The organism is Paenibacillus hemerocallicola (assembly GCF_006265175.1).
In the GTDB taxonomy this organism is placed as follows: Bacteria; Bacillota; Bacilli; order Paenibacillales; family NBRC-103111; genus Paenibacillus_AB; species Paenibacillus_AB hemerocallicola.
Genome location: NZ_VDCQ01000002.1, coordinates 205,261 through 262,931, shown reverse-complemented (window position 1 = coordinate 262,931; position 57,671 = coordinate 205,261). Strand labels below are relative to the sequence as shown.

The following is a 57,671-nucleotide window of genomic DNA, read 5'->3' as shown; positions in this document are numbered from 1 at the left end:
CAGCTTTTGCATGTTGGGCGGGAATAGGGAGAGCCAGTAGAAGCAGGGAAGAAGAATGACGGCAATCCAGCGATGGCTGCGCAGCTTGAACGTTTCGCGCAAGATCGATGCCGTCGCGTAATACATATTGCCGACGCTCGTAAATACCGCCGCAACCCAAACGCCGAGAAACGCCGACTCCAGCCGCTCCAAGATCAACCCCGGCACTTCCGTCGTCTTCACCAGCTCGAGCGTGGGCCAAGCAAGAAGCCGCATTTCGTCAACCCCGAATACGGAAATGCCCGATATGACGATCAGAACGTATATAAAGCCTGGAATGGCTATGCCTACCATTGCGCCTGTCATCCGTTTCTTGCCCGTCTCCGCATGAGCATAAAAAACCGTCATCAGCTCGAAGCCCAAATAGGACGTGGACGTGAAAAAAATACTTTTGAACAAGCCTTTCCAGTTGCCGTCGAACAACGGCAATATATTGTCCAGCCGCGCGCTTTGCAACGAGGAAAGGGCAATGACAAGCACAGGTATGACGATGATCGGCAGCAAAATCTCATTGACCCGGGCCAGCACTTCCTCGCTGTACATAACGAATACGAAGGAGGTGAGCAGCATGGTGGATATGATCACTTCAAGCGGCGTTTTCGTCAAGACGGTCGTAATGACAACCTCGCCGAACGTACGCGCGACGAGGGCGGTCGAGACGGCCCAGAACAGGAATAAAGCCATAAACAGCGGAAAACCGAGTATTCGGCCGACAAGAGGGTGCTTCGCCGTGCCAAGTATGCGAGTAGTGTATCCCACAATGGATTGGCCGGCGAAACGATTGGACAGCTTGACGATAACGGCCATGGCGAGCATGGCCAACAGGGTCCCGCTGATCGCCGCTATCCATGCGCCTTCCCCGACCGATTCAGCAGTCTCCCGTGGCAGCGTCAACACTCCGACACCGATTAAGGTGCTGGCGATAATCGCGCTCGATTGACGCATGCTGATCAGATAGGACTTACTGTTTCCCTCCGGCGAAGGCGCCTTCGGAGCTTCCTTCCGATTCGTTTCGGTCGTTTGATCGATGTTGTCCGCCCTCCGTTCGTCCGGCTCCGGATCCGGAATTGCCGCGCTTTTTGTCCAGCGTTTTGAAAAAGGCCGGCCGTTTCTTCATCCATTGAAACGGCGCCCGGATGAAGGCGTCCTTGAAATCACCGAATCGGCTCGGAGTAAGCGGAGACAAATACGGTACTCCGAAAGATTTCAAGGAGCACAGATGCATGATGATCAGAATGAGCAGCAGCATTATGCCGTAAAGTCCGAACAAGGCCGCCGCCACCATCATCGGAAATCGGAGCATCCGCAAGGCGATTGCGGCACTATAGCTGGGGGCCGCAAACGAGCCGATCGTGGTCAACGCGACGATGATCACCATGATCGGGCTGACGATGCCGGCCTGGACCGCCGCTTGCCCGACGACGAGAGCGCCGACGATGCCGATGGTCGGCCCGATCGGACCAGGCAGCCGGACGCTCGCTTCCCGCAATATTTCCATCGTCACCTCCATCAGGAACGCCTCTATGATGGATGGAAACGGTACCGTCGACCTTCCCGCCGCCATGGCGATAACGAGCCGGGAAGGAATCATTTCCGGATGAAACGAACTGAAGGCGATGTACAGCGAAGGGAGCAGCAGCGCCATCACCATGCTGATGACGCGGATGAGCCGGATCAGCGTGCCGATCAGGAACCGTTCGTAATAGTCCTCCGGACTGTGGTAAAACTGCGAAAATACGGAGGGCGCGATCAGCACGAACGGCGTTCCGTCGCAGATGATAATCACTTTGCCTTCGAGCAAATTCGCAGTCGCTTTGTCCGGCCGCTCCGTATTTTGAATAAGCGGAAAGGGCGTCCAATGGCTGTCCTCGATAAACTGCTCCAAGTATCCGCTTTCCAGGGCGGCATCGATATCGATTGCTTTGATGCGCTTGATGACTTCCTCGACGATAGCGGGGTTTGTCACTCCATCCAAGTAAACGACGGCGATATCGGTGTTGGACCGGCGTCCGACCGTCATATGGCGGATACGCAGGTTCGGATCTTTCAGCCTGCGCCGAATTTGCGCCGTGTTGATGCATATGGTTTCGGTAAAACCGTCGCGCGGGCCGCGAACGACCGATTCGGTGCGCGGCTCGTCGATGCCGCGTCTTTCCCATCCTTTCGTATTCAGCAGGAGGGCGGTATTCACGCCGTTCAGCAGCAGGGCGGAGTCTCCGGACAGCACCGTGCGGATTACCCGGTTCAGCTTGTCCGTCCGCGATTGCTCTCCGATCGGAATTCCGGTTTTCTCCAGCCAATCCACCAAGGGGACGGATCCGTCGCCTTCCTCCGGCAAGCATTCCGCCGACATGAGCGGCGTAATGATATTCTCGTTGATCGTCTCGTTATCGCCAAGTCCGTCGATATATACGATAGCGGCTTGAAGCTTGTCTTTCCCGACGATAAAACGGCGGATGACAAGATCTCCGCTATCCCCGAACGTTGACCGTACGGCTTCGATATTCGCTTCCAAATCGTCGGTCAGCGGAAAATGATTCAATGCGGACACCGTATTCTCGAATCGGCTGTCCAAGCTGGCCTGGAGCTGTTTCGACCGGCGCTGCATCAAGCTGGAAAGCGCAATCGGTTTGCGATAATTGGTGCCCATTCCGCAACTCACCTCGTCCCCTTAGGTTTCCCACCAGAGGAAAATTATACGACCGGACGGCAAAAATAAATGGCGCAAAAGGAAAGGGCCGGGGATGAATTCCCCGGCCCGGCCTTATCGCATACGATCAAGCTATTTAATCGTTCAAAGCGGAAAGCAGTCTTACTAGCACAGCGTTGCCGTTCTTCGCTATTTTGACTTCCGCATATTTGGCCGTGCGCTCCGTCTCCAGTCCCGTACCTTCCTCGACGAAGAAGCTTTCGATTCCGTATTCGATCCGGTTCCATTTCCATTTTCCGTTGATGATCGTTTCGCCCGGACGGGCCTCGTCACCTTCGGAAAATAACCGATCGAACACGTAGACGCCGGAAGGTGAACGGGCTAGTACGGCGGAAATTTTCGTTCCGTCCTTCAATTCTTCCGGCATCCGCGATGCGGGCGGCTCGGAAATCGTATAGCTCAGCTCAACGTAGTCGCCTTGCAGGATGGAGCGCGGATCGCGCGGAAGCAGCTCCAGATAGACGGTTGTGCCGCCTGCGAGAATCGCTTCGCTGCGCCCGATTTGGACGGACATGACCAGCAATTGGGCCAAGACGATTGCCGTGATCCAAATCAGTTGAAAGCGTGAGCGGGAACGCGGGCGAGCGGACGACGTTCCGGCTGCCCCAGACGATCTGCGTTCCAGCCAATAAGTCAGCGCAAGGATCAGCAGTCCGATGAGAGCGAGACTCCATGACTTGTGCAGCAGCTTCCAGGCGGTATCGTAATATTTCCAGAGAAGGAACAGCGACCAGAAGCCGAAGCCGACCTGGAAAGCCCATATTTCGCGCTGGCGGTACGCCCATATGATGCAGGCGAGCAGCGTGGCGAAATACAATCCGTCGTAGGCGTAATGTCCGGCGGCAAACGTCAGCAGCAGGAATACGGTCAGAAAGGAATAATAGCCGCAATGCCGCAATGCCCGCCGCAGCTGCAAGTCCGGCGATAGAAGGTGCGCCGCATAAACAAGCGGCATAGCGGCCGTCAAGATGGCAAGCGCTGTCGTATGGTTATCCAGAACGGCTCCCAGCCACAGCTCCGCGATGACGACAGCGGCCGCGAACCAAATCATACGTTCGGCCAGAACCGAGCCGAGGAAGAAGGCGAGCGCCGCAACGGCCAAATACACAAGCAGCAGAGGCATATAGTCTTGGAAGAGCGCAGCGCCTACTCCGATGCTCAGGCCGGTGGCCAGCAGCGTATAGCGGATAACCGGGTTCAACTTCCGGGCGACGACCATGGAGATCGAGGCGAGCAGACCGAATCCGTTCAGCACGTACTCCGGATTTTCAAAATCGAGCACGACAAGGATAAAGCCGATCAGCGTAATCGTACCGATGATCGTCCCGATCGCGATAACGGATACTGTAAGCGCCCTGATGACCATTTTACGAGCGGGGGCTGGGCGTGTGCGCTTATTCGCGATTTCGTTCCGTTCATCCGCTTCGGGCTGCCCGTCCGCCGGTTCGTCCTGCTCCGGCGGCGAGAGAGATTTGACGTATTGAATCCAACTGGCCCCGCCCCATATGAACAAGGCGACGAATACGAGGCCGGTGACGAAAAACGATTCGCCGATTTCGAAGCGCACCATCAGCTCGATATATTTCAGGACGAGAAAGGCCGAGACCAGCAGCCCGTTCCAGAGCAAGTAAGTCTGATTGGCGGCGCGGATATACAAAAAAGTAGTGCCTGCCAGAAGAGCGACCACGACGATATTGAACAGCCAGTACGTCTGCTCGAAAAAAAACGAAACCGACAAAACGATTCCGATCACCTGCATGATCGAATAGGAAAGGAATTGCAGCAGCGGCGAAACGAGCTTTCTCGCAAGCGTCAATGCATATACGATTCCGTTCAATAGCGCCAGTGCGGCCAGAATTCCGGTAATGCCCCCTTCTTCATAGTCCGAGAAGCCGACGCTCGGGAAAAAATAAAACCAATACGTCAAATGGGCCAGTGCGTAAGCGAGCGCATAGAACGGCTGCCAGCGGATCAGCAGCGCGAAGGCCGTTGCCGCCACGAGCCAGATCGCGAATAACGCATAGTTGTCGGCGTGGGAGTTATAGGTTTGACCGATGACCGCCAGTCCGATCCCGAACGCGATGTTGCAGCACAGCAAGGAGAGACGGCTCAAAAACCGCCGGTTCGTCCTCGTTTTCAAATAGGCGTACAAACCGAACAATGCGGCTGATAGCAGGAGCATCGGCCATACTTTTTGCCACCGCTCCAGAACGCCCCAGTTGGATGCGAAAAAATAGACGAGGGAAGCAAGAATCGTCCCGCTGGCGATCGTATACCCCGCATTGAAGCCTAACCGTTTCGTTTTCATGGGCTCCTCCCCGCGAAACCTGAAAAGTGTCGGAGTTCAGGTTCTTATACTCTTTATTGTACGCGTTCCGCGGTTTGAACCAAAGTACTAACTTTTTGTAGTACCCGGACGGGGGATGGAATATTGGCGGAAATTCATGTGGAATCAAATTTGGGCTCTGCCGATAGGGGGGTGCTCAGTCGGATTTTCTCGGCCTTCATACAATATCGTGATTGAAGTTCATAGGTTAGGGAGTGTCCGTATGGGTGCAGGCAAACCGATAAAAGCGAAAAGAAGTGCAAGACAAACGCATGTTCATGAATTTACGGCCAGCACCAAGCTGGCCGAGCAAGGAAACGATCGGCATAACCATCGTTTCGCGGGCGTTACCGGACAGGTGATACCCGTAGGGAACAGCCATGTCCACGAAATCAAACTCGTGAATACGGATTTTCTGAACCATCATCACAGAGTCAGAAAAATAAGGACCGGTCCTGCCATTCCGGTAGGCAACGGCAAACATGTGCATTTCGTTCAAGGGATGACCACATTAAACGACGGTCATGTTCATCAATTCAATTTCGCAACATTGATTCAAAAGCCTTTGGTGTAGACCGGGAACGGAATCATAGCAATACAAACGGGCAGTCGCCATTTCCAGGCGGACTGCCCGTTTGCGTTGCTATACATTCATACTCAGCGGCTTACCCTTCCAGCCAGCTTCTTACGGTGCCTATCAACGCATCCTTCGAGCGGAAGCCGACCGCCTTGTTCACGGGCTCTCCGCCGCGAAACAAAACGAAGGTCGGCACGCCCATAATGCCAAGCTTGCCAGCGAGGCCGGGGTGATCGTCCACGTTCATCTTCGCTACGGTCACGCGGTCCCCCAAATCGCGCTCCAGTTGTTCAAGAGCCGGCTCCGCGGCTCTGCAAGGACCGCAGTAAGGGCTGGTGAAATCGATCAGCACCGTCTCCTGTTCCTTGACGATTTGCGTCCAATTGTCATCCGTCATCGCGATCGCTGTCATTCCTTTTGTCTCCTTTCATTCGTACCGGCGACGACTGTCCCCGCTCCTCCATAATCGCCCGGACCCGGTCCTCCAAATTCGATTTGATCCGGGCCAGCAGCCGGATCTGGTCGTCGAGCTCGGCGATCTTCGTTTCGTAGACCGGCAGTACGTCCCGGCAGAACGCTTCTTTGTTTTGCAGCACGCATTGCAAAAAACCGGCGATCTGCTCTGTCGTGAAGCCCAGGTTCAAGTAAAACCGGATCGTCTCCACCTGCTCGACCGCAAACGGGCTGTACTCCCGATACCCGTTGTCGGTCCGCATGGGCGCAAGCAGCTTCTGTTGTTCGTAATATCGCAGCGAGCGCAAGCTTGCGCCGGTTTGGCGGGACAGCTCTCCGATTTTCATCCGCGACGCCTCCGATTGTTCGTTTTCCGTGCCGCACATCCACTATAAACCTTGACATTGGTGTCAAGGTCAAGAAACTTTTTTACTTAATTGTAGCGGAAGCCGGCCCGTGTGTGTAGTCCTTTATCTGCTTACGGCGGCCTGCGGCCTTGACGGAGAGATCCAGCGGATATATAATCAGGGTAACTTTGTACTGGGAGAGATTTTGATGTCGGTGTACGTTCTTAACTAAACCCAATTCCATAGCGAGGCTGCAGTTGCCTTCGGGAGCATTCCGCGTTAATCGGGGTGCTGGCTTTGTCGTTCCCGGCAGCGCACCTCCGGAAATTAGTTAAGAACAGCGGATATCATCCAATGCCAGGATAAGCTTATCCAAGCGCCGAATCCGTGCTGTTGTTCAGCACGTTTTTTTGTTTGTTTCGGTATGCCCGCATAAGCGATAAGGAAGGCAAAGAATGACGTTATGCTCATTCTTTGCCTTCCTTTTTTTGTTTTTTACTCAGGTTGACAAAAGGAGAGATCGAACGATGAACGAACGCAACATGCAACTGCTGGAGTATGGAAAAATCAAGCAAGCGGTGGAAGAGTACGCCGTGTCGTACTTGGGCAAGAGACACGCCATCGACATGAAACCGCTGACCGGGCTGAGGACGGCGCGGCATGCGCTGGATGAAACGGCCGAGGCGCTGGCGGTATTGAACAACGGGGCGAGCGTGCCGATCCCGTCGCTTGGCGGGATCGAGACCGTTCTCCAGCTGTCGGGGACCGGCTATGTGTTCGACGAGCGGGATTTTGCCAACATCCGCCTGTTCCTGCAAGGCTGCGGCCAGCTGGCTTCCTATATGGCCTCGAAGCTGGCGATCGCGCCGCGGGTAGCCGTATATGCCGATTCGCTGCATGAGCTGGCTTCGTTGAAGCGGGAAATCGACAGGTGCATAAGGAACGGGCAGGTGGACGACGGAGCAAGCCGCGAATTGACCAAGGCGCGGAGAAAAATTGCAGCCGTCGCCGAGAAGATCAAAAATAGGATGGACGCGCTTATGAGCAGGCATCGCCCGATCATGCAGGAAAATTTATACAGCCTGCGATCCGGCCGTTACGTGCTGCCGATCAAAAAAGAGCATCGGAAGCTCGTAAGCGGGAGCGTGCTGGATGAATCGTCCAGCGGCCAGACGGTGTATATCGAGCCGCAGGAAATCGCGCACTTGCAGCACGAGCTAGCCGAGCTGCGGGCAGAGGAGGCGAGGGAAGAGACGAAGGTGCTCGCCTACTTGACGGGGATCGTGGAGGAATCGGACCGGGAGCTGCGGGTTAACGTCGAGACGATCGGGGCTTATGATTTCCTGTTCGCGAAGGCGAAATATGCGCTGACCGTCGGAGGCCGGAACGTGGAGCTGAACGACAGGGGTTTTATCCGGTTGCGCGGCGGGAGGCATCCGCTGTTGGGTCCGTCTACCGTCCCGCTCGATTTTACGATCGGCAAATCGTATTCGACGCTTATTATTACCGGGCCGAATACGGGAGGCAAGACGATCGCCCTGAAGACGGTAGGACTGCTGACGTTAATGGCGCAATCGGGCATGCCCGTGCCGGTCGGCGAAGGCAGCGAGCTCGCCGTCTTCACGAATGTGACCGCCGATATCGGCGACGGTCAAAGCATCGAGCAATCGCTCAGCACGTTCTCCGCCCATATCCGCAACATGGTCGACATTTTGAAGATCGCCGACCGGTCCACGCTCGTCCTCTTGGACGAAATGGCGTCCGGCACCGATCCGGGCGAAGGAGTCGGGCTGTCCATCGCCATATTGGAGGCGCTGCACGAACGGGGGGCTACCGTCGTGGCGACGACCCATTTTAACGAAATCAAACATTTCGCCGCCGACACCCGCGGATTTCAGAACGCCCGCATGGAGTTCGATGCGGAGACGCTGCATCCGCTCTACCGGCTGCGCATCGGGGAAGCCGGACAAAGCTACGCTTTCCATATCGCCAGTAAATTGGGCATTCCTCCGGACATTATCAGCAGGTCGCAGGAATGGACGGCCAATAGGGGAATCGAGCGAAGCGAGGCTATCGCGGCAAAGACTCTGCCGCCGGAGGAAGAAGAGGGACCGGAAGCCCCTGAGCCTACGCAGCCTGCTGCCGGGGAGAAGGAGGAGGGCGCGAATCCGGTGCCGAAGCGATTCGAGGTAGGCGACAGCGTACTCATCTCGTATTTGGGCAAGACCGGCATCGTGTACGAGGAAGAGGACGGTCGCGGCAATGTAGGGGTCATGATCCAGAAGCAAAAATGCAAAATCAACAAGAAAAGACTGGTCCTGCATATCGCCAAAAAGGAGCTGTACCCGGACGATTACGATTTCGATATCGTATTCGAAACGAAGGAAAACCGGAAAAAGAAAAAGCTGATGAGCCGCAAGCACGTGGAAGGCGTCATGATCACGAAGAAATCGGACGAGTGATGCATTTTTCCTCGTAAAGACGCTTCTTCCAGTTCCGTGTGCATACGTCAAAAGGCCGGGAATTCTGCATCGTCGATGCGGGTTCCCGGCCTTTAATGTAACGGAGGGCGTAATGGCGGAGGCATGTATACCGTATAAATCGTGCGGCTGTCGGCAATTTGAACGATCAGGAATAGCGCCAAAGCTTGAGGGTGAATCCGCGCTGACGCGGTCTCAACGAAGCAGCTCGGCCGTTTTCTGGGCCCATTCCTCGACATAATGGTCGGTTGCCCACTGCGCCATGACGACGGTTTCCTTCGTCTTGAGCTTGATCGACAAGGCCGGCTCGCCGGACAGCTGACTCGGACTTCCGAAGACGAGCAGCAAGCCGTCGGTCGCGACGACCGTCATATCTTTGGACGGCGAGGAAAACGTGTCTTTCGCATCCGGAAAACGGGTGCCGAGATCGGTCCAGGTGCAGCAAGGCTCGTCATGGTTGATGACCGATTTGGGCAGCTGGACGCCGACCTGCCGGAAATCGTAAACAATGTCGCCTTTGGCGGTTTTCATCGAAGCCGATTCGGCCGCCATGGCGACCCAGCGGCCTTGACTGCGGGCGACGAACCATTGGTCGGTCGTATACTCGACCGGCGCAAGCTTTGTCTGAAGCACTTCGTTCAGCGTCACCGGATTGCGCTTCGACGCCAAGCCCGGAATCGTCGTCGTCCAAGCCCGGCTGATCGAGCTGGAATCGTTTCCGGCGATTACTTCGTTCATTTGACCGATCGAGACGTATTCATTGGCGGCGAACAATATTTTCTCCGTATGAATCACTTTCTCGTCCGGATTATCCTTGAACAAGCCCGGTCCGACCTTTCTCCCCTCGGCGGTCCGTTCGGCTGCAGGGTGCGATACGAAAAACTCGTAACGGTCCGTTACAGTCTCATAATGAAGCGGTTCGATTTTCCAGAAATCCCGCTTGTAGGGGACGAGAATGCCGCTCCCTTGGGCAACGATGGCGGGACGCTCCTTCCTCGGAGCGATATACAGCGTCCGGTAAGACGTTTCCTTATCGTCGGTTCGCAGACCGATCAGCAGCCCGGAGGTGAACGATTGCTGCTCGGCGTAATCGCCGTAGGCCAAAGGCTCCAGAACCTGCTTCATCGTGACCGCATTCTCCTCCGGCATCGCCGTCTTCTCGGCGTTGTCTTCGAACAGGAAGAAGGCGGCGAAAGCCGCGGCAACGACAAATACGGACAATAGAGAGCCGGCAAGTGGAAAACGGGACCGGGAGCACTTCGTTTTCTCGTCTACGCGTTCTTCGATGCGCTTTCGCAGTTCGTTCGTAAACCCTTTGCGCCGCAATGGGGCGGATAACAGTTCGCGTTCCAGTTCGGTTTCGAAATCGGCGTCAATCCGTTTCATCGTTCCCGCGCTCCTTCGCCTTCAAGATGTTGAGCCGCGCATGGTGCAGTCTCGATTTGACCGTACCGACGCTGATACCCAGCACGTCCGCAATCTCCTTCATCGACAGCTGATGATGAGCAAACAAGATGAGGACTTCTCTATATTTTGGCGGAAGCTGCAGCACTTGCGTCCAAATGCTGCTTACCGTCAAGTTTTCCAGCGCTTCGTTCTCCGCCGAACGGTGCGAGCCGTGCGGCGAGATCATATCCATCAAAGTCACTCTGCGCCAGAACGCCGACCGTTTGTAATCGAGTGCCGTATTGCGGGTTATCGTCAGCAGCCACGTCTTGACGGAGGACTCTCCGCGAAAAGACGTAAGTCTGCGGTACACTTTCAAAAATACGTCCTGCGTAATGTCGTCGGCCAAATCGGTTTTGCGGCATATGCTGAACGCGTAGTTCCAAACGTCGTCTCCGTAGGCGGTCATCAGTTCGCGCAATATCGCTTTCTGATCGGTCGTCTCGGATATGTATCTCAAATAGTCGAATTTTTCGCTGGCGCCGGTTTCCACTTGTTTCACCTCTTTCATTAGACGGTGCCTCCCCTTCGCCGGTTCAAATCCGACCTCTTCCATTTTTAAACACTTTTATTATTATAACAGGGGAGCGTCCGGGGCGCATCGGAAATTGTTGGTTCGGCTCGATTTTTGGGAGATCGCGACCGTCGGTTTGCCGCGTTAAAGCTTCCCAGCAGCCTATTGCGCAACTCGCGCGAATATTCTATAATCTCATTCATACACGCAAGACGATGACGGAGAAAAGTAAGCGAAAGCCGGCCGCAACAGGGACGGAGCGCCGATAGACTGAGAGCGCCCGACGGTACGTTTCGCTGAAGTTCGCTCCCGAGTCGGGCCTTGAAAGGGACGGACGCAGCATCGGTCCGCCAGCCGAGTAGAGAAGCCCCGGGCGCACGCCGTTAATGTGCTTCGAGCGAGAACGACGAGCGGCTAGCCGGCAGCTGACGTTTTTCTAATAAGGGTGGTACCGCGGTTCCCCGTCCCTTGAGGATGAGGGGCTTTTTGTGTTTTTACAAAACATTTCCGCCAAGGAGCGATTACTTATGGACAACAACCGGATACATGAACTGAGAGAGCGATTGGACGGCATAAACGGGGAATTGCTGAAGCTGCTGTCCGAACGGGCAAGCATCGGCATCGAAATAGGCGAAATCAAGAAAAGCGAAGGGCTGCCGTTTCACGACCCGGTCCGGGAGAACGAGATGTTGGACCGGCTCGCCGCACGCAACGAAGGACCTTTCGAGGACGCCGTCATCCGGCATCTGTTCAAGGAAATATTCAAGGCGACGCTCCAGCTGCAGCAGCCGGCGGGCAAGCCTCAACTGCTGGTAAGCCGGAAAAGCAAGACGGAGGATACCATAATCCGCATCAAAGGTACGGCGATAGGAGGATCCGATTCGGTGCTTGTTGCCGGACCGTGCTCTGTCGAAAGCGCGGAGCAGGTCATGGAGGTCGCGGCTTCGTTGAAGCGGGCAGGCGTCCCGGTTATCCGCGGCGGCGCGTTCAAGCCGCGCACGTCGCCGTACGATTTTCAAGGACTCGGCTTCGAGGGGCTCGTCATGCTCAAGGAAGCGGCGGATGAATTCGGCCTGTTGACGATCAGCGAAATCGTCGATCCCCGTCATCTCGAGCGCGCGGCCGATTACGTGGATATTATCCAGATCGGTGCCCGCAACATGCATAATTTCGAGCTGCTGAAGGCGGCGGGCGACATGCGCAAGCCGGTGCTGCTGAAGCGCGGTTTGGCGGCGACGCTGGACGAATTTTTGCACGCGGCCGAATATATCGTATCGCGCGGCAACAGCGAGGTTATGCTGATCGAGCGCGGAATACGCACGTACGAGAAGTGGACGCGCAACACGCTGGACATATCGGCGGTGCCGATATTGAAGCAGCAAAGCCATTTGCCGGTGCTGGTCGACGTGAGCCATTCGACGGGGCGCAAAGAAATTATGGCGCCCTGCGCCAAAGCGGCGCTCGCGGCCGGAGCCGACGGGATTATGGTGGAGGTTCACCCGAATCCGCCTGCGGCGCTGTCCGATGCGGATCAGCAGCTCGATATCGGCGAGTTCGAGCAATTCGTCCGGGAGGTGAAAGCTTCGGGGCTGTACCGGCAAAGCGTACCGGTATCGTGACGCGGCCTTCGAGGCCGGACGATCCGGCGGATTACAGAACAAGCATTTCCTCTATTCATTTGGAAGGGAACAAATAGTTCCTTTAACGCAGGCAACGCAACGGGCACATAAGTGGACTCGAGAGGGACGGAAATTTCCTCTATTCGCGGAAAAGAAGGCTGAAACGGCCTCCCGGCGGGCGCTAAAGGAACTCATCATTCCTCTTTACCCCATTTTCACAGCTTCGGCGGGTTAAGAAGGCGGTTGACTCACTCCAAGCAAAGCGACCGAATGACATCAACGGAAGCTGGTCCCCCACGCATAAATGTAAATTATGCAGTTATATTTAGGAAATTAGCAATATTTGCCGAAATAATTGGAAAATATACATTTAAATCGCCACCAGGCCGTAAAATGGGCGTAATCAAACGAAAACAACTGTATATTTTCCAGTTCACTACGGCAGCGAGGCAAGTATTTATCGAAATAGCTGTATGTTTTACAGCTCGTCTGAGTTTTTCACGGGTCTTGTAAAGGAACTATCCGTTCCTCTCGCCATGCCCGAACGCGGGATTCGTGAGCCGCAGCGAAAAGGCATTCCCTTCTCACAAGGTGACGCGGTCCTTGGAGAAAAAGGCGGAGATGGCGTGATGAGCGGCACCAAGGACGGCCGAGTGGGTGTCCAGCGAGGCAAATCGGATTTGCGCCTGCTGCCGGCTGTACGGCAGTGAGCGGTGGGCGACGGCTCTCTCGATCGGATTGCGGATCCACTGCTCCGCGCGGGTCATTTGATTGCCGATCAGGATCAGCTCGGGGTTGAACGTATTGACGATGTTGGCGATCCCGATGCCCAGACTTTCGCCGACCTCGTGGAACAGACGAACGGCTTCGGGAGACTCGCGCCGCGCAAGCGCAATCAGCTCGTCGAATTTCCCGATGCCGAGCGTCCTGGCCTTCTCCATAACGGAGCTCTCCGATGCATACTGCTCCCAGCAGCCTTTGTTGCCGCAGCGGCATTTTTTGCCGTTCGTCTCGATCGTCGTATGGCCGATTTCTCCGGAGAATCCGCCGGAGCCCTTCATGAGCTGTCTGCCGATAACGATACCCGCCCCGATGCCGGTGCCGACGCTCAAATAGACGATATCGGATGCTTCACGTGCCGCTCCGTACTGCAATTCGCCCAAAGCCCCGGCATTCGCTTCGTTGTCGATCGCAACGGGAAAGCCCAGCTTCTCCTGTAGCAGACGCTGCAGCTCGACGTTCTCCCATCCCAGATTCGGCGCCAGCAGGACTATTCCATTGTCATCCACGATGCCCGCTACGCCAATACCCGCACCGACGATGCCGTATGGACTCGGCGGCGCGCCCGCCTTCAGGGAATGTACGGCCTCCTCCACAAGCTTGAGTACGCCTTCCGGCTCGCCGCCCTCCAGATCGAGCTGCAGCTCCCCGACGATCCGCCCTTCCAGATCGGTCAGCACCGCGAGGATATAACGGACGCCGAGATCGACGCCGACGGCGTACCCGGCCGTTTTGTGGAATACGAGCATGACCGGCTTTCGTCCGCCGCTCGAACGGCCGAGGCCGATCTCGTATACGAGCTTCTCGTCGATCAGCTCGTTCACGAGCGTAGAGACGGTTCCTTTATGGAGCCCGGTCATGTCGGACAATTGCGCGCGCGATAGCGGACTATGCTTGATGATCGTGTCCAGCACGATCGTTTTGTTTATTTTTTTGACAAGATGCTGGTCTCCGGTCGTCTGCAAATGGAATCCCTCGTTTGTATAGTCATTGTACGAATAGTATCAGTTTATTTTACTGAATTAAAAAGTTCAATCCGTATTTTTCGGATTCGAACAAGTCCCATTCCGATTCCTCACAAAAACTTTGTATAATGGATATACAAAGTGTCCGGCATTTGCTATTATGAACCTATCATTAGGATAACCATCAAACTGCGGAGGGAACCTCATGTCCTATTTTTCCAACGTTCCGGAAATCGGATACGAAGGCGCAAGCTCGACAAATGAGTTTGCGTTCAAGCATTACAACCCCGACGAAGTCGTGGCCGGCAAAACGATGAAGGATCATTTGCGTTTCGCGGTCGCCTACTGGCACAGTTTGACGGCCAACGGGGCAGATCCTTTCGGAGCGGGCACTGCCGTACGAAGCTGGGACCGTTTAACCGGCATGGACCTGGCAAAGGCGCGGGTGGAGGCGGCATTCGAGCTGATCGTCAAGCTCAAGGCGCCTTATTTTTGCTTCCATGACCGCGACATCGCACCCGAAGGCGATACGCTGCGCGAAACGAACCGCAATCTCGACACGATCGTATCGATGATCAAGGAGCATATGAAGACAACCGGAGTGAAGCTGCTGTGGAACACGGCCAACATGTTCACGCATCCGAGGTTCGTCCATGGGGCGGGGACGACGAGCAATGCGGATGTATACGCATATGCGGCTGCCCAAGTGAAGAAAGGTCTCGAGGTCGGCCTTGAGCTGGGCGCGGAAAACTACGTGTTCTGGGGAGGGCGGGAAGGCTACGAGTCGCTGTTGCACACGGACATGCAGCTGGAGCTGGACAATTTGGCCCGGTTATACCGGATGGCCGCCGATTACGCCGACGAGATCGGCTTCGATGCCCAGTTTCTGATCGAGCCGAAGCCGAAGGAGCCGACGAAGCACCAGTACGATTTCGACGCGGCGACGACGATAGCTTTTTTGCAGCATTACGGGCTGAAGGACCGGTTCAAGCTGAATTTGGAGGCGAACCATGCGACACTGGCGGGACATACGTTCGAGCACGAGCTTCGGGTGGCCAGAATGCACGGTCTGCTCGGCTCGCTGGACGCGAATCAGGGAGATTTGCTGCTCGGCTGGGATACCGACGAATTCCCGACCGATCTGTACGCGACGACGCTGACGATGTACGAGGTTTTGCAAAACGGAGGGATCGGACGCGGCGGCATCAACTTCGACGCGAAGGTGCGCCGAGGCTCGTTCGAGGCGGAGGATTTGTTCTTCGCCCACATTGCCGGCATGGACGCTTACGCGAAAGGGTTGAAGGTGGCGGCCAAGCTGATCCGGGATCGCGTCTTCGAGCAGGCGGTCGATCGCCGTTATGCCAGCTTCAAGGAAGGGATCGGCCTTGATATCGTTTCGGGCAAAGCGACGCTTGCCGGTCTGGAGCGGCACGCGCTGCAAAACGCCCCGATCCGCAACGCATCGGGCCGACAGGAGCAACTGAAAGCGATACTCAACCAATATTTGCTGTCCGAGTAAACGTCCATGGAGGCTGGTAACTTTGTCGAAGGAGCTGCTGCCGATGAAATACGTCATCGGTGTCGATTTGGGAACGAGCGCCGTGAAAGCGCTGCTCGTCAACCGGGAAGGCCGCGTATGCGGCGAAGCGTCCCGGGATTATCCGCTAATTCAGGAGAGGTCCGGCTATAACGAGCAGGACCCCGAGCTGTGGGTGAAAGCGACTGTGGAAGCGCTTCGCGGGCTCGTAAGCGACACCGGCATCGACGGAAACGACGTGGAGGGCATGAGCTTTTCCGGGCAAATGCATGGGCTCGTGCTGCTGGACGGCGAGGGGAACGCGCTTCGCAACGCGATTCTTTGGAACGATACGCGTACGTCCGAGCAGTGTCGGGAGATCGAGGCGAAGCTGGGGAAGCGCTTGCTCGGGATCGCCAAAAACAGGGCGCTGGAAGGCTTCACTCTGCCGAAGCTGCTGTGGGTAAAGCGGCATGAGCCGGAGTTGTTCGCCAAGGCCGCCGCATTCGTGCTGCCCAAGGACTATTTGCGCTACCGGCTGACCGGCCATTTAGCGGCCGAATATTCCGATGCCGCAGGAACTCTGCTGCTGGACGTGGCCAATCGGCGGTGGAGCGAAGAGATCGCCGGGGCGTTCGGAATCCCGCTTTCGATGTGCCCGCCGTTGGTCGGGTCGGAGGCGAAGGTCGGCACGCTGCTGCCCGCTATCGCAGGGCAGACCGGCCTGCCGGAATTCATGGGTGTGTTCGCCGGCGGAGCGGACAATGCTTGCGGCGCTATCGGGGCCGGTATTTTGTCCGAAGGAGAGACGTTGTGCAGCATCGGGACGTCCGGCGTCGTGCTTTCTTATCGGGATAGCGGGGACAACGATTACGCGGGCAAGCTGCATTTCTTCAACCATGGCAAGAAGGATTCGTTCTACGCCATGGGCGTGACGCTTGCGGCCGGGTATAGTCTGAGCTGGTTCAAGGAAACGTTTGCACCCGAGGCTTCGTTCGACGATTTGCTGAAAGGATTGGAGCAAACGACTGCCGGCGCGAACGGACTGTTGTTTACGCCTTATCTCGTGGGAGAGCGGACTCCTCATGCGGATGCCGCCACTCGCGCGAGCTTCGTCGGCATGGACGCTTCTCACGGACTGCCGCATTTCACTCGTGCGGTCGTAGAAGGGATCACGTTCTCGCTCAAAGAGTCGCTGGAGCTGCTGCGCGATGCCGGGCACGACATCCGTTCGCTCGTCTCGATCGGCGGCGGGGCGAAAAACGAAACGTGGCTGCAAATGCAGGCCGACATTTTCGGCGTCGATATTCATCGTCTCGAAAGCGAGCAGGGACCGGCGCTCGGCGCGGCGATGCTGGCCGCCTGCGGCTGCGGCTGGTTCGAGTCGCTGGAACGATGCGCGACGATGTTTATCAAACGGAGCAAGACGTTCCGTCCCAATGCCCGGCAAGCCGAGCGGTACGCGGACTTGTTCCGGATTTACGGGCAAGTATATGAGAACACCCGGCAATTGAACGAGGAACTGTCCGCATTCCGTACATCATGATCCGTTATCAGAACGATTCCCAATTCCCGGTTAGGAGATGAACCGACGATGAATCAAGTCCGAGTCGGCATGATCGGTTACAAGTTTATGGGAAAGGCGCACAGCCACGCTTATCGGGATATCCCGATGTTTTTTCCGAATACGCCGCGGCCCGTCATGAAAGCAATTTGCGGACGCAATGAAGAGGCCGTGCGGCAGGCTGCCGGGCAGTTCGGCTGGGAGGAGGCGGCGACGGATTGGCGGGAGCTTGTCAGCCGAGACGATATCGACCTTATCGATATCAACGCCCCGAGCGACGCGCATAAGGAAATCGCCATAGCGGCGGCGGGAGCCGGCAAGCATCTATTTTGCGAGAAGCCGCTTGCACTGACGCTCGCCGATGCGAGAGAAATGCTTGCGGCCGCGGAAACGGCCGGCGTCAAGCATATGGTCGGCTTCAACTACCGATTCGCCCCCGCGGTTCAGCTGGCGAGGAAGCTGATCGGAGAAGGGCGCCTCGGGCGAATTTATCATTTCCGCGCCACGTTTTTGCAGGATTGGATCGTCGATCCCGAATTTCCGCTTGTGTGGCGGTTGGACAAAACGATTGCAGGCTCCGGCGCTCACGGGGATCTCGGCGCGCATCTGATCGACATGGCCCGGTTTCTCGTCGGGGAAATGACGGAGGTCGTAGGGATGAGCGAGACATTCGTCAAGGAACGTCCGCTTCCCGGCTCGATGACCGGTCTGAGCGCTACGGGCAGCGGGTCCGGCTCGAAAGGTCCGGTTACCGTCGACGATGCGACGCTTTTCCTGTGCCGCTTCGCGAACGGGGCGCTGGGCAGCTTCGAAGCAACCCGCTTTGCCGCCGGACACCGCTGCACGAATTCGTTCGAGATCAACGGGAGTCTCGGCAGCGTCAAGTTCGACTTTGAGCGGATGAACGAGCTGCAGGTTTACTTTACCGGCGATCCGGCCGACGTCCAAGGCTTCCGCCGGGTGCTCGCGACCGATCCCGCCCATGCTTATTCGGAGGCTTGGTGGCCACCGGGACATACGATCGGCTATGAGCATACTTTTATCCACGAAATGGTAGAATGTTTGAAGGCGTTGCAGGAAAACCGACAGCCGGTGCCGAATTTCCACGACGGTGTGCTTTGTCAGGCGGTGCTGGAAGCGGTGGAGCGCTCGATCGCGGAGAAGCGTTGGGTACAAATCGGCGAAATGTGAGGGAGGCGTCAGGCGAATGAGCAAACGCGCTTTAATCGTATGGGGCGGATGGCTGGGCCATGAGCCCGAGCAAGTGGCGGCCCTGTTCCGGGCCGTGCTGGAGGACGACGGCTTCGAGGTCGAAGTGTCCGATACGCTGGAATCGTTCGCCGATGCGGGCAAGCTCGCGGCTCTCGATTTGATCGTGCCGGTATGGACGATGGGAGAAATCGAGAAGGGTTGGGCCGGCAACGTCTCGGCAGCCGTTCAGAGCGGAGTCGGCATTGCCGGCTGCCACGGCGGCATGTGCGATTCGTTCCGCATGAACGTGGACTGGCAGTTTATGACCGGTGGACAATGGGTCGCCCATCCTGGCAACGACGGCGTCGAGTATACGGTCAACATCAAGCGTGGCGCCGGTCCGATCTTGGACGGGATCGAGGATTTCGTCGTAAAATCCGAGCAATATTACTTGCATGTCGATCCTGCCGTCGAGGTGCTGGCCACGACCCGCTTTCCCGTTGCGCCGGGCCCGCATTCGCTTAACAAGCCGGTCGATATGCCGGTCGTCTGGACGAAGCGATGGGGCGTAGGCCGCGTCTATTACTGCTCGCTCGGCCATAAGGCCGACATCGTCGACATGCCGCAAGTGAAGCTCATGATGCGTCGAGGCTTCCAGTGGGCCGCGGAAGGCAAACGGTTGGCCCGGGAGGCCGCCGCACGGTCCGGAACTGCCGACAAAAATTCGTACACCGGCATGGCGGATAGCCAACAATAAGGGTGGAGGGGACCTATTTCTTATGGATAAGGTCAAAGTAGGCATTATCGGCTGCGGCAACATTAGCGCCATTTATTTCAAAAACTGCAAGCTGTACCGGGGGCTCGAGGTTGTCGCCTGCGCGGATCTGGACGTGGCCAGAGCGCAAGCCCGCGCGGAAGAGTTCGGCGTACCGAAAGGGTGCTCCGTCGATGAATTGCTCGCCGATCCGCAGATCGATCTCGTCATCAATTTGACGATTCCGGCCGCCCATGCGGAAATATGCCAGAGGGCGCTGCTCGCCGGCAAGCATGTGTACGTGGAGAAGCCGCTCGCCGTTACTCGCGAGGACGGGCGGAAAACGCTGGAGCTGGCGAAGGAGAAAGGATTGCGCGTCGGCTGCGCCCCGGATACGTTCCTCGGAGGCGGCATCCAGACGTGTATCAAGCTGATCCGCGACGGCTGGATCGGCGAACCGCTGGCCGCAACCGCCTTCATGATGGCGCGCGGACCCGAGGGCTGGCATCCGGACCCGGTGTTTTTCTACAAAACCGGCGGCGGACCGATGTTTGATATGGGGCCATACTATTTAACCGCGCTTGTTGCCATGCTCGGACCGATCAACCGGGTTGCCGGGATGACGAAAACGAGCTTTCCCGAGAGACGCATTACGAGCGAACCGAAATATGGACAAATGATCCAAGTCGATATCCCTACGCACATTGCCGGTATGCTCGAATTCGATTCGGGAGCCATCGGAACGATCATTACAAGCTTCGATATTATGGGCGGGGCGAATTTGCCGCGCATTGAAATATACGGAAGCGCCGGAACGCTCAGCGTGCCCGATCCGAACACGTTCGGCGGGCCGATCCAGTTTCGCCGCAAGGGAGCCAAGGAATGGGCTCCGATCCCGCTTACGCACGGCTTCGCCGAGAACAGCCGCAGTGTCGGCGCGCTCGACATGGCTTTGGCGATCGCCGAGAACCGGCCGCACCGTGCCAGCGGCGATCTCGCTTATCACGTGCTCGAAGCGATGCACGGCTTCCACGACGCTTCCAACCAAGGAAGCCACTACGAGATGAAGAGCAAATGCGCGTCTCCGGAGCCGATGCCGATGGATGCCGACAGCCTTTGGCTGTAATGTACGTTATTGTTCCCCCGTTGCCGATTGCGGCAGCGGGGGTTTTGCCGATGCGTCCGGAATTCGGCAAGGGAGTGGATGAGACTGGAGGGGGCGCGTCAGGCCGTACCGAACCGAATTATTCTAGTTTCGCCTGCGGCTTAGCCTAATCCATAGTGGCGGGATCATGCATCCAGCTACTGCTTATCAGTCTCCCGGCCAGCCTTTCGCCGGTTTTGAGAAGCTTTTATTTCGACGTCGGCACATGACTAACGGAATCATCCCGATGCGATGCGAAAATAAAGGAACTATATCCCGTTAAAGTCGCGGATTGTGTACTTTCCGAAAAATAACGGAACAAATTTCCGTTAATCTGACTTTTGGTGGAGAAAAGGGATGCAAACGTTGAAATAACGGAGAATCGTTCCACTATTGTACGGTTGACGTCCGGTTTCCGAAAAATAAAGGAAGAGACTTCCTCTATTCCTTTCACCCGTGTCGGGCTTTTGACGGAGTTTGACTTTCTTGTACAGCTCAACGGCAGACAAGGGCATAAGGTCGGAGGAATGGCGTAAGTCGGGTGACGGTGAACCGAATCACAAAAAATGCTTTATTAATATTACATATTATATATAATATAATTATTCCACTATGACGAGGAACAAATGCGGCGAGAAGCAGCCCTTCCGCAAATGCTTGCACGGAGAATCATAAAACGGGACGACGGACGGTGAGATGACCATGACTTTGTACCGCAATACGTTGCGCAGAGGGCTGCTTGATTTCCACATCGGGGAAGCGGTGCCGGAGATCGAATTCGATATACCTCGTTATATGCGCGAAATGGCGGAAGCCGGCATGCAGACACTGACCTTTATGACCAAGGACGCATTCGGGACGTCTTATTACAACACCCGCGTCGGGCACAAAAATGCGAAGCTCCGCACGGACATGCTCGAAGAGGCGGTGCGCGAGGCCCGGAAGTATGGCATCAAGCTGATTGCCTATTATAACGTCGGGCTGAACAGCTTCGTCGCGAATGCGAACCCGGATTACCGGCAGCGGGACAAGGAAGGGACGCCGGTTACGAACGCGTTCGGTTACTACGATTTGCTATGCCTGAATTCCCCCTATCGCGATTACGTGGCGGCACAGCTGACGGAGATCGCGGAAGGCTATGAGGTCGACGGTTTTTTCTTCGATATTACTTATGTATGGCCCTCCTCGTGCCATTGCGAATATTGCCGCAAATGGTATGTGGAGAAGTACGGACAAACGCCGCCTGCGTCGCCTCAGCCGGGCTCTGCGGAGCTGCGGCGGTGGCAGCAGTTTCAGAAGGATATCCGCGCGGATTTCCTGCGCTTCATAACGGGACGGCTCAAAGCTGTCGGACCCGGACTGCAGATCGGCTGGAATCACGCGGGAGACTTGGCGTTTGCCCATGTGGAGCCGGATACGCATGCGGACTACTTGACTTCCGAGTTTCACCCGCCGATATACTTGTACGGCAGCCTGCTGGCGAAATGGAAGCGGACGACGGGCAAGCCGTTCGAGCTGATGATGCCGAGCGAGATGGGCAGCTGGGGGGAATGGACGCTCGCTCCCGCGGCAACCTTGAAGACGGCGGCGGCGATTGCGGTGGCGGGAGGCGGGTCGATCAGCTTCGGACATGTGCCGATCCCGTCCGGAGCGCTTAAGGGAGCGCTGCCGGCGCCGGTAGTGGAGGCGATCAAGGAAGCGAACGACTTCGTGCGTGAGCGGGAAGAATGGCTGCTGCATGCGGAAAGTATTCCCGACGTAGCCGTGCTGTACGGCGTGGAGAATAGGAGGATGATCGAATCGACGTCGCTGCCGAACCATGTCGACGACGGGATGGGCGGCGCGAACCGGATGCTGATCGAAGGGAATATCCACTTTGACGTGCTGTCCGGTCAAAACTTGCCCAAGCTGCTCGGAGGCTATTCGATGCTCGTTCTGCCGGATCAAGCCTACGTAACGCCGGCCGTCGAAGAAGCCGTGCGAGAGTATGTACGGAAGGGCGGTTTGCTAATCGCCAGCCACCGGACGTCCTTGTACGGGGAGGACGGGATTAGAAGAGCGAACTTCGGACTGGCCGACGTATTCGGCGTCGATTTCGACGATACGTCCCGGTATGGCGTCGCTTACTTGGCCGATTTCGCCGCCGATCATTTTGCCGACGTTCCCGGCATGCCTGTCCTGCTCAAAGGGGTGAACGCCCCGGTGCTGCGCGTTCGTCCTGCCGCGCCGACGCGAGTATTGTCTGTCTTCATGGAGCCGGCCATGGAATCGAAGACGTACCGGCACGTATATCATCAGCACGCCCATCCGGCGATCCGCACGAACGATCCGGCTGTTACCGTGCATCCTTTCGGCCAAGGCGCATGCGTCTACATAGCCGCTCCGATCGAAGCGTCGTACTGGAAGACGGGCTCTCCGTGGCTGCGCCGCATTTATTTGGATTGCCTCAAGCTGCTTCGACCGAAGCCGCTGCTCGAAGTGGAGGCGCCGCTCGGAGTCGAGGTCAACTTGATGCGCCAAGGCTCGAGATGGATCGTTCACCTTGTCCAAGTGCGCGAGGAAAAAGCAGCGGGCTCGAAGACGTTTATCGAAGAAATATGGCCGCTGTACAACATCAAGGTGAAAATCCGCAAAAAGCCGGAGCGGTTGTATTTGGCTCCGCAGCTGCAGCCGCTCCCTTTCGACGAAGAAGAGGACGGCATCTCGTTTACCGTTCCCGAGGTAGAGTTGCATGCGATGGTTGTGCTCGAAGGCTGTTGACGGCATGCGAACCGATAACAAAAAGCGCCAAGCCCGACTTCCGCCTGTTGGCGGTGCCCGGTTTGGCGCTTTTCCTTGCCCGGCCGCTACATGGCGCCTTTCATGGCAAAGACCACCATGCCGATCACATAGGAAATGCCCGTCGCGCTTACAAACTCATTTACATAAAAGGCAATACGCGGAGGCAGCCCGAATTGCTTCTCTTTCCCCATCGATTTCAGCTTCTCCATATATTGCTCTTTGCGGCCTTTGTACGTACGCAGCATAAAGGCGCAGAACACGATGCCCCATAACAGCGCGGCGACGAATACCATCGACCAGGCCGCATTGAAATAACCGACGAGTATGCCGGCCACGATATGAATTTTCACGCGATTGCGCCCCCCGAAACTTGGTTGTCTTCATTATAGCATGTTTTATAGGCGTTCGCGGGTTCGAGTCCCGCCATGTCCGTCATACAATGATCAATGAGCAGCATATCCGACCGTAAAGCGCGGGTGACGATCATGGTCATGGCAAAGGATCCGGTGTGGGACGGTTTCCCCGGCACGTCTTTTCAAAACGCAACCGAACGGAACATGTCGATCGAAGAGGTGTTCCGCAAGGTCGGCAAATTCATGAGCCAGAAACCGCAAGCCGAATACAGGCTTATCGTAGGAACGGATTGCCAGTCTTATGCGCGGGCGACGACGTTCGTAACCGGCATTGTCATACAGCGCGTCGGCAACGGAGCATGGGCATGCTACCGCAAGCTGAGCGTACCCCGGACGTTTCGCTCGGTCGGGCAAAAGCTTTCCTTCGAGACGCTGTTGTCCGAGCAAGTGGCGGAGCTTGTGGGGCAGCGGTACAAGAGCGGACTGGAGGACATCGTACTGCCGTACGTCTATCAAGGAGCTTCCTTCCAGCTGTACGTCGACATCGATGCGGGATGCGATGCGGAAGTGAATAAAACGGCGCCGTTCGTAGCGGAAATGGTTCAGCGGGTCGAAGCATTGGGTTTTACGGCACGGGTCAAGCCGGACGCGGTCATTGCCTCGGGATACGCCAACCGGTATACGAAGCATACGAGGCGGCCGAAAGCCGCTTATTAGCACTTTCTTATTAGCCCTTTCTTAAGAAACTTTCCTCCTTTTTTTTCGTCTAATGGAGAGATTAGATTCGTTAGAGAAAGGTGGAGAACGTATTGCACAAAGGTTTGAAGCGATCGCGTCACCGTCTGCGCAAGCTGCTTCCCGCTTCTTTGCTGCTGGCGGCGTCATGGGCTTCGGCCATTCCCGCTTCGGCCGAGGCGGAGAGCGGATCGCCCTGGGCTGAAGCATCCTACCCGTCGGCCTTTCCCGAAGCCGGCGAGGCTAATGTTGTATTCGAAAGCATTGGCGTAAAGCTTCCGCGTCCGCCAAAGCTTGTCGAGGGAAGCATGATGGTGCCGGCCCGCGCATTGCTGGAAGGCTTCGGTTACCGGATCGAGTGGAATCCGCTGCAAAATGAGCTGACCGCTTCAAGGCCGGACGCCGCCGCTCTGACATACCGGGCCGGGTCCGCTGCAATAACCGCCGGAGATGGGCAAACGCATCCTCTACCGGTCGCTCCTTATATCGATGCGGACATGCTGTGGGTTCCGCTGCGTGCCTCGGCCGAGGCGAGAGGGTTCGAAGTGCTTTGGAATACTTTTGACGGCTCGGCGTCCGTGCGCGATCCGAATGCGGTACTCCGTTTCAGCGTCGGCACCCGTGCGGACAACGGAGTAACGGGAGCGCCCGAGCAGCTGGCGGCATACATGAAGGCGGAATGGAAAGCGGATATCCGCTTCCATTTATTCGCTCCCGAGCAGTATAACGATAGAGTGAACGTGATGATCGCGGCCGGAGACCCGACCGACCTTATGCTGCTCGGCAATCCTCACCGGTACCCGGACGGGCTGTTCCAAAGCATCGCCACCGATCTGACGGTGCTGCTGGAGCGGTTTCCTCGGTTGAAGGCTCTGGCCGTGGGAGATTCGCCTTCGATACGCAAGACGGGCGGTCGTCTGTACGGAATTCCGCGTCCGGGCGATCCGCACGACGCTCCATTCCCCGCCATCCGTCAAGATTGGCTGGACCGGCTCGGACTTGCGACGCCGAAGACGATGGACGAGCTGTACGAGGTGCTGGTCCGGTTTGCCAAATACGATCCGGATGCCGACGGCAAGCCTAATACGACCGGGCTGACGGGGAAAGCGGACGGCGCGGGACTCGGCACGCTTCAATGGGTCGAGCAGGCGTTTACCGGGTATCCGGACCGGTTTGCCTTGCTGGATGGCCGGGTTATCGATACGGCGGTTGGCGAAGGGGAACGGAAAGCTCTCCAGTGGCTGGCGAGAGCGTACTCGGACGGATTGATCGACAAAGAGTTTGCCGTTCAAGACGATAAGGCGGTGAATGAAAAGCTGCGTCAGGGCAAATCCGGATTGGCGGCGCTCACGCTCGAGCAAGCGGCCCGTATGACCGTCGAAGGAGAAGCGTCCGAGGTCGGCTCGAAGCCTTGGTTCGTTCCGTTGGCCGGGCTGTCCAAGGACGGATTTTCCGCTCCGATCGCGCCATGGAGCAAAGAGGGCGCAGGACTGTATATCATCCCGCGAACCGTCCCGACCGATAAAGCATTGAAGGCGCTGGAATGGCTGGAACGGGGGCTTGCGATGAGCGAAGCGGATCAATGGAAGAGCGTGCCCGGCTTGAACACCGCGGATCGCGCGGCGATCGGCAGCTTGTTCGGGCATGAATTGCTGCCAGACGGCATCGAATCGCACGACTTGCTCCCCGAGCGCGTGCGTTCGAAGTACAAGGAAGCCGCTGTCGCTTGGAACCGGGTCTCTTATGCCGGACAACGGTCCGACCAAGCCCAATCCGTATTTGCTTCGGGCGACTATTCCGAGATGAACAGGAAGCTGGAGCAGCTCAAAATCAAAGTCATCATGGGCGGAGCGACGTTGGAGGAGTGGGACCGGTACACGAAAGATATGCAAGCCTCCGAGCAATACCGCGCTATGATGTCGGAGCTGAACACGACGCAGTCTCCGTAGCCGGAGCGGCGGTTCCGAACCGCATCATGCGATTCGGCATCGTCCGATAAGCGGGGTCGCAAGAAGCGTCGCCATTAAAAAAAATTAATAATTGTAAAAAAGAATGCACCCGGCAGGGATTCAACAATTTTTGTCAAAATGTTTTCCCATACACTACAATTTTCCGAACCATAAGAGGGATGACAAGCGAATGGCAAAATTATCAGGTCATGTTGGAACCGTATACGAACAATTGATGAAGTCGTTTATGACCCATTCGAGCGACGGTATTGTAGTAGTGGATCTGGAAGGCAAAGTGCTGGAAGTAAACCAGGCTTTCGAAAAGCTGCACGGATGGAAGAAGGAGGAGGTCGTCGGCACGGTGCTGCCGATGACGCCGCCCCATTTGCTCGAGGAGGCGAGAGAGCTTCACGAGCAAGTGTTGGCCGGGAGAACTGTAAACGGTTACGAGACATACAAGCTGAAAAAGGACGGGACCCTGTTCCACGCAAGCGTCTCCATTTCCCCGATTTTGGACGCGGAGGGCCGCATCACGGCTTTTGCGGGCGTAGAAAGAGACATTACCGAACAGAAGCTGGCGGAGAAAAAGCTTGTCGAAAGCGAGGAGCGGTACCGGCAATTGGTGGAGTTCTCGCCGGAGCCGATTATTGCGCTCGACGATTATTGCGTGTTCTATGCGAATCCGGCGGCTGTGCATCTCGTCGGGGGAGAACGTGTCGAGGATATAAGCGGCAAATGCTTCCTGGAGTTTATCCCCCCCGAGCTTTCGGCCGGGCTGGCCTTGCTGATCGATCAATCTCTCGGCCGGCAGCAGCCATCCGACATCATAACGCTCAAGCTGGTACGGCTCGACCGGCAGACGATCGAGGTGGAACTGAAAATCGTGCCGATCCTTTCCCCGGGCAATACGTCCCTCCAATTGCTGTTCCGGGATGTTTCGAAGCGCAAGACGGCGGAGCAATCTTTGGAGGAAACGGAAAAGCTGTACGAATGCCTCGTGGAAAACGCCTTGGCGGGAGTCTATTTATACCAGGACGAGAAGATGGTTTACGTCAATCCGTACTTATCCGTCTTGTTCGGGTATTCCCGGGACGAAGTGATGAAGATCAAGCTGGAGACGTTCATTCACTCGGAAGATTGGGCTGCTTTCCGGTCAATCATGACGCAAACGCTGGATGGACGGATTTCCACATTTCCGTTCACGGCGAGAGGCAAGAAGAAGGACGGGAGCATCGTCTACTTGGAAGGGCTCGTCACCTTGACCAAATATAAAGGCAAGCCTTCGCTGCTCGGTACGTTTCAGGACGTTACCTATAAGAACGAAGTGGAGGAAGCGCTACGCGAGAGCGCCCAGCGGTACCAGCGGCTGATCAAATTTCTCCCCGAGCCGATCGTCATAAGCGATGCGGGGATGCTCATATATGCCAATAAGTCGGCGATGAAGCTGTTTCGGACGACGGTGGAAAGCGAGCTGATCGGCAAAAGCCTCTTTCATTTCGTTCATCCCGAGCACCAGCAGGAAACGATGCGAATCGAGCGGAACGTTATGCGGACGGACAATCCTTCCCAGTTCAAGGAAATCAAAATGATTTGCTGCGACGGGCAAACGATCGAGGCGGAGTTTTCCAGCATCCGCATCCATCACTATATGGGGAAAACGGTTATGTTGACCGTTCTACGGGATATTACGGACCGGAAGCAGGCCGAGGAGATGATGATCCGCTCGGAGAAGCTGTCGATCATCGGACAGTTGGCCGCCGGTCTCGCCCACGAAATCCGCAATCCGCTCACTTCGCTGAAAGGCTTTACGCAGCTGCTGAAATCGAGAAGCAAGGACGACTCGTTTTATTTCGATACGATGCTGACCGAGCTCGAGCGGATCAATTTGATCGTCAACGACTTTATGACGTTGGCGAAGCCCCAGCTGTCGCATTTCGGCTACGGCAACGTGCACGGCATGCTCGAGCATGTGATCTCCGTATTGAGCCATCAGGCGATTCTGATGAACGTCGATTTGATTTCGAGAGTAAGTACGGAGCTGCCCGATATTTATTGCGACGAGAATCAATTGAAGCAGGTGTTTATCAACCTGATCAAAAATGCGATCGAGGCTATGCCGCAGGGCGGCAACGTAGTCATTACGGCGGAGCGCCTTAATCCCGACACGATTTGCGTCAAAATCAAAGACCAGGGGGAAGGCATTCCCGATACGATCGTACATAAGCTCGGAGAGCCGTTCCTGACGACGAAGACGAACGGTACGGGACTGGGACTCATGATCAGCTACCGCATTATGGAGCACCATCGCGGGTCTTTAAAAATATGCAGCAAGGAGAAGCTGGGCACGACGGTCAAGCTGCTGCTGCCGGTGCCGGAAGGGCGGTCGAGCGAAACGGGGGCCGCGCGGTCTTGCTGAGACTTGAGCTTGTCAATCATACGCCTTACATATCGAGAAGCCGTTTTCGGGCGCCCACGGGCCGTCGAGGCGGCTTCTTTCCTCTGCGTCTATCGTGACTGAAAATAAATGCATATTTGATTAAATTGTTGTATCGTTTTATTCCGTACTTCCGCTATATACTGTAAAGGGAATGTTAAATAAATGCATATTCAACACGATGGGAGAGGGAGAGAATGGTAGGCAGTCATACGGATTTCGATGTTATCGTTGCGGGTGGCGGACCGGGCGGCATCGCCGCGGCGATCGCATCCGCGCGGGAGGGAGCCAAGACGCTTCTTGTCGAGCGATACGGGTTTCTGGGCGGCGCGGGGACGGCCATGATGGTCAACCCGTGGATGTCGTACAGAGCGGGAGACGGCGGAGAGCAAATCATTTTCGGCGTGCTTCAGGAATTGATCGACGGTATGAGCGAGCTGGGCATGTACGGGCACCCGAAAGCGAGAAACGCCTTCGATCCGGAGGCGCTTAAGGTCGTCGCGGAACGCCTTTGTATCGATGCCGGCGTTACGCTGCTTTATCATACGTTTCTTGCGGGCGTGAATATGGGGTCCGGGGGGAACATCCAGTCGATCCGGCTCGCGAACAAATCGGGGCTCGTCGACTTGAGCGCACGGATGTATGTAGACGCTACGGGCGATGCCGACTTGGCGGCGCTTGCGGGTGCCGTGGTGGAGAAAGGGCGGGAAGTGGATAGCCACTGCCAGCCGATGACGCTCAACTTCCGGATGGCCGACGTCGATATTCAGCGCATGCCGGACAAGAATGAAATTACCCGTCTGTTCCTGGAAGCCAAGGAACGGGGAGAGCTGGACTGCCCGCGCGAGGATGTGCTATGGTTTTACGCGAACCAACCGGACGTCATCCATTTCAATACGACGAGGGTCATCCTGAAAGATGCGACCGACCCGTGGCAGCTGACCGAAGCGGAGATCGAAGGAAGACGCCAAGTGCAGCAGCTGGTCGCCTTTTTGAAAAAAGATGTCGCCGGGTATGAAAACGCTTACCTGCAAACGACGGCTCCGCAAATCGGCGTCCGCGAATCACGCCGGGTCATGGGCGAGCACGTCTTGACGGCCGAGGAGCTGCTCTCGGCGTGCAAGTTTGACGATTGCATCGCACGCGGCGCCTATCCGGTCGACATCCACAACCCGACCGGCAGCGGTACGATTATACAGAAGCTAAAGCCCGGAGAATGGTACGATATACCGCTTCGTTCCTTGATTCCGTTGAAGCTGGAAAACCTGCTCGTCGGCGGACGTCCGATATCGGCTACGCATGAAGCGCATTCGGCGATTCGCGTCCAGCCGATAGCGATCGCGATCGGACAAGCGGCGGGTACGGCGGCGGCCCTTTGCGTGAAAGACAACGTCAGCCCTAGAGAGATTCAGGTGGGCAAAGTGCAGCAATCGTTGCAAAACCAGGGTGCCCGTTTACAATAATGCTGGGGATCGTACAAAATGAAAAATTAGAGAGGGTGGATCAAACATGATGCAAAGGGGTCGCAAGTTGTTTGGGGTGATCGTTACGATGGGTATCGTCGCATTGGTGGCGTCGGCATGCGGCAATACGGGAAAATCCGCGGATAAGAGCAAGGAGGAAGCCTCGGGGGCTTCCCCCGCCCCGGTCACGCTCAACTTTTTTACACACGGCAATTCGATCGTGCTGGCCGAGACGCTCGAGTCGCTCGTTCATAAGAAGTTTCCGCATATTACGCTGAAAACGACGAAGGATGCCAAGGGCTCTACCGTATTCGACGTCCTGAACGCGGGACAAACGCCCGACCTGATCTCCTACTCGCTCGGCAGTCTGCAGGATTTGAGAACGCTGCGCCTGCTCGGCGATTTGACGCCGCTTATCAAGAAGCACGGATTCGAGATGAACCGTCTCGTCCCCGGAGCGGAAGCAGCGGCCAGGGCGTTGTCCGGCAACGGAGAACTGGCGCTTATGCCGTTCGAGCTGAACAATAACGCGATTTACTACAACAAAACCATTTTCGATAAATTCGGAGTCCCTTATCCGAAGGACGGCATGACGTGGGAAGAGCTGCTGGACGTCGCCAAGAAGGTGACGAGAACCGACGGCGGGGTTCAATACAAAGGATTCCAATACAACGCGCTGAACGTCGTATACAAGGACCAGCTGGCGCTTGGCTTCGTCGACCCGAATACGAACAAGGCGGCGATCAATACGGATTCGTGGAAGCGCTGGCTGGATGTCATGACCTCCTTTTACAAAATCGACGGCAACGCGCAGGCCGGGGACGAGAAAGTCAATTTCTTGAAAAACCAGACGGTGGCCATGCGTACCGGACCGAACTATTTGACCGATTTGCCCGCGGCGATGGATGCCGGCTTGAACGTCGATTTCGTATCGCTGCCGAAATTTTCCGGGATGAGCGCCTCGAGCTCGCAGATGAACGCGCCGTTCTATGTCATTCCGCCTACGACGCCGCATAAGGATGCCGCTTTCCAGGTAATCGCTTACCTGATGTCCGACGAGGTGCAGACGATTATGGCGCGTCAGGGCCGGATTCCGATCATCAATCAGGAGAGCGTCAAGAAAGAGTATGCGAAAGATTTGAAAGGGTTGGAGGGCAAAAATCTCGCCGCCTTTTTCCAGGATGCGATCGCCAAGCCGGTGCCCTCGACGGCTTATGACGGGCAAGCCAAGACGATTTTCACCAATGCCGCTCTCGTTCCGGTCTATCAGGGCAAGAAAGATATCAATACGGCGCTTCGCGAAGCGGAGGAGCAAATCAACAAGCATATCGAATCGGAACTGAAAAAGTAGCGGTCAAATCCGGAGCCCGAGCCCATGCGAGCCCGTGCGCGGGAAAGCGGTTAATCGCGGCGGCTCGATGCCGGACCGGCCGGAATCGAAATTGCCAAGGAGGCATAGAGCGATGAGCGGATACCCGACAGACGAGGAACGGCGGGAAAATCACGAAGAGGGCACGGACATTTGGTCCAGACGAAAGTTTTTGACCTATACGCTCGGAGGCTCGGGTGCCGTGCTCGCGGCCGGAATGCTCGGAGCCGCCCCTTTCGCGAAGGACGCGATGACGGTTAACGCAGCCACGTACGGCGGAGGGAACGGCGGGCCGGGCTCCGAATGCTCCCCTTTTACGACTAAGCAGTTCAGTTCGGTCGCGAGCATGAAAGCCGCTTCCTGTCCGGAAGGAATCGTGGTGCGGACTTCGTCCTATTACGAGATCGCGAACGGTGCGGCCGAGTCCCCGCGGGGAGGAACGATTTATCGGATTGTCGCCCGGAGCGAATACGATGCGCTTCGAGGCAATGCGCTGGGTCCGACAGACGCTCGCAACGGCAGCGGTTGTATCGATCATTTGCTGGCAAGCGGCAATGTGGCGGTCATGTTTCGCGACGGGGCGGTCGATCTGGCTGCAGTCGGATTAAGGGAGCAAAGCGATGCATACGCGGCCGGTAATTCGGCCGCCTTCCAAGCCGCCCTTGCGTACCCTCTGCCGGTGCTGATCGCGTATGGAACATATGCTTTCGGCAGCGAAAGCATCGCCGATCTCGGGCAGAACGGGGAACTGGACATATCGGGAGAATGCAGGTTCCGGCTTGCCGCAGGCAAGATCGTCAATACCGATACGAATTACGGCAATCATACGGCGATCCTCCGCGTGCAGGGCGGGAAACGGTTCAGCATTCGCGGCGTCGCCTTTGACGGCAACCGGGACGGTCAAACGTATCCGGCGACAAGAAATAGCTTCGGCAGAGGTACGGTTCCGAGAAGAACGAACGGAGTTCTCGAAGTATGCCCGTCGGGAAGCGCCTATCGGACCCAGTTGGCAATAGTCGAACGGTGCACTTTTGAGAACGCTTACCTTAGCGGGGCGATGTTCATCCAGAGCGACAACGTCATCATCCGGAACAATTATTCTTCCGACAATACGATCAACGGCTTCGGCGGCGCCGGGTTCGGCTCGCTTCTATTCGAGGGGAATATAAGCAGACGGGACGGATGGAGCGACATTTATACGTCCGACCGGTACGAAGGGGACAGGGCGCAACTGCAAATCCGGGAATGGCCGAAGGACTATACGGCTGCGACGGAAGGGATACCGGTCATCGCGATAGCCGAGTCCGAACGGAACAAGCAGATCGTCGTTCGTGGCAATACGTGCGATCAAGCCGGCGTAATCGGCATTTTCGTCCGCTCCTGCGAGCAATGTCTCGTAACGGATAACACCATTCGCAACACAGGCTACAAGCGCCGAAGCGGCAGCTATTCCCCGACCGCCATTTGGGGCGACTTCGGCAAGTTTACGATAAGCGGCAACGATGTCATAACGCAAGCCGTGCAGCCCGGGGACATGCTGCCTGACGGAATACGCGTCGTCGGCTTCACGGGCAATGGCATCGACCGGACCGGGGGACCTTGGATCTCGATGCGCGGACGCTATTATTCTATCGTCTCCGATAACCGGATTGCGTGCGGCCAGACGTTCGGAACCGGCGCGTTCGACGACAACGCCAGCAAGCGGCTGCTGAACAATAAAGGCGTTATTATTACGAGCCAGTGTCTGGTGCGCGGCAATGTTATTGAAGGCTGCGCCAACATTCCGATCGAGGCGATCAACGACGACAATTTCAGCAACGAAGCTTTGCGGGATATCGGGATTTGCGGCAATGAAATATTCAACACGACGGGAAGCAGCGTCATCAATCTGAGAAGCTACGGCTCTCCGGCGGGAAATCCCCGCAACTTCGATATTAGCGGCAACAAGGTGTACGACGTGCGTTCGGCAACCGCCGGCTCGGACGCCAGACAAATGGTCCAATTTTCTCCGGCTTGGGTGACGGTCGAAGTTCAAGACGTCACGGTCGCGGATAACCGCTTCTATTGCCTGAACACGGGGGATGCCACCAAAAACTACGGCGGCGTCCGGTTTCGCGGAAGCTCGGGAAGCCGGGGCATCGTCATTCGCGACAATCAATTTTTCGATACGCTGAACGCGGTACGCACCGAATCTTTTGCCGAGCTTGGCATAAGGGGCAACACGGTGCGGAACGGATTGCGGCTTCTGTATGCGGATATTTCCACGGGTGGAGATGCCGGGAAACTGTCAATCGACGGGAACAACTGCTCGGGAATTACTTCGCAATGCGTCAATCTTAATGCCGGCGCGAGCGGTAAAATATTGTCCGAGTTTACGGCGATCGGCAATTCGTGGAGCGGGAGCGGCAGTACGTATTCCGGCGTGACTCCCGGAGTTTCGCCGGCCGCGTACAATATGGATCGGAATATCGATACGATGACGACGCGCATCGTGCCGAGACGGACTTTCTCCGGCGTTCCCGCATTTAACGCCCAGCATTTGGGAGAGATCGTAAGGAGCGCGGACGGCCCGGCGGATTACATCGCCGTTCAGGTCGGAACGGGTGCCGGGGATTGGAGAATATTGTAATTTGGCAGCGCTATTGATGAGGGGACGAAACTAGGGTACCATGGATGAAAGCTCAGCATATGAAACGGAGAATCCGGCGATGCTCATCCATCCGATTCGTTTGATCAGCAACAGCTATTGGAAAGAAAAGCCGGCCTTCGTGCAGCATGTGGAGCAGGAGCGATGCTGGATCATGATCGCGGTCGAGGCCGGACGCTTCCGGTTCGAAATCGACGGGGTGTCCGGAGAGGCAGCGTCCGGGGATATCGTCCTCTGTCCGCCGTACAAAGATTTTCACCGCGAAATGATGATGCCTCTCTCCTTTTTCTATATCAAATTTTACTATGCGGGTTCGGAGGAGGGCGGTGAGGAGCAAGTAACCGGGCAATTGCGCCGCTTGTTCGATTACAAGTTCACTCCGTCGGAGCGTGACCGGCTGTTCAACGATTTTCGTCATTTGCTGAGGGCGAGCCGGATGAGCCGCAACGATAATTTGCGATGGTCGTCCCATTTCGTCTACGATCTGTGGCTGTTGTTCTGCATGGAGGCCGAAGCGCTATCCCAGTATGGCAACGCCGTCCAAGATCCGCTGATGAAAGAAGCGAAGGAGCTGATTGAGCGTCACGCGTTTCGCGACGTGCAGATGAAGGACATCGTGGAATTTATCGGTATCCATCCGGTGCAGTTTACGAGACGCTTTCAAGCGGCGTATGCGATGCCGCCTTCCAAATATTTGTATTCGATCCGCATGGAAAAGGCGAAATCGCTGCTCGTGCAGACGAACTATCCGATCGATCGGATCGCTCGGCTGTGCGGCTACGAGAACGGTCTGTATTTCAGCCGGATGTTCACGAAATATTTCAAAATGAACCCTTCGAAGTACCGCAAGCTCCATTCGTTCCCTTCACCGTAATCCGACTCCAACCATACGAGAAAATCGAAGCGCTGCCGCCCTTGTACGAATCGGGCTGCAGCGCTTTTTGCGCGAATCGAAGCAAGGTCGGATGGATCTCGTTGCGGACTTTACCTGCAGAAATGCATGTGATATCGGTGGCCAAGCGATCTTTCGCCCCATCTGCATGCAAAAGTGCATGCAGATTGCTACATTTCAGTCGATTTCGATCGTTTGGGGCTATATTACCTGCACTTTTGCATGTAGAAACCAAAAAACAACTCAAATTAAGCAAACTGCATGTATTTTTGCAGGTAGATAGAGATCGATGACCATATATGGACGGATGAATGCCCCGGATTGATGTACAGGAACTCGTCAAGGCGAAAAGAGGTCATTCTTCACTTTTTGGGGTGAGGGAGGCGGTCGCTCATCTCCGAGGTTTCGTCGATGGTCGTTTTTCTTATCGTTAAATAAAGTTTAACTTCGCTAAAATATTAGAGCGGAGTACGACTTTCTGTACCAAGAAAGGCTACCTCTAAAGCACGAATGCACGTCATCGAATAGGCATCGATCGGAAGCCTTTCTTATCGTTAAAGAATGGCTATTTTCGCCTGCGCGTCAAGGCGAAAGGAGGACATTGTTTACCAAGAAAAACTTCCGGCATTGCGGGGTCCCCGAAAAGTACCCGATATAAGCTTCGAAGAATGGACGTCACTTTTTGGGGAGAAAGAGGCGGTCGCTCATCTCCGAGGTTTCGTCGATGGTCGTTTTTCTTATCGTTACATAAAGTTTAACTTCGCTAAAATCTTAGAGCGGAGTACGACTTTCTGTACCAAGAAAGGCAACCTCTAAAGCACGAATGCACGTCATCGAGTAGGCATCGATCGGAAGCCTTTCTTATCGTTAAAGAATGGCTATTTTCGCCTGCGCGTCAAGGCGAAAGGAGGGCATTGATTACCAAGAAAAACTTCCGCTTAATCGCGGTCGCTCATCTCCGAGGTTTCGTCGATGGTCGTTTTTCTTATATTTTTCCGATAATTTGGGAATATTACTCAAGTCAAAGCTATTCGAGCTATCGTGATTAAGGGGGACTCATGATTCCAACCGTCGAGCAATTGGAGCAACAAGCGCGTGAGCTTGCTCTTACTCATCTTCCCGGTCAAGCCGCTTATTTTACCGCCGTATCGATGCGGCGAACGTTTCGCCGCAACGTGGAATCGTTGCGGAATTACGCGGCCGAGCTGAAGCGGGTCGAACCGTCCGCGCTTCAGCCGGCCGAGCAATGGCTGTTAGATCATGCGGATTTCATCGAAGCGGAAGCTATAACCGTCCGAACGTCGCTGACGAACCGGCTGTGCCGGAGACTGGTTCGTCTACTGCCGGGAACGGAGCCGCGCGTGTTGGCGTTATGCGCGGAATATGCCGCGCTGACGGACGGTGCGGTCGAGATGGAGGCGCTCGTGCGATATGTAAATGCCTACCAGGAAATTTCCGTGCTGAAAATCGCTGAAGCAGGAGCCATTCCTTCAATATTGCGCATGGCGTTGATCGGCAAGCTGGTCGAATTGATGAACGGCGTCAGGGAGCGGAGACTCGCCTTCGCCGAAGTCGACAAGCTGCTGGAGCCATTCGAGGAAGGCCGCGCCAAGCCGGATGCCGCGAAAATCAAAGAAGCGCTGGAGGCGGCCGGACAATCGATCCCGCTGTCCGCGCCGGTAGTCGTCCACTTGGTGAGCCGATTGAACGAATGGGCCGAGGAAACGGGGGAAGTTCGCAACTGGCTGTTGTGCAAATTGGATAACGGCGCGGAAAGCTTGAACCGTTTGACCTTATACGAGCACCAGCTGCAGGCGTCGCACGAATGGATGGCCGGCAATCTGATCGGGTCGCTGCGCGTCGTGTCCCGCTCCAGATGGGACAGCTTGTTCGAACGGATGAGCATTGTGGAACGAACGTTAAGGGAGGAGAAGGCCGGAACATACTCCCTGATGGACGCAACGAGCCGTGGGACGCTGAGACGCCAAGTCGAGCGGTTGTCCGGGAAGTACGTCATGCCGGAAAACGTCGTTGCCGAGCAAGCGGTCGCTTTGGCCGGGCGAGTTTTCGCCGAGTCGGCATATCCGGTTACCGAACAGCCGGAATCCGGATATGCCGACGCGCAATCGGTCCCACTGCCTCCGCGTCAAGCCTATGCCGCATATTACTTGCTGGAGCCGGAAGGGAACTGGCTGCTGCTCGGTTCGCTTCGTGAATGCGGCGAGCCGAAGCGAACCGCCCGCTCTCCTCTCATGCGTGCCGAGACCAGATCTTACTTGGCCGTCACGACCGTCTTGTTCGCGGCGTTGCTCGCTTTATCCGTATGGGCCGCCTATGCCTCTAACGGGATGGAATTGAGCGTCGGCGCCATTATAGCCGCCATCGTCGTGCTGGCGATCCCCGCCAGCGAATGGGCGATAGCGGCCGTGCACGGGATAATCGGACGCTTGTTCACGGGCTACCCGCTGCTTCGCTACGACTATTCGGGCGGCATCGCCGCAGAAGCGGCTACGATTACGGTCATTCCGGTCATTTGGTCGGATCCGCGCGAAGTCGAGCAAATGGCGGACAGGCTCGAGCTTCACTATTTATCCAGCATGGACCCGAACATCGGTTTTGCCCTGCTCGGCGATTTCGGAGACGCTTCTTCCGAGCATGACGAGGCGGATGAACGGATTATCGAGGCGGCGAGCAGACGCATCGAAGAGCTGAACCGGACATACGGCGATCCCGTTTCCGGCAAAGGCCCGTTCTATTTGTTCCAGCGCAGCCGCAAATGGAACGAGGCGGAGCGGGCATGGATGGGCTGGGAGCGCAAACGCGGCAAGCTTGTCGAGTTCGTCGAGCTTCTGAGGGGGCGTGAGGACACCGGTTATTCGTGCAAGGTCGGCGATTGCGGGTCGATATCCCGGTTCCGCTATGTCATTACGCTGGACGCGGATACGGAGCTGCCGATCGGAGCGGCCCGGCGGATGGTCGGGACGATGCATCTACCCTATAACCGGGTGCGCTTGAATGCGGACGGCACGCGGGTTGTCGAAGGGTATGGAGTATTGCAGCCGCGCGTCGGCATCAGCTACGAGTCCGTTGCCGCCTCCAGATTGGCCAAGCTATGGTCGGGGAAGCCGGGCATCGATCCGTATTCGTTCGCGATATCGGATCCTTATCAGGATGCGTTCGGACAAGGCATTTTTACGGGAAAAGGGATATTTGACATTGACGCTTTCCAGCAAGTGCTGAACGACCGGATCCCGGATAACCGCGTGCTCAGCCACGATTTGCTCGAGGGCGGCTTTTTGCGAGGGGGGCTGTTGTCGGACATCGAGGTGGTGGACGGTCATCCGGCTACTTTTTTGTCGTATCAGAGACGTCTGCACCGCTGGGTAAGGGGAGATTGGCAGCTTCTATGCTGGCTTGCTCCCCGCGTGTCCGACCGCTGCGGCAGCTCTAAGCCGGTCGATCTCTCGCTGCTGACCCGGTGGCAAATCGTCGACAATATGAGGCGAAGCCTCGTACAGCCGGCGGTTTTTCTGCTGTTGTTCGCAAGCCTCCTCGTCTCCGGCGGGGCCGGGTACGCGCTGATGGCGATCGGCCTGCTGACGCTCGGTTTGACGGTAATCCGGTCCTTGTGCGCTCCGGTCCGGCTGCTGCGCAATCCGGGCGCGCTTCTGATGGCATTCGGGCAAGCGCTCGTTCAGCTGATCATGCTGCCTTATCAATCGGCGGTCATGGTAGACGCGATTTTCCGCACTTTGTTCAGGTTGACCGTAAGCAAACGAAAGCTGCTCGAATGGACCAGCTCGGCGGAGGTGGACCGGCGCAGCAGCAGCGCGTCGCGGTCGGCCGTAATGGGCACTTGGGGCGGCCGGCTGTCGACGATAATATTCGCGGCGGCGGCCGTCTATGCCTTCCCGTACGGGTTGCGGGCGGCGGGCTTGACGATTGCGGCGATATGGCTTCTCGCGCCCGCGGCGGTACGCTGGCTCAATGGTGCACCGACAGTCCGGCCGGCTGGACTTGCGGAGCCGGATCGGGATCAATTGCACGGGCTTGCCCGGCAAATATGGGCGTATTACGAGGATTTCGCCGTAGAAGACGACAATTGGCTGCCGCCGGACAACGTACAGCTTGAGCCGCCGGTCGGCGTCGCCCATCGAACGTCGCCGACGAATATCGGGCTCATGCTGGCTTGCACCATCACCGCTCGCGACTTCGGCTTTATCGACACGACGGGGATGCTGGACCGCATCGAGAGGACGATCGGTACGATCGAGAAAATGGAGAAATGGTCCGGACATCTGTATAACTGGTACGATACGCAGACGCTCGGTCCTTTGCCTCCGGCTTACGTATCGACCGTCGATTCCGGCAACTTCGTAGCGTATCTGGTTGCGCTCAAGCATGGTATGCTGGAGTGGGTCAAGCGGGACGCGCAGGAGGACGCGGCGATGAGTCAGCGGGCGAATGATTTGGCGGACCGGATTGAAGCGATCGTGAGGGGAACCGACTTTCGTCCGTTGTATGACGAAGGGGCCGAGCTGTTCAGTCTGGGCTATCACGCCGGACTTGACCGCAGGGAGGCGATTTTGTACGATTTGTTCGCTTCAGAGGCGAGGCAGGCCAGCTTTCTTGCGATCGCCTTCGGACAAGTTCCGGTATCGCATTGGTTCAAGCTCGGGAGGGCGATGGTCCGCTCGGTCCGTCGTCCGACGCTATTGTCGTGGTCGGGAACGATGTTCGAGTATTTGATGCCGTCCCTGCTGATGAGAACTTACCGGAATACGGTGTGGGAAGAGACTTACCGGGGGGTTGTCGGCCGGCAAATCGAGTATGGCAGGCAAAGAGGCGTTCCGTTCGGCATTTCCGAATCCGGCTACTACGCATTCGATTACCAGATGAACTACCAGTACCGTGCGTTCGGAGTTCCCGGGCTCGGATTTCAACGGGGGCTGGAGAACGATCTCGTTCTCGCCCCTTATGCCGCTATTATGGCGCTTCCGTTTCAACTGCGGGATTCTCTCGATTCGCTGAAGCGGATGGAACAGATGGGAGCCATGGGCAAGTACGGCTACTACGAAGCTATAGACTGCACCGCCAGCCGGATGCCGGCGGATCAGAGCCATGTCGTCATCCGCAGCTTTATGGCCCACCATTTGGGGATGAGCCTGCTGACGATCGGCAATATGCTGCTGCCCCGCACGATGATCGACCGGTTCCATGCGGACAAGCGCGTCCAAGCGGCCGAGCTGCTGCTGCAGGAACGCGTTCCCGAACGGCCGGCGATCGTCAAGGATTCGGCCGCTCCCGCAATGGAGAGAACGAGAGAGCCTCTTTTGGGGACCCGCATCCCGCTTCGGGAGTTCACGAAGCCTTCGGAGGTGCCCGAGGTGTGCGTGCTGTCCAACGGGTCTCTCACGACGGTCGTATCCGACAGCGGAGGGGGCTTCAGCCGATGCGAAGGGATAGCGGTGTCGCGCTGGCACGAGGATCCGGTCGCGGAGGCGCCTGGAAGCTGCATCTATATTCGAGACGTCGCGACGGAAGCCGTATGGTCGCCTTCTTACGAACCTTGCCGGTCCGGTGCGGCGGAGACGAGAGTGCAGTTCGCACTGGATAAGGCGTCCTTCAAGCGACGGGACGGAGAAATCGATACGGAGCTGGACATATGCGTGCCCCCGGACCGGAACGCGGAGCTTCGGCGGCTCACCCTCACGAATAGGGGAGCGGACACCCGCGTAATCGAGGTGACCTCCTATATGGAGATCGCGCTCGCGCAACCGGCTGCGGACGAAGCGCATCCCGCATTCAGCAAGCTGTTCGTCCAGACCGAATATGACGAAGGGAAGGAATGTCTGCTTGCCTACAGACGCCCCCGTGACGAGAAAGAACGGACGAAATGGGCGATGCACAGCTTGTCGATCGGCTGTCATACGCTCGGACCGGTCGAATACGAAACGGACCGGGCCTGTTTTATCGGCCGCGGCCATACGCTCGCCAAACCGGCGGGGCTGGAATGCCGCCTCTCGGGTACGGTCGGGGCCGTGCTCGATCCCGCATTCGTCATGCGGCGGCGCATCTCGATCGGACCGGGAGAGGCTGTGAAGCTGTTCGCGGTTACCGGGGTGGGCGACAGCCGCGAGGAAGCGGCCGAGGCGGCCGCCTTATGCGGCGAGCAACAGGCGGAGCGCGCCTTTCAGCTCGCCTGGACGCATAGCCGGATCGACCTGCGCCATCAGCATATTAGCGCCATGGAAGCGGCCGATTTTCACCGGATGGCCGGTCGGCTGCTCTATCAGACGCCGCTGCGCAAAGAGCGCGAGCAAGCGATCGTCGCGAACCGTGCCGGCCAATCCGGCTTATGGCCGATGGGCATATCCGGCGATTTGCCGATAGCTCTGGTGAGAATGCAGGATAAGAGCCAAATGCCATTTGCGCTCAAGGCAATGACGGGTTATTCATATTTGCGCAAAAAAGGGATCGGCTTCGATCTCGTCTACTTGATCGAATCGGCCGGGGGGTATTACCAGGAAGTGCAGGACGCGCTGCGGCGCGCCGCCGAGCATGTTTCGGACGGAACCGCTGCCCCGGGGGGCATCTACCCGGTTATGGCCGACCGCCTTACGTCCGAACAGACGGATTTGCTGTCCGCGGTCGCCCGCTTGACGCTCCGCGCGGACGGGCCCAGCTTCAAGTCGCAGCTTGCGGTTCGCTCGCTGCGCCGCAGAAGATCGGGCTCCAGAGACGGGACGCCAGCATCGGAGGAGCATCCGACCATCGAAGGGCTCCCGCCGGAATATAGACTTCTTCCGGAGCAAGCGGTTGAGGCCGGCTCGGGCAAAAGCGAGGAGCCGGGTTCGGTCACTTCTCCCGATTCGCTCCTCCTCCATAACGGATGGGGCGGATTCGCCGAGGACGGCCGCGAATACCGCATCGCGATGCGCGGGGGCAAATATTTGCCCGCCCCATGGAGCAATGTAATGGCGAATCCGCAGTTCGGCTGCCTCGTGACCGAGCTCGGAACAGGCTATACTTGGTGGCGCAACAGCCGGGAGTTCAAGCTGACGCCTTGGTCGAACGATCCGGTGCTCGATCCGCCCGGCGAAGCATGCTACATCCGCGACGAGACGACCGGCGACATCTGGTCCGGCGCTCCGGCCCCGGAGCTGGGCAAAGGTACGTTTGAAACGGCACACGGCTTCGGGTATTCGCGGTTCACCCGCCGAACAAGAGGAATCCGCCAAACCATGACGGTATTCGTGAACAAAGAAGATCCCGTGAAGTACGTCGCTCTCGAGCTGGAAAATTTGGGCGACGAGCCCCGCAGCCTTTCCGTCGCTTATTATTGCAATTGGGTGCTGGGAGTGAGAAGGCAGGCAAATGCGCCTTACGTCGTCTCCGAATGGGACGCGGGCACCGGCTCGCTCCTTGCCCGGAACGTCTACCAGGAGACGTTCCGGGATTCGGTGGCTTTTCTTCATATGCATGCCGGGCAGGAGGAGCCGCTGACGGAACAAGTTACGTATACCGCGGACCGGGCGGAGTTTATCGGCCGCACCGGCTCGCTTGCCTCTCCCGCGGGGATGCGGCAGCCCAAGCTGTCGGGATCCGACGGGGCGTTCGCGGACAGCTGCGGGGCAATCCGGATGAAGCTTACGATTCCTCCGCATACGTCCGGCAAGGTGTACGTTTTGATCGGTGCGGGCGACAGCAAGGAAGCCGCGCTCGAGCTGGTGAGACGCTACGATTCGGAGGAAAGCTGCGAGAAGGCGCTCTCGGACGTTACGCAGTTCTGGAGCGGGACGCTCGGCCAGATCGAGGTGGCAACGCCGAGCCGCGAGCTGAATTTGATGCTGAACGGCTGGCTGCTGTACCAAGCGCTGTCGTGCCGGATGTGGGCACGTACCGCCTTCTATCAAGCCGGAGGCGCATACGGCTTCCGCGATCAGCTGCAGGATTCGCTCGCGATGCTGCATACGGCGCCGGAATTGACCAGGCGGCAAATTTTGCTGCATGCCGCGCATCAATACGAGGAGGGCGACGTTCAGCATTGGTGGCACGAGGAAACGGAGCGGGGCATCCGCACCCGTTACTCGGACGACTTGCTATGGCTGCCGTATGCGGTGTCCCGCTACATCGTCCATACGGACGACTCCGGCATTTTGGACGAGATTGCCCCGTTCCTGACGAGCGAGGAGCTGCGCGGCGAAGAGCATGAACGGTACGAGCCTACCGTCATTTCGACGGAGTCGGCATCGATTTACGAGCATTGCATCCGCGCCATCGAGCGGGCTTCCCGTTACGGCCAACATGGCATACCGCTTATGGGAATTGGAGATTGGAACGACGGGATGAACTCGGTCGGCGACGAAGGCAAAGGCGAGAGCGTTTGGCTCGGTTGGTTTTTATGCGAAGTGTTGCGCACGTTCGCCGAAACTTGCGAACGGAAAGGCGATAGCGAACGGGCTATGCTGTATCGGACCCGCACGGAGTCGATCTCGGACGCGCTGAACGAGAACGCGTGGGACGGCGAATGGTATCGGCGCGCTTTTACCGACGAAGGAGCATGGCTCGGCACGGTGACCAACGAGGAATGCCGCATCGACTCGATCGCCCAGTCATGGTCCGTTATTTCCGGCGCGGCTCCAAGGGAGAGGGCGCGTCAAGCGATGCAATCGTTCGACCGCGAGCTCGTCGATCGGGCCATCTCCGTAGCGCGTCTGCTCACTCCGCCGTTCGACCGGACGGAACCGACCCCGGGCTACATTCAAGGCTATCCGCCGGGCATTCGCGAGAATGGAGCCCAATATACGCATGGCGTCATTTGGAGCATTATTGCCTGGTGCAAGCTCGGCGAAGGGGATAAAGCGTTCGAGCTGTTCCATATGCTCAACCCGCTCACCCATGCCCAAAGCCCGTCGGAGGTCCGCAAATATGCCGGGGAGCCATACGTGATGGCGGCCGACGTGTACACAAGAGATCCGGTGAAAGGCAGAGCCGGCTGGACGTGGTACACCGGAGCCTCGGGCTGGATGTATCAGGCGGGGATCGAATGGATACTCGGGCTGCGCCGCGAAGGAGAGAAGCTGTACGTAAGACCGAGCATTCCCGACGACTGGCCTTCTTTCCAAGTGCGCTACCGGTACGGAGACGCCATGTACCGGATTGCCGTACATACGGCGCGCAGCGGTACGGCAGACGATAAAGGCGATCAAAGCGTAACGGTCGACGGTCTTCCGGTTGAACAAGGGAATTCGGGGGGCACGTACATTCCGCTCGTCGACGACGGTCGGGAGCACGAGGTGATCGTCGGCATCCCGCAGGTCGGCTCCGGTGCCGAGAGTATAAAAGCATAGCAGATGGCGAGAGGGAGCGCGTTTATTGCGCTCCCTCAGTTCGTTGAGAAAGTGTACAAAAAGAGGATGCTATGATGCCAAGGGGTAGAGGAAAGCACTCCACTTCCGTTAAAATCGAGTTATCTTGATGATGATTAGCGGCTATAACCCGATTTTAAAGTCAGACGCTCCGCTTTACGTACATTTCCCCAACCCCTTTCAGACGGTACTGTTTCTTTTTGACTTTCCCAACAACCAACTGGAGTGCGCTATCGCCGCTCCTTTTTTAGTGCGCAATCATATGTATCCGGTTACAGCAAAAATCGAATCAGCCCCAGTATCGCAAAGCCGAACAGAACCGTACCGGCGCCGATGCCCGTTATGGCGCTATTGGCAACGCGCAGTTTTTTGGCCGCGAATAATGAAAGTACCGCTACCCCGATGAGCAGTATCGCCAAAATGTATAAACTGGGGTCTTGAAATATGCTTTTTAGCCAGAAGAAGTGAATGCCCACAATAAAAGCAATCCATGGTGCGATATATTCGTTGCGTTTTAATTTGATCAATAGGAAAGCGCCTGCGGCTGCCAAGAAAAATTCAATGTATACGAAAATCAAGTAAGCCTTGAATACGCTCGTATCGGACAGAGCGGTGCTGTCGTGCCAATGCGTTATACTTAAGTAGATACCGACTAACCCTACTAAAAGCGGAGCGGCGGAAGCAATGCCGATATATTTGCGCCAGCTTTTCCTGGGATTTTCCTGCGCCCAGCCGAACCAGCTGAAACTGAAAATGCCGAAAATGGCCGCATACATCGCGTAATCCCTCACATAGTCCACGTCCAATCCTCCCCTGTGCAATGTATTCCTTTTTCCATCCTAACATGTATTGAGCTTGCCTGCTTGAACCGGACAAAGACGCGCGCTTCGGCGGCGGGATCGATGAAATGGCTGGAAATGCACCCGGATCAGGCGTATAACCGCGAAATTTGCTATAATAAATGTACCGAATTAGACAGGAGTCGACAATGGGGATGGGGATCAAGGAGCAGCTGCTGGCCTATTTGCAAACGTACAACAAAGCGACACTGTGGCTGGAGCAGCTGGAACGGTTGTTCGAGCATTCGTCGGTACAGTATCGCGAATTTGCCGGAGCGGTGGCGGAGCTGGAGTCGGAAGGTTTGTTGGCGGCCGTACGCTCGGCGGGACGGAATGGCAAGCAGCCGTCTTTGGCTTACCGGTATCGGGTGGATGCTCCGGGGCTGCGACGCGATCAGAGGCAACGGCTCCAGCAACTCAGGCTGACGCTGCATCCGGCGATCGGACTGGATGCTTATTTCGCGTTAAGCGAAGACGTCTTCGCTGCGGACTGGCCATGGATCGAGCGTATCGGCCGCCGACTCGACTCGCACGGGTTGCCGGCGGAGCCGGCCCCGGCGCCGGAGCGGAGCTTCGAGCTGGTCGGGGACGAGAAGTGGCTCGCTGAAGGCGGCAAGTCGCTGCTCGAACGGATCGGACTATGGGACAAGCTGCTCGTGCAGCCCGTACACGACCCGCTGATGATGGCGGTCAATCCGCGCATGCTTGAACGGACGCCCGATTCCGATTCCGGCGAGTCCGACGGCGAGCCATGCCTGCATTTGATCGTGGAAAACAAGACGACGTTTCACGCCCTTCTGCCTATTTTGGACGAGACGTCGTTCCATACGCTGATCTACGGCTGCGGCAACAAAATCGTCGGCAATATGGAGATGTTCCATTTGCAATATCCGGTGAAGGCGAGGACGCACTTTTTTTACTATTTCGGCGATATCGACCATACCGGCATTCAAATATGGCACGAGGTAGAGGCGCAGTGCGGGGCGGTCCTCGCCATGCCTTTTTACGAAGGCTGTCTCGGCAAGCCGCCGGCCCGCGGGAAAACGAATCAGCGCCGGCACGAAAACGCGGTTCAATCGTTTCTTGCTTATTTTCGGGAAGAGGAACGGAAGCGTCTCGCCATCTGCTTGCAGGAGGGCGGCTATTATCCGCAAGAAACGTTATCGACGCAAGAGCTTAGAAGCATCTGGAGGAGCGGCATATGGAAAGCTTTGAAGCCTTTGAACTGAAGCATGTGTTGTCCGGCTTTCAGGAGCGGATGACGAAAATCGCCTTGTTCGACCCTTTGTTCGAGCTGCAGCGCAAAAAACAGACGGACCGCGGCGGAGCCGAAATCGACATGATGGAGCTCGGCCTGCTGTCCCTGCTGTTTTTTTTCGAGCAGAAGCTGATGCGCAATACGAAGGCGGGAGTGAAGCAGTTGGCCCGCTTCCTGCACCAGGCGGTGGACGGACAAATGCAGCTGGAGCCGGACGACGCGGATGAGCTGGCCCGGAGCATCGTGCAGACGTTTCGCCCGGCATCGGGAAAGAAGCGTTCGTTCTCCTTCTATAACTGGGAGACGAGGCGGGAGGAAACGGTATTTACGTCGATTCTGAAGGCGAGCTCGTTCGACGCGAAGACGAACTCCCAATACTACGCGCTCGATGAGGACGGGCTCGAGCTCGTGTTCGCCACGAAGGAATTTTATATGGAGTTCCAACTGTCGATTCATCAGCTGCTGTTGCGCAAGCAGCTGGAGAAAGGGGAGTTCCAGGGAGCGCTGCGTCAAATCAACGAGATGAGGGTCGACGTGGAGGCGTTGCAGGAACGCATGCTCAAGCTGGAGCACGAGATCAAGCGCAGCATCGTCTCGGAGGAAACTTTGAAGCGGTACGGCTCGCTGTTGGACGATATATACGTAAGGCTGCATCGGGAAAACGACGAATTCGAGGAGCTGCGGCAGTTCGTGAAGGAGACGCGGGAGCGTCTGCTGGCGGACTCTCTCAAGCCGACGCCCCATAATGCATACGAGTATATTTTGCGTATCGCCAATGAGCTCGAGAAGGTGCACGGCGAGCATACGGCACTGCTTCAGCGCAGCATGGAGCTGAAAAACCAGGCGCTGCACGCGGCCAAGGAATCGCTGTACTACACCGGAATGGCTTCGTTCAATTTCGAGCAGGACATCGCCAGCCTGCTGATCGGCTCCCCTCTGCCGCTGGAGGCGATGAAGGGAGTGCTTGCGCCTTTCGTCGGGTTGGAGCGCAGCCGTACGTGGTCGCCTCTTACCGTATTCGCGGAGCAAAACATATCCCGCGACGGCGAAGGGGAAGAACGGGAGGAAGCGTTCCCCGAACCGGCTGCCGGGGACGGGGCGGACGGCTTCGTGCGGAAGCGCGGGAAGCTGTTTCACACCTTGATGGCCGATCTGCTGGAACGGCTCGAACGCGCCGACGCCGTGGAGCTTGCGAACGTCGTGGAGGCATACGGCGGCGAATCGACCGCGCGTGTGCTGGACAGCCGATCCTTCTACGATTTCTGGCTTATTCTGCATCAGCGCAGTCCTGTCGGCTCCGCTACGATGGATCGTCAGGAAGACACGGGACCTTCCGGCATGGAGGAAGCGCTCCGGCTGCTCGGGGGAAGGAGCCTGATCGTGGAGGAGAAGGCGGACGTGATCCGGGTGGGAGACCGGTTCCACATTCAGAATATGACCGTCACATGGGGAGGAACGGACAATGGCATACGATAACGAGGTCGTTATGCGGGCATTCCGGCTGTACGCGGAGCTGTCGCTTTCCGGAGTCGCCGAAAAGGACCGGCTGCAGGAATATATGGCCGACGACGAGGTGCGGGGGCTTGTCGACCAGTTCGCGCGGGAGGTCGATTGCGTAACGCTTTCGGCCGGGGATCAGCTGTATATGATTCCCCTCGTAAGACTGTCCCCGTTTCACGTCTCGAACGACTATTTGAAAAAAACGTATTTGCGCGCACAAGCGGTCAACGCCGATTTGTACTTGTTGTATTTGACGATTATTACGTTCATCGGGGCGTTCTACGACAGCTACCAGAGCATGGAGCCGACGCGCAATTTCATTCCGCTGGACGAATGGACGGCGCTTGTCCACGAGCGGATCGAGACGTTGAAAGAGCACGACCCGGAGGAGCTGAAGGCGTACGAGCGCGAGTTTTCGTACAATTGGTCGGCGATTATCGAGAAGTGGGACTCGATGGACGATATTAAGGAGACGGCCAAAAGGCAAACCGGCAACACGATCAGCCGGCTGAGCTTCATGGACACGGCTCGCCGTTTTCTGCTCGATATGCAGCTGGCCGAGGAGGTCGGCGCCGGAGAGCTGACGCTGACCGACAAGGCGAGCATCGTCGTGCAGCGGTATTTTATGGAGCTGGAATATAATCGGGGCATCCTGCAGTTTCTGTACCGGTTCAACGACGAGAAGCGGGCGATTCGCGAGCGGAAGGAGGAGGAGGCGTATGCCGGCGATAAGTAAAATCCGTTTCACCCACGTGCTGTACGAAGGCGGCAACAAGCGCTACAATGACGAAACGTTTTGGTTCGACGGGCATAACGGCGCCATATTGCTCGAGAACGGCGGAGGCAAGACGGTGTTTATCCAAACCGCGATTCAGGCGGTGCTTCCCCATACGGACTTGGCGGGACGCAAGCTGAAGGATACGCTGCTGCTGGAAAACGGGCCGGCTCACATCGCCGTGGAATGGATACTGAACGACAAGCCGCGCCGCCGGTATGCGGTCACATGTATCAGTCTATTTCAGAGCGGACAAGGCGTGGACTCGTATCGGTATGCATACGAGTACGGGGAACGGGACGACCACGGGCTGGACCATATTCCGTTCGTCAAGCCGTTCATGGGCAAAAACCGTCCGGCCGACAAAGGCGAGATTCAGGAATATTATGCCTCCATGGCAAGCCGTTATCCGTTAAACGCGCGGTTGTTTCCCACGATCAAGGAGTATAAAGCCCATCTGGAAGAGCAGTATCAGATCATTCCTTCGGAATGGGAGGCGATCGTGAAGATCAACGATACGGAGGGCGGCATCGAGAAGTTTTTCGACGACTGCAAGACGACGTCGCAGCTGCTGGACCGGCTTCTTATCCCGACCGTCGAGCGGGCGATGGAAGGCTTCGAGGAAGGCTCGTTCGCCAAGCTGTTCGAAACGCATCGGGAAGGGTTCAAAAAATACCGGGAGCTGAAGGAGCAGATCGGCGAAAACCGGACCATTTTGCAGGAAATGGACAAGGTCGTACGCCTGTACGAGCGGCTGAACGAAGCGGAGGAGCGGTATGACGGTCTGCGGCGCGAAGCGAAGTCGTACTGGCGGCTCTCTCTCGATCAGCAGCGCGGCGAAGAGGAGGAGCGGGGCCGGGTCGCCGAACGGCTGCGGGATTGGGCGGAGCGGAACGGCAGGCTCGGCTGGAAAAGGAAATCGTTGCAGATCGCCAAGCAGCAGCGGGATAAAGCGGCGCTGGAAGCGAAGCTGCTGTCGGTTCAGGAGGAGCGGGACCGGGCCGAGGCGCAGCTGAAGCGGGCGGAGAAACAATATTATTCGCTTCAATTCGCCGATTACCGGGAGAAGCTGGAGACGGCAAAAGGCAGAATGAACGTGCTGACGCAAAGCCTCGAGCGGCTGGAGCGGTCGGACGAGGAGCATTTGCTGCAGGAGCGCTGGGAGCGCAACGGAGGCCAGCTGCGCAGCGTGTTCGAGCGTCAGGAGCGGGAGGACGAGCGTCGGCAGACGGAGTGCGCCAGGGAGCTCGCTCAGCTGGAGGAGCAGCAGCAGGCGGCCGAAGCGGGGATTCGCGCTCTGCAGCAAGAGCAGCAGGAATGGTCGCGATCGCTTCATACGAAGGAAGCGGAGAAGCGGACGAAGCTGGAGCAGCAAGCGAAAATAGCCCGCGGCATATTGGCCAACCCGCTTCTGGAAAAGGTCGAAGAGCAGTTTCCGCTATGGGCTCAGGAGCAGCAAAGCCTGGAAGACCGGCGCGTGGAATGGAAGCACCGGCTGAAACGGCTGGAGGACGAGCGGGAAAGCAAGCAGCAGAGGCGCAAGCAGTCGGAGGAGGAGCGCAGCCGGGCTGAGAAGGAGCAGGCGAGACTCGAGGAGCGCGAGCGGCAGCTCGGCCGCGAGCAGCAGGAGATGAAGCGGGCGCTGGCGTCGCTGCGTCCGGCTTGGGAGCGTATAGGCTCCGTCTATGAGAAGCAGGCGTCGCTTGCCGAGCAGCTCGGAGAAGGAGTAGAGCTGCGGCGGCAGCACAAGCAAAGACTGCTCGATCAGGAGCGGCTGGCGTACCGGTTCGTCGATGACCACGGCGGGCAGCCGACCTTCTATGCGGACCCGATGGTCGAGCGGATGGCCCGACAATGGGAGAGGCAGTTCTCGCTGCTGCAGCTGGGAACCGAGTACGTGGCCGGCCTGGGGAAAGAGGCGACGGATCGCGGGAGACGCGACGGATTATGGGCGGTGACGCTCGTTACGACCGAACAGGAGAAGCCGGCTCTGCAGCGCAAGCTGCGGACGGCGGGCAAGGAGTTCGCGTTTCCGATCCGCGTGCTGACGGTAACCGAAGCCGCCGAGGAGGTGACCGGAAAGCCTGATGCGGACAATGGCGACGACGCTTCTCTGTTCGATTCGGCCGCTATGACGGGCGGTTCCGGGGGCGAGCATTGGGTCGTACCCGAGCATTGGCTGGACAACGAGGAGCCGGCCGTCTTCGAGCTGTGGAAAACGGAGCTCAAGGAGAAAGCGGAGACGGTCAAATCCGAGCGCGAAGGCAAGGAGCGCGAGCTTGCGGACTGGCAAACCGTTCAGCGGAGGCTGGATGTTTATTTGCGGGACTATCCGCTTTCGGTTGCACAGACGATCGAGTCGGAGCTGAAGTCGGGCCGCGAGCTGCTGCTTGCGCTGAACGACGAGCGGAAGCGGTTGGAGCAGGAATTGAATGCGAACCGGCAAGAGGCGGACAAGCTGCGCATTTACCTCGAAGAAGCGGGAGAACGCATCGTCCAGCTCGGCATATGGCTGCGCGACGCCCAGGAATATATGGAGCTCGGTCGAGACGTCGGCAAGCTGGAGCATGAACTGGCGCCGATCCGGGACCAACTGGACAGTCTGCAGAGGAAGCAGCGGCGAGCCGAGGAGCAGGCGAAGCTGTTGACAGGCGAGGCGCAGGAAGTTCGGCAGACGCTGCAGGACGTGCGCATCTCCTTGCAGGTGCTGAAGCAGGACGGGCTGTACCGCGAGGTCCAGTCGTTCGCCTTCGTCGATCCGGAGGCGGCGGCCTCCGAGCTGAAGGAGGAGCGGAAGGCGCTGGAGCTGGAACGCCACCGGATCGGCAAGGAGCGGTCCGCGCTCGAGACGGAGCTGAAGGGCGAACGGGAACGGGCGAACGTATTTCTTCGCGAGATGGAGAAGCTGCGGCTGGAACGGCCCGATACGGAGGAGGATGCCCCGCTGCCGCCCGATCCGGAAGAGCGCAAGCGGGAATGGTGGGGGAAGATCCTCGCGTTTCGCGAAGAGGCTGCCGCGATTGCGGAGTTATTGAGCCGCGAGGACAAGGCATTGAGAGAAGCGGAAGGGATGCTGTCTCTGCTGGACAGGCAGTTCCGGGAGCACTATCCGGACGAGCCGCAAGCCCGTTTCGAGGAGCCGCTGCCGGAAGCGGAGCAAGCGCTGGACCGGGAGGAAGCGCAGCTGCGCCGGGAGCAGGAGGAGCTGCACCAGCGCCAGCAGCAAATAGAACGCCAATTGCGGGAGCTCGATTCGGTGCTGCAAACGTGGAACAAATATACGTTGACCTACCAGCTCGAGGATCCCCGAATCGAAGCTTCCGTGCTGTCCGCGGACGAGCAAAGCCAGTTTGCCTATAAACGCGTATCGCGGACGGAGGCGTCGGTCGGCGCGCTCCGTTCCCAATATGAGCGGGTCGAGAAAGAGAAGCAGGTCGTGATGCAAGGTAAACAGAGATTGAAGGAGTTTTGCCTGCAGCAGGTTCAGGATATGAAGCTCCGCCAAATGTTCGTCCAAGGGGTGGACGCGAAGGAAAGCTACGGCGACATTCTCGAGTTCCAGCAGACGATGGAGAACCGGATCCAGCGGGCGATCCATATCGCCGAGCAGACGATTCAGACGCACGATCAGGACCTTCAGCATTACATTCAGCACATCCACACCCATCTGAAGCAAATCGTGCAGGAGCTGAAGGAGCTGCCGAAAAAAACGCGCGTCCGTTCGGAGGACGGCTGGAAGGACATGTACGCGTTCGCGATTCCGGAATGGGACGAGCAGACCGGCAAGGATCGGATTCGCCAGCATATCGAGTGGATTTTGCGCCGACTGGAGCAGGACAAATATGCGGGGGAGCAAGGCCAGGAGCAACAAGCGGCGATGCGCAAAGATCTGGAAAAGTGGCTCGACTCCCGGCAGCTTATGCAGGTTGTCATGCAAAACGAAAGCATCGGCATAACGTGCCGCAAAGTGTCGAACGACCATCAGGTGACGAAAGCCGCTTACTCGTGGGAGCAGTCCAACCGCTGGTCGGGCGGGGAGAAGTGGAGCAAAAATATGACGCTGTTCCTAGGGCTGCTCAATTATGTGGCCGAGCGCAAGCAGTACATTCAAGGCGCGATGAAGCGCCACCGGACCGTCATTCTCGACAACCCGTTCGGCAAAGCGTCGAGCGAGCACGTGCTGAGTCCGGTGTTCTTCATTGCCGACCAGCTCGGCTTCCAGATGATCGCGCTCACCGCCCATGCCGAAGGAAAGTTTCTGCAGGACTACTTCCCGGTCGTCTACAGCTGCCGTCTGCGGCAAGCAGCCGATTCCGGCAAGCAGATCATGGAAGCGACGCAGCGCGTCCAGCATGCCTATTTCCGCGACAACGCACCGGAGACGCTGGAGCGTCTCGGGGCGCGGGTAAGCCAGATCGAGCTGTTTTAGAACCGGACGGCCGGAAGCGGCCTGTGTGAACGTACGCGCCGCGCCGGCCACGGCGCGGCGTTTCTTTATCGCTAGCCGGATGTGTCTCGCCGAAAGGCCGGCCGGAAGCTTTTCTTATCGAGATTTGTTTAGCCTAGCTAAAGCGATAGCGATGCTCCGATTTTCTGAAATCTCGTTTTTCCGATCCCGATAGTCGTCTGGTATTTCAGAAATAGCGGAACATACGTACGCTATTGGTCCTTTCCCCGCTGTTGACGGAACAATAGCGGAAATGCCTTCCGCTATTCCGCAATTTCGTGCTCTTTTCTTACTGATCATCGGAAATAGCGGAACGAGGTTCCGCTATTTTCTGAATGGTTGAAAATATCGGGACTATAACGGAAATCCGTTCCGTTACATGCCGGGAGGTATTGTTTGTTTGTTGGTTTGTTAGTTTGTTGTTTGTTTGTTGGTTTGTTAGTTTGTTCGTTTGTTTGTTGGTTTGTTAGTTTGTTGGTTTGTTAGTTTGTTGTTAGTTAGTTTGTTATATAAGATGAACTAAAGAACCAACTAAGAGTAGCCCAATGCAATGGAAGAAGGGAATTGCCTTGTGAGCGAGTTTTGGCTTTGAGTTTCAACCTTGCCGTAGGCCAATACAAACAAGGAAACTCAAAACAACCTGTCTGAAGCTGCAAGGCAATCCCTTCTGGAATGGAATGAACGTTAAAACCTTTAGTTCAACTTATATAGTTAGTTAGTTAGTTAGTTAGTTAGTTAGTTAGTTAGTTAGTTTGTTTGTTTGTTTGTTTGTTTGTTCGTTAGTTAGTTTGTTTGTTAGTTTGTTCGTTTGTTCGTTAGTTTACGGAGCATCCATTCGTTCTTTTTGGTCCGGTCGAACACGCGGCACGATCATACCCGATGCGTGCTGCGGTAGCGGGAAGGCGTCATGCCCATTTCCTTGGTGAAGACGCGGCTCAAATAAAACGAGTTCTGATAGCCGCTCAATTCGGCGATCGCTTCCAGCGATTCGTCGGTTTCCGCGAGCATTTGCCGCACTTTGTTCAAGCGGATTCCGGTCAAATATTTGACGGGAGACAGCCCCATTTCCTTTTGGAATTTGCGGGTGAACTGGGATTGGCTCAGACCGACCAGCTCGGCCAGCGACTGCATGGAGATCGGCTGGCAAGCTTGTTCGTTCAGAAGGCGCACCGCTTCGACGATCGCTTCGTTGCGCGGCCGCATTTCCTTGCGCCTTACGGCCCGTTCCCCGATATATTGGTACAGGATATCCGTTATCAGGTGCTCCGAATAACGCAGCGACACGTTGTCGCGCGATTCGCGCAGTGCGGCCAAGGTGGACAGAAATCGGGCCGTATCGCGGAATACAAGCTTGCCGAAATGCGGAAATTCGATCGGACCTTCCGACGAGAGAGCGCGCAGCCGGAATTGCAAATAATGAAAGTCCATCGTCTCCAGCATCTCGCGATGAAGCGCTATCCCGGGCGGACACAGCACCGCCTCCCCGACCTTCGCTTCTCCTTTCTCCTCGCCCACCGCATACCGGTACGCTCCTTTTTCGCTGGCAATAATCGCCCATCCCTCGTACGTTTCCTCCGGCATCCGAAAGCTCGTTCTGTCTTTGGAATAATGATGCGCGAGCAGCTTCGTTCCGAGAACAACCGGTTTCGCCGTCTGCAAGCTCGTTCCCTCCCTCTCGGACAATCTGCAAAAAAGTATAAGTGAAACAGCAATCCCCTGCATGTTCATTATACTCCTAAAGATATACGATACGGATAAGAAAGGGAACCAAAACATGAAGGAGCGATTGCGCAGATGAGCAAAACATTGACGTATGCCGAGCTGGAGGAATATAAGCGGAAGGGCTACCTCGTTATCCGAGGTGCCTTTACGAGAGAGGAGACGCAGCTGTGGAAGGCGGAGACGAACCGTCTGCTCAGTCTCGGAGAGCGGATCATCAACCCGCTGAACGCGCGGGTCGGCTTCCGCAAGCTCGATGATGCCGAGACGGTCGAAAAGTTCGATCCGCTGGTCGACATTTCCCCGGTATATGACGAATTGGCCAAGGACGAGCGGATTTTGACCCCGCTCCGCGATATTTATCTCGATGAGCCGCTGCTGTTCAAAGACAAGCTGATCTTCAAGCTGCCGGGCATGAGCGGGTATACGATGCATCAGGATGCCGCTTACTGGCAAGGATTTCCGATGGAAGGGCTGATCTCGGTCATGGTCGCGATCGACGGCGCTTCCAAGGAGAACGGAGGCCTGGAGCTGTTTCCCGGCTATCACGACCGGTTCCGCTCCACGCCGGGTGAGCTGCGCAACATGAATGCGGAGGAGATCGCGGAGATCGACCATAGCACCGGCGAGCTGGTGGAAACCGAGCCGGGCGACATTATCCTGTTCCACTCGTTCGCGCCGCACCGCAGCGGGCCGAATACGGCGAGCTACAGCCGGACGCAGCTGTATTTGACTTATTCCCCTTCCAAAAACGGGCAGCTGTACAAGGCGCATTACCAGCACTATCTCCGGTATCGGGGGAGGCACAAATCGGAAGAAACGGTCAGGGAAACCTACTTTCTGTAACCGCTGCGGCGACTGCTCGAGGAACTGCTTTGCCGGCAAGACGTAAGTACGGTTACGTGCAACCGGATCGATCGAACCTTAGGGACCTGCGCCTTGGCGCCGGTCCCTAAGGCGTTTGCCCGACTGTGCCCGCTGGACCCGAAGTTCCGCAAAAAAGTATATTTATATTGCGGTTTTTATGAATGTTCGGGAACGTTGCCGCAATTGTATGATGGTAAGGAATGGGCGCTCATTCGAATTGCTCAAAAGGGGAGGTTTTGCAATTGACATTAGCGGAGATCCGGAAAGCCTCGGGCGGGGGTAAAAGCCGAAGGTTGGCGATCGTTTGTTTGTTGCCGCTGCTGCTCGCCGCGTGCGGGGGAAAAGCCGGCGAAAGCGGAGGGAGCGGGGGGACGGAGAAAGCGGCAGCCGGCACCGAGAGCGTCAGCAAAGGACCGGTCAAGCTCGTGTTTTATTCGACGGCGGGCTGGACGCCGGAAGCGTTCAACGAACGGTTCGGGGACGCCATGCGGAAAAAATTCCCGCAGTACGAGATTGAATATATTCAATCCGGCAAAGATATGCAGCTGGCCGATTTGATGGTTGCGGGACAGCAGATCGACGTCTTCTGGCAGGCGGTCGACGTGACGATCCAGCAAATGCAGGAATACAAGCTGGAATACGATATGAGCCCGCTGATCCAGAAACACGGACTCGATTTGAGCACGCTGGAGAAATCGTCCATCGACGCCATCCGGGCTTTGTCCGACGGTAAAATGTATGCGCTTCCTTTGGTCATCAACACGGCGGCGCTATATTACAACAAAGACTTGTTCGACAAAATGGGGGTTCCGTATCCGAAAGATAATATGACCTGGGACCAGATCATCGAACTGGCGAAGCGGATGAACCGGACCGATGGAGGTCTCCAGTACTTCGGTCTCGGGACGTCGGTCAACCATAACTTCAGCCTGAACCCGCAATCGGTGCCTTACGTGGATCGCAAAACGGAAAAAGCGACGATCCTGACCGACCAGAAATGGAAAACGATCTACGAGATTATGGTGGAAGCGTATAAAACGACGGGAGGCACCGCCAAAGGCCCGACCCAGTTCGTGACAGACAAAAACGTGGCCATGACCGAGGGGTTGGCCAATCTGTTCCTGAATCAGGATATGACCGGTTTGAATTGGGACATGGTCACGTATCCGACGTACAGGGAAGCGCCGGGCCGGGCGCCGCAGCCTTACCCGACCTTGTTCGGCATTACGGCTACGAGCAAGTTCAAGGACGAGGCGTTCCAGGTGCTTCGGCACATGTTGTCCGAGCAGGAGCAGCTGAGCCTGTCCGAAAGGGCGATCATTCCGGTGCTGCAGAAAGATAGCGTGATGAAGGCGTTCGGCACGAAGAGCAAGTATCCGGACAAAAATTATCAATCCATACTGAACCGCAAGTTTTCGCCCATGCCGGACAAGACGAAATACGACTCCAAAGCCCAGTCGATCTACAACAAATACGTATCGCCGGTCGCCAAGGGAGAGTTGGATATGAACTCCGCCTTCCGTAAAATCGACGAAGAGATGAATGCGATGATCGCCGCGGAAAAAGGGAAATAATCGGGCACGGAATAATATAGGGGAGCGAAGACGCTGAAAAGGAAAGCGGTTTCCCGGTTTGGAGAAAGCGCTTTCCGAAACGTGCGAATCCCGATCGCGAATGGAGGCTTTGCATTACGACCGCCAGATCGGATCTAACTCGGCTCAAAGCAGGCTGTAATCGGTCCAACACCGAGTCGATCCCAAGCAAGCTTTGAGCCGGGCTAATAGCCGGTCCTAACCGGTCCCGCTAAGCCGGATCAAGCCAGCCTAAGACAGCCCGAAACAGCCCAA

General features: G+C 56.9%; 34 protein-coding genes (1 of these 34 running past the window's edge). 23 read left to right on the top strand and 11 right to left on the bottom strand.

Annotation, left to right across the window (positions count from 1 at the left end; genetic code table 11):
- The 3 genes from FE784_RS02615 to FE784_RS02605 all read right to left on the bottom strand — a co-directional run.
- On the bottom strand, nucleotides 1-984 hold the 5' portion of the coding sequence (locus FE784_RS02615; RefSeq protein WP_139600553.1) for a GerAB/ArcD/ProY family transporter. 135 nt of this gene lie to the left of the window's left edge; the window shows 984 of its 1,119 coding nt (coding positions 1-984); the start codon lies at nucleotides 982-984; its stop codon lies off the left edge, out of view.
- Between the two features lie 16 nt (nucleotides 985-1,000).
- The gene (locus tag FE784_RS02610; RefSeq protein ID WP_246131872.1) at nucleotides 1,001-2,689 is read right to left on the bottom strand and encodes a spore germination protein; all 1,689 of its coding nucleotides are present in this window, start codon (nucleotides 2,687-2,689) and stop codon (nucleotides 1,001-1,003) included.
- A gap of 136 nt (nucleotides 2,690-2,825) precedes the next feature.
- A complete protein-coding gene (locus tag FE784_RS02605; RefSeq protein ID WP_139600552.1) occupies nucleotides 2,826-5,057 on the bottom strand; it encodes a GDYXXLXY domain-containing protein in 2,232 nt (743 codons plus the stop codon).
- Between the two features lie 241 nt (nucleotides 5,058-5,298).
- On the opposite strand from FE784_RS02605, the gene FE784_RS02600 reads away from it, so the two are divergent.
- Nucleotides 5,299-5,649 carry a YmaF family protein gene (locus tag FE784_RS02600; RefSeq protein ID WP_139600551.1) on the top strand — a complete coding sequence of 117 codons (351 nt, stop codon included), beginning with the start codon at nucleotides 5,299-5,301 and terminating at the stop codon, nucleotides 5,647-5,649.
- Between the two features lie 91 nt (nucleotides 5,650-5,740).
- On the opposite strand, the gene FE784_RS02595 is transcribed toward FE784_RS02600, so the two are convergent.
- Both FE784_RS02595 and FE784_RS02590 read right to left on the bottom strand, forming a co-directional pair.
- Entirely contained in the window at nucleotides 5,741-6,064 is a 324-nt protein-coding gene (locus FE784_RS02595) for a thioredoxin family protein (RefSeq protein ID WP_139600550.1), read from the bottom strand.
- The gene (locus FE784_RS02590) at nucleotides 6,039-6,452 is read right to left on the bottom strand and encodes a MerR family transcriptional regulator (RefSeq protein ID WP_139600549.1); all 414 of its coding nucleotides are present in this window, start codon (nucleotides 6,450-6,452) and stop codon (nucleotides 6,039-6,041) included. The genes FE784_RS02595 and FE784_RS02590 overlap by 26 nt, the downstream gene beginning before the upstream one ends.
- A 527-nt stretch (nucleotides 6,453-6,979) precedes the next feature.
- On the opposite strand from FE784_RS02590, the gene FE784_RS02585 reads away from it, so the two are divergent.
- The gene (locus FE784_RS02585; RefSeq protein ID WP_139600548.1) at nucleotides 6,980-8,914 is read left to right on the top strand and encodes an endonuclease MutS2; all 1,935 of its coding nucleotides are present in this window, start codon (nucleotides 6,980-6,982) and stop codon (nucleotides 8,912-8,914) included.
- A 213-nt stretch (nucleotides 8,915-9,127) separates the two neighbouring features.
- On the opposite strand, the gene FE784_RS02580 is transcribed toward FE784_RS02585, so the two are convergent.
- Entirely contained in the window at nucleotides 9,128-10,318 is a 1,191-nt protein-coding gene (locus FE784_RS02580) for a hypothetical protein (protein ID WP_139600547.1), read from the bottom strand.
- Nucleotides 10,305-10,889, bottom strand: a complete 585-nt coding sequence (locus tag FE784_RS02575) for an RNA polymerase sigma factor (protein WP_139600546.1) — start codon at nucleotides 10,887-10,889, stop codon at nucleotides 10,305-10,307. The genes FE784_RS02580 and FE784_RS02575 overlap by 14 nt, the downstream gene beginning before the upstream one ends.
- Nucleotides 10,890-11,419: 530 nt before the next feature.
- Between FE784_RS02575 and FE784_RS02570 the strand changes: the two genes are divergently transcribed.
- Nucleotides 11,420-12,511: a bifunctional 3-deoxy-7-phosphoheptulonate synthase/chorismate mutase gene (locus tag FE784_RS02570; RefSeq protein ID WP_139600545.1), complete on the top strand. Its 1,092-nt coding sequence runs from the start codon at nucleotides 11,420-11,422 to the stop codon at nucleotides 12,509-12,511.
- Nucleotides 12,512-13,095: 584 nt separating this feature from the next.
- On the opposite strand, the gene FE784_RS02565 is transcribed toward FE784_RS02570, so the two are convergent.
- Nucleotides 13,096-14,256 carry an ROK family transcriptional regulator gene (locus FE784_RS02565; RefSeq protein ID WP_139600544.1) on the bottom strand — a complete coding sequence of 387 codons (1,161 nt, stop codon included), beginning with the start codon at nucleotides 14,254-14,256 and terminating at the stop codon, nucleotides 13,096-13,098.
- Between the two features lie 205 nt (nucleotides 14,257-14,461).
- On the opposite strand from FE784_RS02565, the gene xylA reads away from it, so the two are divergent.
- From xylA to FE784_RS02535, 6 genes are all read left to right on the top strand, one after another.
- Nucleotides 14,462-15,775 carry a xylose isomerase gene (gene xylA, locus FE784_RS02560; RefSeq protein ID WP_139600543.1) on the top strand — a complete coding sequence of 438 codons (1,314 nt, stop codon included), beginning with the start codon at nucleotides 14,462-14,464 and terminating at the stop codon, nucleotides 15,773-15,775.
- Between the two features lie 43 nt (nucleotides 15,776-15,818).
- Nucleotides 15,819-17,318, top strand: a complete 1,500-nt coding sequence (gene xylB / locus FE784_RS02555; RefSeq protein WP_139600592.1) for a xylulokinase — start codon at nucleotides 15,819-15,821, stop codon at nucleotides 17,316-17,318.
- 48 nt (nucleotides 17,319-17,366) lie between these two features.
- Complete coding sequence (locus tag FE784_RS02550) at nucleotides 17,367-18,527, top strand: Gfo/Idh/MocA family protein (protein ID WP_139600542.1); 1,161 nt, start codon at nucleotides 17,367-17,369, stop codon at nucleotides 18,525-18,527.
- A 16-nt stretch (nucleotides 18,528-18,543) separates the two neighbouring features.
- Complete coding sequence (locus FE784_RS02545) at nucleotides 18,544-19,284, top strand: ThuA domain-containing protein (protein WP_139600541.1); 741 nt, start codon at nucleotides 18,544-18,546, stop codon at nucleotides 19,282-19,284.
- Nucleotides 19,285-19,306: 22 nt separating this feature from the next.
- Nucleotides 19,307-20,407: a Gfo/Idh/MocA family protein gene (locus FE784_RS02540; protein WP_139600540.1), complete on the top strand. Its 1,101-nt coding sequence runs from the start codon at nucleotides 19,307-19,309 to the stop codon at nucleotides 20,405-20,407.
- Between the two features lie 714 nt (nucleotides 20,408-21,121).
- Nucleotides 21,122-23,185 carry an alpha-amylase family protein gene (locus FE784_RS02535; RefSeq protein ID WP_139600539.1) on the top strand — a complete coding sequence of 688 codons (2,064 nt, stop codon included), beginning with the start codon at nucleotides 21,122-21,124 and terminating at the stop codon, nucleotides 23,183-23,185.
- 86 nt (nucleotides 23,186-23,271) lie between these two features.
- Here FE784_RS02535 and FE784_RS02530 read toward each other — a convergent pair whose 3' ends face one another.
- Entirely contained in the window at nucleotides 23,272-23,556 is a 285-nt protein-coding gene (locus tag FE784_RS02530) for a hypothetical protein (protein ID WP_139600538.1), read from the bottom strand.
- Nucleotides 23,557-23,691: 135 nt separating this feature from the next.
- Here FE784_RS02530 and FE784_RS02525 point away from each other — a divergent pair, with 135 nt between their 5' ends.
- From FE784_RS02525 to FE784_RS02490, 8 genes are all read left to right on the top strand, one after another.
- On the top strand, nucleotides 23,692-24,276 hold the full coding sequence (locus FE784_RS02525; RefSeq protein ID WP_246131871.1) for a ribonuclease H-like YkuK family protein: 585 nt from the start codon (nucleotides 23,692-23,694) through the stop codon (nucleotides 24,274-24,276).
- 92 nt (nucleotides 24,277-24,368) lie between these two features.
- Nucleotides 24,369-26,243, top strand: coding sequence for a stalk domain-containing protein (locus FE784_RS02520; RefSeq protein ID WP_139600537.1), 1,875 nt, complete (start codon nucleotides 24,369-24,371; stop codon nucleotides 26,241-26,243).
- A gap of 190 nt (nucleotides 26,244-26,433) precedes the next feature.
- Nucleotides 26,434-28,659 (top strand): PAS domain S-box protein, encoded by a 2,226-nt coding sequence (locus FE784_RS02515; RefSeq protein ID WP_176705913.1) that lies wholly within the window; start codon nucleotides 26,434-26,436, stop codon nucleotides 28,657-28,659.
- 215 nt (nucleotides 28,660-28,874) lie between these two features.
- Entirely contained in the window at nucleotides 28,875-30,140 is a 1,266-nt protein-coding gene (locus FE784_RS02510; RefSeq protein WP_139600535.1) for an FAD-dependent oxidoreductase, read from the top strand.
- 46 nt (nucleotides 30,141-30,186) lie between these two features.
- Nucleotides 30,187-31,491, top strand: coding sequence for an ABC transporter substrate-binding protein (locus FE784_RS02505; protein WP_139600534.1), 1,305 nt, complete (start codon nucleotides 30,187-30,189; stop codon nucleotides 31,489-31,491).
- 112 nt (nucleotides 31,492-31,603) lie between these two features.
- A complete protein-coding gene (locus FE784_RS02500; protein ID WP_176705912.1) occupies nucleotides 31,604-34,138 on the top strand; it encodes a right-handed parallel beta-helix repeat-containing protein in 2,535 nt (844 codons plus the stop codon).
- Between the two features lie 79 nt (nucleotides 34,139-34,217).
- On the top strand, nucleotides 34,218-35,030 hold the full coding sequence (locus FE784_RS02495; protein WP_176705911.1) for a helix-turn-helix domain-containing protein: 813 nt from the start codon (nucleotides 34,218-34,220) through the stop codon (nucleotides 35,028-35,030).
- Nucleotides 35,031-36,106: 1,076 nt separating this feature from the next.
- Nucleotides 36,107-44,401 (top strand): glycoside hydrolase family 94 protein, encoded by an 8,295-nt coding sequence (locus FE784_RS02490; RefSeq protein WP_139600531.1) that lies wholly within the window; start codon nucleotides 36,107-36,109, stop codon nucleotides 44,399-44,401.
- Between the two features lie 290 nt (nucleotides 44,402-44,691).
- On the opposite strand, the gene FE784_RS02485 is transcribed toward FE784_RS02490, so the two are convergent.
- Entirely contained in the window at nucleotides 44,692-45,219 is a 528-nt protein-coding gene (locus FE784_RS02485) for a hypothetical protein (RefSeq protein ID WP_139600530.1), read from the bottom strand.
- A 188-nt stretch (nucleotides 45,220-45,407) separates the two neighbouring features.
- Here FE784_RS02485 and FE784_RS02480 point away from each other — a divergent pair, with 188 nt between their 5' ends.
- Genes FE784_RS02480 through FE784_RS02465 form a run of 4 tightly spaced genes read left to right on the top strand, consistent with a single transcriptional unit; the run spans nucleotide 45,408 to nucleotide 53,220 of the window.
- Nucleotides 45,408-46,487: a Wadjet anti-phage system protein JetD domain-containing protein gene (locus FE784_RS02480; RefSeq protein ID WP_246131870.1), complete on the top strand. Its 1,080-nt coding sequence runs from the start codon at nucleotides 45,408-45,410 to the stop codon at nucleotides 46,485-46,487.
- Nucleotides 46,460-47,992, top strand: a complete 1,533-nt coding sequence (locus FE784_RS02475) for a replicative DNA helicase (RefSeq protein WP_139600529.1) — start codon at nucleotides 46,460-46,462, stop codon at nucleotides 47,990-47,992. The genes FE784_RS02480 and FE784_RS02475 overlap by 28 nt, the downstream gene beginning before the upstream one ends.
- The gene (locus FE784_RS02470) at nucleotides 47,979-48,752 is read left to right on the top strand and encodes a DUF6063 family protein (RefSeq protein ID WP_139600528.1); all 774 of its coding nucleotides are present in this window, start codon (nucleotides 47,979-47,981) and stop codon (nucleotides 48,750-48,752) included. Before FE784_RS02475 ends, FE784_RS02470 begins: the two co-directional genes overlap by 14 nt.
- Complete coding sequence (locus tag FE784_RS02465; RefSeq protein ID WP_139600527.1) at nucleotides 48,736-53,220, top strand: coiled-coil domain-containing protein; 4,485 nt, start codon at nucleotides 48,736-48,738, stop codon at nucleotides 53,218-53,220. The genes FE784_RS02470 and FE784_RS02465 overlap by 17 nt, the downstream gene beginning before the upstream one ends.
- 888 nt (nucleotides 53,221-54,108) lie before the next feature.
- Here the strand turns inward: FE784_RS02465 and FE784_RS02460 are convergent.
- Nucleotides 54,109-54,897, bottom strand: coding sequence for an AraC family transcriptional regulator (locus FE784_RS02460; protein ID WP_176705910.1), 789 nt, complete (start codon nucleotides 54,895-54,897; stop codon nucleotides 54,109-54,111).
- Nucleotides 54,898-55,032: 135 nt separating this feature from the next.
- Between FE784_RS02460 and FE784_RS02455 the strand changes: the two genes are divergently transcribed.
- Nucleotides 55,033-55,803, top strand: a complete 771-nt coding sequence (locus FE784_RS02455) for a phytanoyl-CoA dioxygenase family protein (protein WP_139600525.1) — start codon at nucleotides 55,033-55,035, stop codon at nucleotides 55,801-55,803.
- Between the two features lie 263 nt (nucleotides 55,804-56,066).
- A complete protein-coding gene (locus FE784_RS02450; RefSeq protein WP_176705909.1) occupies nucleotides 56,067-57,398 on the top strand; it encodes an ABC transporter substrate-binding protein in 1,332 nt (443 codons plus the stop codon).
- Nucleotides 57,399-57,671: the final 273 nt, after the last annotated feature.

Coding starts and splice junctions, on each gene's coding strand:
- xylA (WP_139600543.1), top strand. CDS start 14,462: ATGTCCTATTTTTCCAACGTTCCGGAAATCGGATACGAAGGCGCAAGC.
- FE784_RS02570 (WP_139600545.1), top strand. CDS start 11,420: ATGGACAACAACCGGATACATGAACTGAGAGAGCGATTGGACGGCATA.
- FE784_RS02595 (WP_139600550.1), bottom strand. CDS start 6,064: ATGACAGCGATCGCGATGACGGATGACAATTGGACGCAAATCGTCAAG.
- FE784_RS02490 (WP_139600531.1), top strand. CDS start 36,107: ATGATTCCAACCGTCGAGCAATTGGAGCAACAAGCGCGTGAGCTTGCT.
- FE784_RS02545 (WP_139600541.1), top strand. CDS start 18,544: ATGAGCAAACGCGCTTTAATCGTATGGGGCGGATGGCTGGGCCATGAG.
- FE784_RS02605 (WP_139600552.1), bottom strand. CDS start 5,057: ATGAAAACGAAACGGTTAGGCTTCAATGCGGGGTATACGATCGCCAGC.
- FE784_RS02610 (WP_246131872.1), bottom strand. CDS start 2,689: ATGGGCACCAATTATCGCAAACCGATTGCGCTTTCCAGCTTGATGCAG.
- FE784_RS02590 (WP_139600549.1), bottom strand. CDS start 6,452: ATGAAAATCGGAGAGCTGTCCCGCCAAACCGGCGCAAGCTTGCGCTCG.
- FE784_RS02510 (WP_139600535.1), top strand. CDS start 28,875: ATGGTAGGCAGTCATACGGATTTCGATGTTATCGTTGCGGGTGGCGGA.
- FE784_RS02495 (WP_176705911.1), top strand. CDS start 34,218: ATGCTCATCCATCCGATTCGTTTGATCAGCAACAGCTATTGGAAAGAA.
- FE784_RS02475 (WP_139600529.1), top strand. CDS start 46,460: ATGGAAAGCTTTGAAGCCTTTGAACTGAAGCATGTGTTGTCCGGCTTT.
- FE784_RS02600 (WP_139600551.1), top strand. CDS start 5,299: ATGGGTGCAGGCAAACCGATAAAAGCGAAAAGAAGTGCAAGACAAACG.
- FE784_RS02585 (WP_139600548.1), top strand. CDS start 6,980: ATGAACGAACGCAACATGCAACTGCTGGAGTATGGAAAAATCAAGCAA.
- FE784_RS02550 (WP_139600542.1), top strand. CDS start 17,367: ATGAATCAAGTCCGAGTCGGCATGATCGGTTACAAGTTTATGGGAAAG.
- FE784_RS02465 (WP_139600527.1), top strand. CDS start 48,736: ATGCCGGCGATAAGTAAAATCCGTTTCACCCACGTGCTGTACGAAGGC.
- FE784_RS02540 (WP_139600540.1), top strand. CDS start 19,307: ATGGATAAGGTCAAAGTAGGCATTATCGGCTGCGGCAACATTAGCGCC.
- FE784_RS02500 (WP_176705912.1), top strand. CDS start 31,604: ATGAGCGGATACCCGACAGACGAGGAACGGCGGGAAAATCACGAAGAG.
- FE784_RS02505 (WP_139600534.1), top strand. CDS start 30,187: ATGATGCAAAGGGGTCGCAAGTTGTTTGGGGTGATCGTTACGATGGGT.
- FE784_RS02525 (WP_246131871.1), top strand. CDS start 23,692: ATGGTCATGGCAAAGGATCCGGTGTGGGACGGTTTCCCCGGCACGTCT.
- FE784_RS02455 (WP_139600525.1), top strand. CDS start 55,033: ATGAGCAAAACATTGACGTATGCCGAGCTGGAGGAATATAAGCGGAAG.
- FE784_RS02580 (WP_139600547.1), bottom strand. CDS start 10,318: ATGAAACGGATTGACGCCGATTTCGAAACCGAACTGGAACGCGAACTG.
- xylB (WP_139600592.1), top strand. CDS start 15,819: ATGAAATACGTCATCGGTGTCGATTTGGGAACGAGCGCCGTGAAAGCG.
- FE784_RS02535 (WP_139600539.1), top strand. CDS start 21,122: ATGACCATGACTTTGTACCGCAATACGTTGCGCAGAGGGCTGCTTGAT.
- FE784_RS02515 (WP_176705913.1), top strand. CDS start 26,434: ATGGCAAAATTATCAGGTCATGTTGGAACCGTATACGAACAATTGATG.
- FE784_RS02470 (WP_139600528.1), top strand. CDS start 47,979: ATGGCATACGATAACGAGGTCGTTATGCGGGCATTCCGGCTGTACGCG.
- FE784_RS02575 (WP_139600546.1), bottom strand. CDS start 10,889: ATGAAAGAGGTGAAACAAGTGGAAACCGGCGCCAGCGAAAAATTCGAC.
- FE784_RS02480 (WP_246131870.1), top strand. CDS start 45,408: ATGGGGATGGGGATCAAGGAGCAGCTGCTGGCCTATTTGCAAACGTAC.